Source organism: Ideonella oryzae (genome assembly GCF_024055665.1).
Classification (GTDB): domain Bacteria; phylum Pseudomonadota; class Gammaproteobacteria; order Burkholderiales; family Burkholderiaceae_C; genus Ideonella; species Ideonella oryzae.
In genome coordinates this window covers 1-51147 of the sequence record NZ_JAMXMC010000019.1, presented here as the reverse complement: position 1 = coordinate 51147, position 51147 = coordinate 1, and the positions used below count along the sequence as shown (strand labels likewise).

52 protein-coding genes are annotated in these 51147 nt (G+C 70.2%); 18 read left to right on the top strand and 34 right to left on the bottom strand.

Annotated features, from left to right (window positions below; translation table 11 throughout):
- Positions 1–638, top strand: a 638-nt coding sequence (locus tag M0L44_RS21510) for an EamA family transporter (protein ID WP_252772234.1), incomplete at its 5' end; no start/stop codon positions are given.
- Positions 639–741: 103 nt separating this feature from the next.
- Here the strand turns inward: M0L44_RS21510 and M0L44_RS21505 are convergent.
- The gene (locus tag M0L44_RS21505) at positions 742–1401 is read right to left on the bottom strand and encodes a glutathione S-transferase family protein (RefSeq protein WP_252772233.1); all 660 of its coding nucleotides are present in this window, start codon (positions 1399–1401) and stop codon (positions 742–744) included.
- 122 nt (positions 1402–1523) lie between these two features.
- On the opposite strand from M0L44_RS21505, the gene M0L44_RS21500 reads away from it, so the two are divergent.
- On the top strand, positions 1524–2756 hold the full coding sequence (locus M0L44_RS21500) for a polyhydroxyalkanoate depolymerase (protein ID WP_252772232.1): 1233 nt from the start codon (positions 1524–1526) through the stop codon (positions 2754–2756).
- Between the two features lie 58 nt (positions 2757–2814).
- Positions 2815–3681, top strand: a complete 867-nt coding sequence (locus tag M0L44_RS21495; RefSeq protein ID WP_252772231.1) for an ADP-polyphosphate phosphotransferase — start codon at positions 2815–2817, stop codon at positions 3679–3681.
- A gap of 20 nt (positions 3682–3701) precedes the next feature.
- Here M0L44_RS21495 and M0L44_RS21490 read toward each other — a convergent pair whose 3' ends face one another.
- Together M0L44_RS21490 and nfsB are read right to left on the bottom strand one after the other, a co-directional pair.
- A complete protein-coding gene (locus M0L44_RS21490) occupies positions 3702–4574 on the bottom strand; it encodes a transglutaminase-like domain-containing protein (protein ID WP_252772230.1) in 873 nt (290 codons plus the stop codon).
- Positions 4575–4702: 128 nt separating this feature from the next.
- Complete coding sequence (nfsB, locus tag M0L44_RS21485; RefSeq protein WP_252772229.1) at positions 4703–5365, bottom strand: oxygen-insensitive NAD(P)H nitroreductase; 663 nt, start codon at positions 5363–5365, stop codon at positions 4703–4705.
- Between the two features lie 89 nt (positions 5366–5454).
- Here nfsB and M0L44_RS21480 point away from each other — a divergent pair, with 89 nt between their 5' ends.
- Positions 5455–6405 carry a LysR family transcriptional regulator gene (locus tag M0L44_RS21480; protein WP_256490421.1) on the top strand — a complete coding sequence of 317 codons (951 nt, stop codon included), beginning with the start codon at positions 5455–5457 and terminating at the stop codon, positions 6403–6405.
- A 19-nt stretch (positions 6406–6424) separates the two neighbouring features.
- Here the strand turns inward: M0L44_RS21480 and M0L44_RS21475 are convergent, their stop codons facing one another.
- The 24 genes from M0L44_RS21475 to M0L44_RS21360 all read right to left on the bottom strand — a co-directional run bounded on the left by M0L44_RS21475 (position 6425) and on the right by M0L44_RS21360 (position 29698).
- Positions 6425–7795 carry a sensor histidine kinase gene (locus tag M0L44_RS21475; protein ID WP_252772228.1) on the bottom strand — a complete coding sequence of 457 codons (1371 nt, stop codon included), beginning with the start codon at positions 7793–7795 and terminating at the stop codon, positions 6425–6427.
- A gap of 10 nt (positions 7796–7805) precedes the next feature.
- Positions 7806–9257: a nickel-dependent hydrogenase large subunit gene (locus M0L44_RS21470; protein ID WP_252772227.1), complete on the bottom strand. Its 1452-nt coding sequence runs from the start codon at positions 9255–9257 to the stop codon at positions 7806–7808.
- 19 nt (positions 9258–9276) lie between these two features.
- Complete coding sequence (locus tag M0L44_RS21465) at positions 9277–10299, bottom strand: NADH-quinone oxidoreductase subunit B family protein (RefSeq protein ID WP_252772226.1); 1023 nt, start codon at positions 10297–10299, stop codon at positions 9277–9279.
- Positions 10296–11801 carry a sigma-54-dependent transcriptional regulator gene (locus tag M0L44_RS21460; RefSeq protein WP_252772225.1) on the bottom strand — a complete coding sequence of 502 codons (1506 nt, stop codon included), beginning with the start codon at positions 11799–11801 and terminating at the stop codon, positions 10296–10298. Before M0L44_RS21460 ends, M0L44_RS21465 begins: the two co-directional genes overlap by 4 nt.
- A gap of 349 nt (positions 11802–12150) precedes the next feature.
- Complete coding sequence (gene hypE / locus M0L44_RS21455; RefSeq protein ID WP_252772224.1) at positions 12151–13206, bottom strand: hydrogenase expression/formation protein HypE; 1056 nt, start codon at positions 13204–13206, stop codon at positions 12151–12153.
- 8 nt (positions 13207–13214) lie between these two features.
- A complete protein-coding gene (gene hypD, locus M0L44_RS21450; RefSeq protein ID WP_252772236.1) occupies positions 13215–14441 on the bottom strand; it encodes a hydrogenase formation protein HypD in 1227 nt (408 codons plus the stop codon).
- 8 nt (positions 14442–14449) lie between these two features.
- Positions 14450–14704: a HypC/HybG/HupF family hydrogenase formation chaperone gene (locus M0L44_RS21445; protein WP_252772223.1), complete on the bottom strand. Its 255-nt coding sequence runs from the start codon at positions 14702–14704 to the stop codon at positions 14450–14452.
- A gap of 15 nt (positions 14705–14719) precedes the next feature.
- Positions 14720–17128 carry a carbamoyltransferase HypF gene (hypF, locus tag M0L44_RS21440; protein ID WP_252772222.1) on the bottom strand — a complete coding sequence of 803 codons (2409 nt, stop codon included), beginning with the start codon at positions 17126–17128 and terminating at the stop codon, positions 14720–14722.
- Between the two features lie 31 nt (positions 17129–17159).
- Positions 17160–18203, bottom strand: coding sequence for a hydrogenase nickel incorporation protein HypB (gene hypB, locus M0L44_RS21435; protein ID WP_252772221.1), 1044 nt, complete (start codon positions 18201–18203; stop codon positions 17160–17162).
- Between the two features lie 18 nt (positions 18204–18221).
- Entirely contained in the window at positions 18222–18566 is a 345-nt protein-coding gene (gene hypA, locus M0L44_RS21430; protein ID WP_225863182.1) for a hydrogenase maturation nickel metallochaperone HypA, read from the bottom strand.
- Positions 18559–19662: a hypothetical protein gene (locus M0L44_RS21425; protein ID WP_252772220.1), complete on the bottom strand. Its 1104-nt coding sequence runs from the start codon at positions 19660–19662 to the stop codon at positions 18559–18561. Before M0L44_RS21425 ends, hypA begins: the two co-directional genes overlap by 8 nt.
- Positions 19659–20165 carry a [NiFe]-hydrogenase assembly chaperone HybE gene (hybE, locus tag M0L44_RS21420; RefSeq protein WP_252772219.1) on the bottom strand — a complete coding sequence of 169 codons (507 nt, stop codon included), beginning with the start codon at positions 20163–20165 and terminating at the stop codon, positions 19659–19661. Before hybE ends, M0L44_RS21425 begins: the two co-directional genes overlap by 4 nt.
- Positions 20162–20380 (bottom strand): rubredoxin, encoded by a 219-nt coding sequence (locus M0L44_RS21415; protein ID WP_252772218.1) that lies wholly within the window; start codon positions 20378–20380, stop codon positions 20162–20164. The genes hybE and M0L44_RS21415 overlap by 4 nt, the downstream gene beginning before the upstream one ends.
- A gap of 12 nt (positions 20381–20392) precedes the next feature.
- Positions 20393–21292 carry a hydrogenase expression/formation protein gene (locus M0L44_RS21410; protein WP_252772217.1) on the bottom strand — a complete coding sequence of 300 codons (900 nt, stop codon included), beginning with the start codon at positions 21290–21292 and terminating at the stop codon, positions 20393–20395.
- A 19-nt stretch (positions 21293–21311) separates the two neighbouring features.
- Positions 21312–21785 carry a thioredoxin domain-containing protein gene (locus M0L44_RS21405; RefSeq protein ID WP_252772216.1) on the bottom strand — a complete coding sequence of 158 codons (474 nt, stop codon included), beginning with the start codon at positions 21783–21785 and terminating at the stop codon, positions 21312–21314.
- Between the two features lie 66 nt (positions 21786–21851).
- Positions 21852–22175 carry a HypC/HybG/HupF family hydrogenase formation chaperone gene (locus tag M0L44_RS21400; protein WP_252772215.1) on the bottom strand — a complete coding sequence of 108 codons (324 nt, stop codon included), beginning with the start codon at positions 22173–22175 and terminating at the stop codon, positions 21852–21854.
- 11 nt (positions 22176–22186) lie between these two features.
- Complete coding sequence (locus M0L44_RS21395) at positions 22187–22879, bottom strand: HyaD/HybD family hydrogenase maturation endopeptidase (protein ID WP_252772214.1); 693 nt, start codon at positions 22877–22879, stop codon at positions 22187–22189.
- Between the two features lie 27 nt (positions 22880–22906).
- Positions 22907–23251 carry a HigA family addiction module antitoxin gene (locus M0L44_RS21390; protein ID WP_022981889.1) on the bottom strand — a complete coding sequence of 115 codons (345 nt, stop codon included), beginning with the start codon at positions 23249–23251 and terminating at the stop codon, positions 22907–22909.
- A gap of 74 nt (positions 23252–23325) precedes the next feature.
- The gene (gene cybH, locus M0L44_RS21385; RefSeq protein ID WP_252772213.1) at positions 23326–24060 is read right to left on the bottom strand and encodes a Ni/Fe-hydrogenase, b-type cytochrome subunit; all 735 of its coding nucleotides are present in this window, start codon (positions 24058–24060) and stop codon (positions 23326–23328) included.
- 28 nt (positions 24061–24088) lie between these two features.
- On the bottom strand, positions 24089–24658 hold the full coding sequence (locus tag M0L44_RS21380) for a HupE/UreJ family protein (RefSeq protein ID WP_290429072.1): 570 nt from the start codon (positions 24656–24658) through the stop codon (positions 24089–24091).
- A gap of 19 nt (positions 24659–24677) precedes the next feature.
- The gene (locus tag M0L44_RS21375) at positions 24678–26534 is read right to left on the bottom strand and encodes a nickel-dependent hydrogenase large subunit (RefSeq protein WP_252772212.1); all 1857 of its coding nucleotides are present in this window, start codon (positions 26532–26534) and stop codon (positions 24678–24680) included.
- Between the two features lie 40 nt (positions 26535–26574).
- Complete coding sequence (locus M0L44_RS21370; protein WP_252772211.1) at positions 26575–27651, bottom strand: hydrogenase small subunit; 1077 nt, start codon at positions 27649–27651, stop codon at positions 26575–26577.
- A 224-nt stretch (positions 27652–27875) separates the two neighbouring features.
- Complete coding sequence (locus M0L44_RS21365; RefSeq protein WP_252772210.1) at positions 27876–28676, bottom strand: alpha/beta fold hydrolase; 801 nt, start codon at positions 28674–28676, stop codon at positions 27876–27878.
- A complete protein-coding gene (locus tag M0L44_RS21360) occupies positions 28673–29698 on the bottom strand; it encodes a M14 family zinc carboxypeptidase (RefSeq protein WP_252772209.1) in 1026 nt (341 codons plus the stop codon). The genes M0L44_RS21365 and M0L44_RS21360 overlap by 4 nt, the downstream gene beginning before the upstream one ends.
- Before the next feature lie 136 nt (positions 29699–29834).
- On the opposite strand from M0L44_RS21360, the gene M0L44_RS22040 reads away from it, so the two are divergent.
- Entirely contained in the window at positions 29835–29969 is a 135-nt protein-coding gene (locus tag M0L44_RS22040; RefSeq protein WP_256490419.1) for a hypothetical protein, read from the top strand.
- A gap of 105 nt (positions 29970–30074) precedes the next feature.
- The gene (locus tag M0L44_RS21355; protein WP_252772208.1) at positions 30075–31382 is read left to right on the top strand and encodes an esterase-like activity of phytase family protein; all 1308 of its coding nucleotides are present in this window, start codon (positions 30075–30077) and stop codon (positions 31380–31382) included.
- Between the two features lie 32 nt (positions 31383–31414).
- Here M0L44_RS21355 and M0L44_RS21350 read toward each other — a convergent pair whose 3' ends face one another.
- Together M0L44_RS21350 and M0L44_RS21345 are read right to left on the bottom strand one after the other, a co-directional pair.
- The gene (locus M0L44_RS21350; RefSeq protein ID WP_252772207.1) at positions 31415–31879 is read right to left on the bottom strand and encodes an outer membrane lipoprotein; all 465 of its coding nucleotides are present in this window, start codon (positions 31877–31879) and stop codon (positions 31415–31417) included.
- A 178-nt stretch (positions 31880–32057) separates the two neighbouring features.
- On the bottom strand, positions 32058–32615 hold the full coding sequence (locus M0L44_RS21345) for an HNH endonuclease (protein WP_252772206.1): 558 nt from the start codon (positions 32613–32615) through the stop codon (positions 32058–32060).
- Positions 32616–32824: 209 nt separating this feature from the next.
- Between M0L44_RS21345 and M0L44_RS21340 the strand changes: the two genes are divergently transcribed.
- From M0L44_RS21340 to M0L44_RS21310, 7 genes are all read left to right on the top strand, one after another.
- Positions 32825–33541 carry a TetR/AcrR family transcriptional regulator gene (locus M0L44_RS21340; protein WP_435526453.1) on the top strand — a complete coding sequence of 239 codons (717 nt, stop codon included), beginning with the start codon at positions 32825–32827 and terminating at the stop codon, positions 33539–33541.
- A 49-nt stretch (positions 33542–33590) separates the two neighbouring features.
- Positions 33591–35381 carry an acyl-CoA dehydrogenase C-terminal domain-containing protein gene (locus M0L44_RS21335; RefSeq protein ID WP_252772204.1) on the top strand — a complete coding sequence of 597 codons (1791 nt, stop codon included), beginning with the start codon at positions 33591–33593 and terminating at the stop codon, positions 35379–35381.
- A gap of 40 nt (positions 35382–35421) precedes the next feature.
- On the top strand, positions 35422–35868 hold the full coding sequence (locus tag M0L44_RS21330) for a DUF2147 domain-containing protein (protein WP_252772203.1): 447 nt from the start codon (positions 35422–35424) through the stop codon (positions 35866–35868).
- A gap of 18 nt (positions 35869–35886) precedes the next feature.
- Complete coding sequence (locus tag M0L44_RS21325; protein ID WP_252772202.1) at positions 35887–38268, top strand: 3-hydroxyacyl-CoA dehydrogenase/enoyl-CoA hydratase family protein; 2382 nt, start codon at positions 35887–35889, stop codon at positions 38266–38268.
- Between the two features lie 29 nt (positions 38269–38297).
- Complete coding sequence (locus M0L44_RS21320; RefSeq protein WP_252772201.1) at positions 38298–39497, top strand: acetyl-CoA C-acyltransferase; 1200 nt, start codon at positions 38298–38300, stop codon at positions 39495–39497.
- Positions 39498–39567: 70 nt separating this feature from the next.
- On the top strand, positions 39568–40332 hold the full coding sequence (locus M0L44_RS21315) for an enoyl-CoA hydratase (protein ID WP_252772200.1): 765 nt from the start codon (positions 39568–39570) through the stop codon (positions 40330–40332).
- A gap of 16 nt (positions 40333–40348) precedes the next feature.
- The gene (locus M0L44_RS21310; protein WP_252772199.1) at positions 40349–41110 is read left to right on the top strand and encodes an SGNH/GDSL hydrolase family protein; all 762 of its coding nucleotides are present in this window, start codon (positions 40349–40351) and stop codon (positions 41108–41110) included.
- Here M0L44_RS21310 and M0L44_RS21305 read toward each other — a convergent pair.
- Both M0L44_RS21305 and M0L44_RS21300 read right to left on the bottom strand, forming a co-directional pair.
- Positions 41071–42159, bottom strand: a complete 1089-nt coding sequence (locus M0L44_RS21305) for a serine endopeptidase (RefSeq protein WP_252772198.1) — start codon at positions 42157–42159, stop codon at positions 41071–41073. The genes M0L44_RS21310 and M0L44_RS21305 overlap by 40 nt on opposite strands.
- A 30-nt stretch (positions 42160–42189) precedes the next feature.
- Positions 42190–42645 (bottom strand): acyl-CoA thioesterase, encoded by a 456-nt coding sequence (locus M0L44_RS21300; RefSeq protein WP_252772197.1) that lies wholly within the window; start codon positions 42643–42645, stop codon positions 42190–42192.
- 50 nt (positions 42646–42695) lie between these two features.
- Here M0L44_RS21300 and M0L44_RS21295 point away from each other — a divergent pair, with 50 nt between their 5' ends.
- From M0L44_RS21295 to M0L44_RS21280, 4 genes are read left to right on the top strand one after another with little or no spacing between them, the layout of a single operon-like run.
- Positions 42696–44540 (top strand): ABCB family ABC transporter ATP-binding protein/permease, encoded by a 1845-nt coding sequence (locus M0L44_RS21295; protein WP_252772196.1) that lies wholly within the window; start codon positions 42696–42698, stop codon positions 44538–44540.
- A complete protein-coding gene (locus M0L44_RS21290; protein ID WP_252772195.1) occupies positions 44521–45447 on the top strand; it encodes a LysR substrate-binding domain-containing protein in 927 nt (308 codons plus the stop codon). Before M0L44_RS21295 ends, M0L44_RS21290 begins: the two co-directional genes overlap by 20 nt.
- A complete protein-coding gene (locus M0L44_RS21285; RefSeq protein ID WP_252772194.1) occupies positions 45437–47332 on the top strand; it encodes a sensor histidine kinase in 1896 nt (631 codons plus the stop codon). The genes M0L44_RS21290 and M0L44_RS21285 overlap by 11 nt, the downstream gene beginning before the upstream one ends.
- Positions 47333–47336: 4 nt before the next feature.
- Positions 47337–48686, top strand: a complete 1350-nt coding sequence (locus M0L44_RS21280; protein ID WP_252772193.1) for a sigma-54-dependent transcriptional regulator — start codon at positions 47337–47339, stop codon at positions 48684–48686.
- On the opposite strand, the gene M0L44_RS21275 is transcribed toward M0L44_RS21280, so the two are convergent.
- The 3 genes from M0L44_RS21275 to M0L44_RS21265 all read right to left on the bottom strand — a co-directional run bounded on the left by M0L44_RS21275 (position 48667) and on the right by M0L44_RS21265 (position 50406).
- Positions 48667–49137 carry a DUF4124 domain-containing protein gene (locus M0L44_RS21275; protein ID WP_252772192.1) on the bottom strand — a complete coding sequence of 157 codons (471 nt, stop codon included), beginning with the start codon at positions 49135–49137 and terminating at the stop codon, positions 48667–48669. The two genes, M0L44_RS21280 and M0L44_RS21275, sit on opposite strands and share 20 nt — an antisense overlap.
- A gap of 14 nt (positions 49138–49151) precedes the next feature.
- Entirely contained in the window at positions 49152–49583 is a 432-nt protein-coding gene (locus M0L44_RS21270; RefSeq protein ID WP_252772191.1) for a hypothetical protein, read from the bottom strand.
- 415 nt (positions 49584–49998) lie between these two features.
- A complete protein-coding gene (locus M0L44_RS21265; protein ID WP_252772190.1) occupies positions 49999–50406 on the bottom strand; it encodes a hypothetical protein in 408 nt (135 codons plus the stop codon).
- A 156-nt stretch (positions 50407–50562) separates the two neighbouring features.
- On the opposite strand from M0L44_RS21265, the gene M0L44_RS21260 reads away from it, so the two are divergent.
- Positions 50563–51147, top strand: a 585-nt coding sequence (locus M0L44_RS21260) for an IS110 family RNA-guided transposase (protein WP_252772189.1), incomplete at its 3' end; no start/stop codon positions are given.

Sequence of the window (51147 nt, the reverse complement as noted above, 5' to 3'; positions counted from 1 at the left end):
GCCGAGCAACTGCGTCAGCAGGCAGGCGACGCCGCTCGTCACGAGATCCCTGCCCAGATCCATTAACCTTCAACCCCAGGACCCCAACCGAATCACTGGTACGGCTGAAGGGGGCAGGTCAGCTGCTGGCCATCGCAGGCCTGGGGCTGCTGCTGCCGCTGGGCCATGGGGTCAGCACGCTGGATCCGGTGGGGGTGGGCTGGGCTGCCGTGGCCGCCGTGTGCTGGGCGCTCTACATCCTGTTCGGCAAGCGGGTGGGGCATCTGCATGCCGGGCAGTCGGTGGCCATCGGCCTGACGGTGGCCGCGCTGACGGTGGTGCCGGTGGGCGTGGCCCAGGCCGGTGCGGTCCTGCTGTCGCCCGTGGTGCTGGGGGTGGGCTTGTGCGTGGCGGCCATTTCCAGCGCGGTGCCCATCTCGCTGGAGATGGTGGCCCTCAAGCGCCTGCCGCCGCAGGCCTTCGGCATCATGATCAGCATGGAGCCGGCGGTGGCCGCGCTGCTGGCGCTGGGCCTGTTGGGTGAACAGCTCAGCGGGGGACAGTGGCTGGCCATCGGGCTGATCATGTCGGCGTCCATGGGCAGCGCCTGGTCGGCGCGGCGCCAGCCGGCCACGGTGGAGACGGGCCTGCCGGGTTGAACCCGCCGGCGTCAGCAGGGGACCACCGTGCGGTGGGCACCTTGGCAGGGCATGGGCTGCACCGGCTTGAGGCAGCCCTGGCCCGCGCCGTCTTCGGCCCGTGTCAGAACTCCACTTCCAGCTCGTCGATGGCTTCCGGTTCGCGCCGGGCCTCGGCGTACCAGTGTTGCAGGTCGGGCAGGGCCAGGATGGTCCGGCAATAGTCCCGGCAGGGGCCGTCGGCGGGCAGCACGTCGTAGGTCTGCAGTCGGGTGACGACCGGGGCGTACATCGCGTCGGCCATGGTGGGGTGGGCGCCGAACAGGTAGGGCCCGCTGTAATGGGCCAGGCATTCGGTCCAGATCTGCAGCACGCGCTCGATGTCGGTCTGGGCACGGCTCCAGACCTTGTACTTCGGGAAGTGGGCCTTCAGGTTCATCGGCAGAGCCGAGCGCAGCGAGGTGAAGCCCGAGTGCATCTCGCCGGAGATGGCGCGGCAGTGCGCGCGGGCAGCGCGCTCACTGGGCAGCAGGCCGGCCTTGGGCTTGATCTCGTGCAGGTACTCGGCGATGGCCAGGGTGTCCCACACCGTCACGCCCTGGTGGCGCAGGCAGGGCACCAGGATGGACGGGGCCAGCAGCAGCATCTCGGCCTTGATGGCCGGGTCGTCCGGGCTGACCAGCACCTCGCTGAACTCCAGGCCCGCCAGCCGGCACAGCAGCCAGCCGCGCAGGGACCAGGACGAGTAGTTCTTGCTGCTGATCGTGAGGGTGGTGGCGGCCATGGTGTCTCCCTGTCTTTGTGGGCCAGCGCGCCGCCGCAAGCCCCATGCCAGGCCCCGGCTGCGGGCCGGCACGCATGGCCCGCAACTTGCGGGAAGTGTGCACCCCACCGGACGCCCACGCCATGCTCTACGCTGCCTACCAGGCCCTTTCCGACAGCTTCGGCCCTTGGCAAGAGGCGGCCCACTGGGGCGCGGCGGCCCTGCGGCCCTGGGGGCGCGGGCCCCTGGCCGTGCCCGGGCTGCGTGAGACTTCGGCCGCGCTGGAGCTGTTCTCCCGCGTGCGCCTGAGCCACCTGCGGCCACCGTTCGGCATCGACACGGTGACGACCGATACCGGCGAGGCAGTGGCGGTGACCGAGCGCGTGGTGCTGCGCACGCCCTTTGCCACCTTGCTGCGCTTCGAGCGGGCCGATGTGCAGGCCGGGCGGGTCAGCCTGCCCAAGGTGCTGATCGTGGCGCCGCTGTCGGGTCACTTCGCCACGCTGCTGACCGACACCGCCCGCACCATGCTGGCCGACCATGACGTCTACATCACCGACTGGCACAACGCCCGCCATGTGTCGGTGGCCGAAGGCCGTTTCGGCCTGGCCGAGTATGTGCAGCATGTGATCCAGTTCCTCGAGACCCTGGGGCCCGAGACCCATCTGCTGGCAGTCTGCCAGCCCTGCGTGCCCGCGCTGGCCGCGGTGGCGCTGATGGCGCAGCGCCAGCACATCGCCCAGCCGCGCAGCATGACGCTGATGGCCGGTCCCATCGACACCCGCATCAACCCCACGGCGGTCAACGAACTGGCCACCAGTCAACCCATCGACTGGTTCGAGCAGAACCTGATCTCCCAGGTGCCTTGGCGCTATCCGGGGGCCTTTCGCCGCGTCTACCCGGGCTTTCTGCAGCTCACCGCCTTCATGAGCATGAACCCCCAGCGGCACCAGGAGGCGCTCAGAGGCCTCTACGACAAGCGGGTGGTGGGCGAAGACGAGGCCGCCAACCGCACGGCCGAGTTCTATGCCGAGTACTTCGCCGTCAACGACCTGCCGGCCGAGTTCTACCTGGAGACCGTGGCCCAGGTGTTCCAGGAGTACACCCTGGCCAAGGGCGAGATGGTGCTGGACGGCGAGCGGGTGGACACCGCGGCCATCCGTCGCACCGCCCTGTTCACGGTGGAGGGCGAGCGCGACGACATCTGCGCCATTGGCCAGACGGTGGCGGCCCACGACCTGTGCCCGCGCATCCCGCCCTATCTGAAGACCCACCATGTGCAGACCGGCGTGGGCCACTACGGCGTCTTCAGCGGCCGGCGCTGGCAGACCCAGATCTACCCCCGCGTGCGGGAGATGATCCACAGCCTGCAGTGAGGCGGACCGGGCCGGTGGCGGGGGTAAGCTCAAGACCCCCTCTTGCCGGAGCCCGCCCATGCCGATCGACACCGCCGCCTTCCGCGTCCCCGCTGGCGAGAAGGTCAAGCTCGCCCGCCGGCCCACGCAGGTGCCGGCCTTCTACCGGGACAAGGCCGACTACCAGGACCTGCTGGCCCGGCATGTGCGCCGCATGGCCGAGCGGCAGAACCTGCTCTACGCGCACGACCGCTACGCCCTGCTGCTGATCTTCCAGGCCATGGACGCGGCGGGCAAGGACGGGGTCATCAAGCACGTGATGTCCGGCGTCAACCCGCAGGGCTGTCAGGTCACCAGCTTCAAGCACCCCAGCGCCCAGGAGCTGGACCACGACTTTCTCTGGCGCAGCACCCAGTGGCTGCCCGAGCGGGGCCGCATCGGCATCTTCAACCGCTCCTACTACGAGGAGGTGCTGATCGTGAAGGTGCACCCCGAGGTGCTGGCCGGCGAGAACCTGCCGGACAAGACCCGCGAGAACTCGCACCTGTGGACGCACCGCTACGAGTCGATCAACGACCTGGAGCAGCACCTGCACCGCAACGGCACCCGCATTCTGAAGTTCTTCCTGCACCTGTCGAAGGAGGAGCAGCGCCAGCGCTTCCTGGCCCGGCTGGACGACCCGGCCAAGAACTGGAAGTTCTGCATGGCTGACATCGAGGAGCGCGAGCGCTGGGACGATTACCAGCGGGCCTACGAAGACGCGCTGAGCGCCACCAGCACCGCCCATGCGCCCTGGCATGTGGTGCCAGCCGACGACAAGCAGAACGCGCGCCTCATCGTCTCCCAGGTCATCGTGGAGGCACTGGACGCGCTGGACATGCACTACCCGGCCTCGACGCTGAGCGCCGAGCAGCTACAGGACGTGCGCCGGCGGCTGGCGGTCTGAGCCCTGGCGGCGGGGCCGTCTCAGGCCTGGCCGGCGTCCGTGGACAGGGCCTCTGGCGTGTGCCAGGGCAGCTCGGCCGGGCGGCCGTCGCTGCCGGCCACGCTCTGGATGCTCACCACGGGAGCCTGCGAGCGCACCGGACCGAACAGGGTGGCAAAGGCCACATCGGCGGCATCGCGCCCGGTGCCGATGCGCACCAGGCCCATCGGGATGGCGGTGCCCGACGGATCGAACAGGTACCAGCGGTGCGAGAGGTAGACCTCCACATAGGCGTGGAAGTCCGGCGGGCCCAGGGCCGGGTCGGCGCCGTAGTCCAGCCCGGTGGCAAAGCGCGCCGGGATGTTCAGCGCGCGGCACAGCGCGATCATGACGTGCGCGAAGTCCCGGCAGACGCCCACGCCGCTGGCCAGGGTGTCGCAGGCCGTGGTGGTGCCCACCGAGGAGTTGGACGCGAAACGCACCCGTTGGCGCACCCAGTCCTGGATGGCCAGCACCCGAGCATGGCCTTGCCAGAGTCGACCGAACTGCGCCACCGCCATCGCGTGCAGGCGGTCGGATTCGCAGTAGCGGCTGGGGTAGAGGTAGGGCAGCACCGGGCCCGGCAGCTCGGCGATGGGCAACTCGTGCAAGGAGGCCGGCACCGCGCGGTGGTGTGCGATGTCCACCGTGGCCTCGTACTGCAGGCGCAACAGGCCGGGCAGGGCCTGCAGCCGCAGCAGGCGGTTGCGCAGCTGTGGGTCCACCCAGCCCAGGGCGCGCGGCTGGCTCAGGTTCAGGCGCTCGCTCACCACCAGCTGCTGGGGCGTGTGCGCGGCCTGGACGTTGAAGACACAGTCCGCGCCGGGCGCGTCGATCTGGTAGCTCAGATCCACCGCATAGTGCAGCCGGGTCATTGCGCGGCCACGCTGAACGCGGGCATAAGGCAGGGGGGCAGGGTCAAATGGATGCTCACCGCCGCAGGGGTTTGCGGCTTCTGGATCGACCCACTCTAACACCCGGCGCCCTCGGGGCGCTGCCGCGCTCAGATCTCGCTGATGACCGTCTCGGCCGGCAGGCGGGACTTGGGCAGCTTGGCGTTGAAGTCCTCGTCGCTGTGGTGGCCCAGGGCCACCAGCACCACGGCGCTCAGGCCGCGGGCCTCCAGGCCCAGGGCCGCGTTCACCGCGGCCGCGTCGAAGCCCTCCATCGGGCAGGCGTCCAGGCCCAGCGTGGCCGCGCCCAGCAGCAACTCGCCCAGGGCCAGGTAGACCTGCTTCTGGGCCCAGACGGCGGTGTCGCCCAGCTCGCGGTGCAGCTTCACATAGCCACCGCGGCTGTTGGCCTGGCCGGCCTTGGCCTCGGGCGTGGCAAAGCGGCCATCGGCGGCCTCCTGCTCCAGCACGGCGCTCAGGTGGGCGTCGTCCAGGTCGGTGCGGGCGCACAACACCACCACGTGCGAGGCCTTCATCACCTTGGGCGTGTTGTAGGCGAAGGGACCTTGCGTGCCCTGGGCCACCTTGGCCTTGCCCGCCTCGCTGCCGGCGATCACGAAATGCCAGGGCTGCGAGTTGACCGAGGAGGGCGCGTAGCGCAGCAGGGTGCGCAGCTGGTCCATCGTCTCGGCCGGGATGGTGCGGCTGGGGTCGAAGGCCTTGCTGGTATGGCGGCGGCGGGCGATCTCGGACAGGTTGACGGCAGTGCTCATGCAGAACTCCTCAGGACAATTCCTCCTATCTTGACTCTGCAGCGGACGAAGATAAACATGCTCCGTCGAGAATATTTTTCGGGAATTCGTTGAAGATCAACCGACTGGACGACCTGCAGGTCTTCGTGGCCGCCGCCGAGGCGGGCAGCTTCACCGATGTGGCGCGCCACCTGCACCTGACCCCCGCGGCCGTCAGCGCCGTCGTCAAGCGGCTGGAGCAGGCCCTGGGCACGCGGCTGTTCGAGCGCTCCACGCGCCATGTGCGCCTGTCCGAGGCCGGCGAGCGCCTGCTGGCCCCGGCCCGCCAGGCCCTGCAGGCGCTGGCCCAGTGCGAGGGCGCGCTGCAGGACGCCAACGACCCGGCCGGGCGCCTGGCCGGCCCCTTGCGCATGGCACTGCCCAGCGACCTGGGCCGCCACCAGCTGCTGGGCTGGCTGACCGAGTTCCTGGCCGACGACGAGGCCGTGTCGCTGGAGCTGCGGGTCAGCGACCGCCTGTCCCACCTGCTGGAGCAGCCGGTGGACCTGGCGGTGCGCTACGGCGAGCCGGACGACTCCGGCTTCATCGCCCTGCCGCTGGCGCCGCGCAACGCCCGGGTGCTGGTGGCCTCGCCGGCCTACCTGGCCCGGCACGGCGCGCCACAGACGCCGGCCGAACTGCGGCGCCACAACTGCCTGCGCTTCGTGCTGGGCGAGTCGCTCTACAGCCGCTGGCGGCTGGAGGGCGTGGCCGCGGCCCAGACGGTGGAGGTGCGCGGGCGCCACCAGGCCGACGACGGCGCGGTGGTGCGCCAGTGGGCGGTGCAGGGCCTGGGCATTGCCTACAAGAGCGCGCTGGACGTGGCCGATGACCTGGCCGCCGGCCGCCTGGTGCGCTTGCTGCCGGGCTGGAGCGAGCCGGTGCCGCTGAACCTGGTGGTGGTGAGCCGCCAGCAGCTCACACCCGGCCTGCGGCGCCTGGCCGCCTTCCTGGCCCAGCGCTGCCAGGCCTTGCTGGCGTCGCTGCCGGAGTGCCAGCAGGCGCCGACGGGCGAGGGCTGAGGCGTCGGCTCGGGCCGGATCAGGCCGCTTCGGCCACCGGCAGCTCCACCGTGAACTCCGCGCCGCCCCCGGCGGCCGGCGCCAGGCTGAGGTGACCACCGTGCTGGTCGATCAGGCCGTAGCTGATCGACAGGCCCAGCCCCGTGCCCTTGCCCACCGGCTTGGTGGTGAAGAAGGGGTCGAACACCCGGGCCACATGCTCGGGTGCGATGCCGGGTCCGTTGTCGGCAAAGCGCAGCCGCAGCCGGCCGCCGGCCTGGGCCGGCGGCTCCAGCGTGATCTGCAGCCGGCCCTCGGGCCGCCCCGCGCAGGCGTCGGCCGCGTTCTGGATCAGGTTGAGCATCACCTGCAGCAGCTGGCCGGCGCTGCCCATCACCTGCACCGGCTCGGCCGGCGGGGTCCAGTCGATGCGGAAGTCCGGCGCCGCGCCCTTGCGCACCCAGTGGATGGCCTGCTCCACCACCTGGCCCAGGTCCACCGGACTGCGCTCGGCCCGGTCGATCACCGAGAAGCGCTTGAGCGCGTTGACGATGTCGGCGGTGCGGTGCGCGCCTTCGGTCATGCCGTCGATCACCGAGGGCAGGTCCGCCAGCGCGGCGTCAATGCGCAGGCGCTGGCGCAGCGCGGCCAGCTCGGGCGGCAGCGGGCCGGCATGCACGGCCCCCAGGTACTGCTCCAGCCGGTCGGCGTACTTGCGCAGCGCGCTCACATTGCCCAGCAGGAAGCTGATCGGGTTGTTCAGCTCGTGGGCCACGCCGGCCACCAGCCGGCCCAGCGAGGCCATCTTCTCGCTGTGCAGCAGCTGGGCCTGGGTGCGCTTGAGGGCTTCGTGGGCCTCCTGCAGGGCGCGGTAGGCGCGCTTGAGTTCCCCCAGCGGCCGGCCCACGCAGACATGGCCGATCACCCGGCCCTGGTGGTCCAGGCGCGGCGTGCAGTTGAAGTCCACCGGCACGGGCTGGCCCTGGGCATCGGCCAGCGCCACCTCCACCACCGCGCCGTCGCGCCGGGTCTGGCTCTGGGCCAGGGCCTCGCGCATGCGGCGGGCGTCCTCGCCCTGCGGGCCGCCCATCATCAGCGCGGCCGCGGGGGTGCCGCGCAGCGCGGCGTCGGGCCGGCCCACCAGCGCGCACAGCGCGGCATTGGTCTCCTCGATCAGCCCCTGCTGGTCGCAGGCCAGCAGCACGTCGCTCATGGCCGTCAGCAGGCTCAGGATGAACTGCTGCGTGCGCTCCAGCTCGGCGTTCTTCTCCTCGCGCGCCGCCTCGTCGGCCAGCAGCTGCGCATAGACCTCGTCCATCTTGTGGATCACGTCCACCCAGGTGGATTCGTCCACGCCTTCCAGCGGCAGGGTGGGCAGGTCGGGGTGCGGGGGCGGCAGGCGGTCGCTCATGGCTGGGCCCTCAGTGCACCGTGCAGACCATGCAGGGGTCGAAGCTGCGCACGATGTGCTGCACCGCCACCGGCGTGGTCTCGCCCGGACGCACCGGGGCGTTCACCAGCGCGGCCTCCAGCGGGCCGGGCTGGCCGGCCGCGTCGCGCGGGGAGAAGTTCCAGCTGGTGGGCGCGATGATCTGGTACTGGGCGATGCGTCCGCGCTCCACCCGCAGCCAGTGGCCCAGCGCGCCGCGGGCGGCCTCCACCAGGCCCATGCCTTCGGCCTGCTCGGGCAGGGGGCAGGGGGCGCACCAGGGCTCGCGTGGCTGCAGGGCCTGCAGCCAGCCTTCCATCCACACCACCAGCCGGGTCAGCTCCAGCACGCGGGCCAGCACCCGGGTGTGCACCGTGCTGCCCCAGCGGGCCACCGCGTCGCGCACCAGGGGTTGGCCGGCGGCCAGCTGGCGGGCGATGGCGCCGCATTCGGCCACCTCGCCGGCCAGGCGGGGCGCCTTGTTCCAGCTGTAGGCGCCGGGTTTGTCGGCCGCGGGCTGGGTCAGGCCCTGGGCGGGCGGGCGCGGGGCGGTGTCGCCTTCGTTGAGCCAGGCGTGGGTGGCGTCCTCGGTGATGGCGGCCACGTCCAGCGGGCCCAGCGCATCCTGGCGGAACACACCCTGCGGCACAACGCGCGAGCCGTCGGGTTGGACAAAGCTGCCATGGCTGAGCCAGCGCCCCGGCCCTGGGCCCATCGTCTCCAGCCCCAGGTCGGCGCCGATCTGCAGGAAGAAGGGCAGGTCGGCCTGGCGGCGTGGTTCGGCCCAAGCCTGCAGCGCGGCCTCGTCGGGCAGGGCCTGGAAGGCCTCCAGCGTGTCGCCCAGCAGGGTTTGCTCCAGGAAGGCCCGCAGCTCGCGCACCCGCGACAGCAGTCGCAGTCGCTCGGCCGGCTCAATGGCCCGGCTGCTGCCGCCGGGCTGGATGCTGTGGGTGTGCGGCCACTTGCCGCCCAGCGTGCCCATCAGCGTGAACCAGCGCTGGCGGGCGGCCAGGGCCGCGCGGCCGCGCTCGCCCGCCTGGGCGGCAAAGCGGCGCAGGGCCTCGGCGTGCCAGGGCCGGTCGGCATAGACCGGCCGGGTGAAGTCCGGCAGGAAGAAGAGGTAGAAGTGGCTCAGGTGGTCGGCCGCGTTCTCGCAGGCCAGCATCAGGTTCAGGGCGTGGCGGCCATTGGCCGGCGGCGTGACGCCGGCTGCATCGGCCAGGGCCAGGGCGGCGGCCACCGATTGCGACACCGAGCAGATGCCGCAGATGCGCGGCACGATGACCAGCGCGTCCAGCGGGTCGCGCCCCAGCAGCAGGTTCTCGAAGCCGCGGTACATCGGCGAGACCACGCGGGCCTCGCGCACGCGGCCGGCCTCCAGTTCCAGCTGGACCTCCAGGTCCCCCTCCACCCGGTTGAACGGGCCCACGATCAGACGGCTCATCGGTGTTCCTGGCGGCGTGTCAGCGGTGGGTCTTGCGCGCCACCGGCGGCACGACGACATGGTCGGCGGTGGCGTTGCGCTTGACCCGCGTGGGCGTGGCGCTCTTGGACAGCGAGGCCAGCGCCACGAACCAGGCTTTGGGCATGTCGGTGGGCAGGCCCACCGGGATGCCGGCGATCTTGGGCGTGGCGTGGAAGGGGTGGCCGGGGCTCTGGAAGCCCGGCTCGGTGCAGCTGATGCAGGCGTAGCCGCCGCGGGTGCAGCTGCCCTCGCCATTCCACAGCCGGGTGTTGCAGTCGGCATGGGCCTGGGTGCCCTTGCAGCCCAGGTGTTCCATCATGCAGCCCAGGTCGCTGGGCTTCTCGGCGCTGGCCTTGTACTCGTAGTACTCGTTGCGCGTGCAGCCGTGGTGCACCAGCTGGTCGGCGTACAGGCGGGGCCGGTGCAGGCTGTCCAGGTCTTCCGGGCGCAGTTCCTGCGCGGCCAGGGCCGCCAGCGTGTCGATGACCCAGCCCGGGTGGGTGGGGCAGCCGGCGATGTTGACCACCGGCAGCCCGCCGGGCGCGCGAAAGCCCGGGCCCATCAGGCCGCCGGGGTGCTCGTCCTCGTACTGCAGGCCGCAGGCCTCGCTGGGGTTGCGCCCGCTGGCCACGCCGATGGCGGTGGGCCCGCCCCAGGCGGCGCAGGCGCCCACGGCCACCACGTGGCGGGCCACCTGGGCCAGGTCCTGCACCCAGTGCATCATCGGCCGGCCGGTGCCGGCCAGCAGGTGGAAGCGCCCGGTGCCCTGCGGGCCGCGCAGGATGGCGCCCTCCACGCACAGCACGTCCAGCCGGGTGCGGCCGGTCAGGCAGTCGTCCAGCAGGGCCAGCAACTCATGGCCGCTTTCCAGCGAGAGGCTGGGGTGCCACAGCAGGTTCAGGCCGGCGTCGCGCAGCAGGGCGGCAAAGTCCGGCGTGTCGGCGCACAGCAGCGACATGCTGCAGCCGCCGCAGCCGCCGGACTGCAGCCACAGCACGTTCAGGGGCTCGGGTGCATTCATTTTGTTTCCAGCCCGAAGCGCTGCAGCTTGGCGCGCAGGCCCACGCGCGACAGGCCCAGCTCCTTGGCGGCATGGGTCTTGTTCCAGCGCAGGCGCAGCATCACCTCGCGCAGCACCATGGCCTCGATGGCGTCCAGCCGCTCCTGCAGCGTGCCGCTGCCGGGCAGGGCCAGGCCGGTGCCGCCCGTGAGTTGCGAGGTGCGCTGGGCATGGGCCGCGCCGGTCTGGCCGCCCAGCAGCTTGCGCGAGAAATCGGTGGCGCGCAGCAGCGGGCCGTCGCCCAGGGCCAGGGCCCGCGAAATCTCGTTGCGCAGCTCGCGGATGTTGCCGGGCCAGGGGTAGCCCACCATCACGGCGCGGGCGTCGTCGTCGAACTCGGCGGGTTCGCGGCCCAGCTCGCGGGCCACCGCATCCAGCAGCGACTCGGCCACGGGCAGGATGTCGCCCGGCCGCTCGCGCAGCGGCGGCACCTGCAGGGTGGCGCCGGCCAGGCGGTAGTAGAGGTCTTCGCGGAAGCGGCCGGCGCGCACCTCGTCTTCCAGCTGGCGGTGGGTGGCGGCGATGACGCGCACATCCACCGGCACCGCGCGGGCCGAGCCCACCGGGCGGATCTCGCCCTCCTGCAGCACGCGCAGCAGCTTGACCTGGAAGGCCGGCGAGGTCTCGCCGATTTCGTCGAGGAAGACGGTGCCGCTGTCGGCCCGCTGGAACAGGCCGGTGTGGTCCTCCACCGCGCCGGTGAAGGCGCCGCGGCGGTGGCCGAAGAGCTCGCTCTCCAGCAGGGTGTCGGGGATGGCGCCGCAGTTCTCGACCACGAAGGGGCCGTTCTGCCGCGGCGAGGCGTAGTGCATGGCGCGGGCCAGCAGTTCCTTGCCGGTGCCGGATTCGCCCAGGATCAGCACCGAGAGGTCGTAGCGCGCCAGGCGCTGGGCGGTGGCGCAGACGCCGTCCAGCGGGCTGCCCTCGGCCCGCACGATGCGGTCGAAGTCGAACACGGCCTTGGCCTCGCGCAGCCGGGTCTGGCGACGCGCGCGCAGGGCTTGTGGGCCGGCGCGCAGGTCCAGTTCCAGGCGCTGCAGGCCGCGGTGCAGCTGGCTGGCCTCCACCGCGCCCTGCACGGTCTGCAGCAGGTGCTCGGGCACCCAGGGCTTGAGCACGTACTGGTAGATGCCGGCCTCGTTGACGCCGGCGATGATGTCCTCGCTGTCGGCGTAGCCGGAGATGACGATGCGCACCACCTCCGGCCAGCGTTCGCGCACTTCCTTGAGGAATTCGATGCCGGTCTGGCCGGGCATGCGCTGGTCGCACAGCACCACGGCCACCTCGTGGCGCGAGATCAGCTGGCGGGCGATGTCGGTGTCGCCGGCGGTGAGCACGCGGAAGTCCTCGTCCAGCGTGCGGCGCATGGCCTCCTGCGAACGCAACTCGTCGTCCACCACCAGCACCAGCGGCAGGTCATCACGCGGGTCCATCGCGGCGGCTTGGGGGTCGGGGGCGTTCATGGCTTCGTGATGGTAATGCGGGGTGATTCTTGGACAAACCCGGGTGAGGTGTGGCGCGTGACGAGGGGCGCAGGTGACTGGCGCCGCTCATGTCCCCCGCCCTGGGCCAGCCCAGGGCTCCTCCTTGACTTCGCTCTGCCAGTCGCCCGCGTCCCTCGTCTGCCAACGTGGCGGGCTGTTCCCGGGAGCTTGCGCGAACCGTGACAGGAGGGGGCTGCCGGTCTGTTCTGCGCAAGTCAAGGAGGAGCCCCGGCCTGGCCGGGGCGGGGGACATGGAGCAGAACAGACCGGCAGTCCCCTCCCGCCGCCACGCCACGCCATCGCCAACCACCACCAACAAACAACAAGCTCAACAAATCCGAGGCAACGGCTCCCCCGACAACCAGTCCACCACCCGCTGCCCGCCAAAGCGCGTGCGCATCTGCACGAAGTGGTGAGGGTCTTGCTGCACCGTGCCGATGCGGGCGGCCTTCGCCCCCAGCGGATGGGCGCGCAGTGTGGCCAGGGCCGCGTCGGCCACCTCGGGCGCGACGATGGCGATCAGCTTGCCCTCGTTGGCCAGGTAGAGCACGTCCAGGCCCAGCAGCTCGCAGGCCGCGTCCACCTGGGGCAGGATGGGCAGCAGGGCCTCGTCCAGCATCATGCCCACGCCGGACTGGCGGGCGATCTCGTTGAGCGTGGTGGCCAGGCCGCCGCGGGTCGGGTCGCGCAGCGTGCGCACCGCGCCCTCGGGCACGGCCGCCAGCAGCGCCGCCACCAGCGTGTGCAGGGCCGCGGTGTCGCTCACCACTTCGCTGTCGAAGGCCAGCGATTCGCGCTGCGACAGCACCGCCACGCCGTGGTCGCCCAGTGTGCCGCTGACCAGCACCACATCACCCGGCCGCGCATTCGCGCCGCCGATGTTCCGGCCCGCCGGCAGCAGCCCCAGGCCGGTGGTGCTGATGAACACGCCGTCGCCATGGCCCTGCTCCACCACCTTGGTGTCGCCGGTCACGATGGGCACGCCGGCCTCGCGCGCGGCGGCAGCCATCGATTCGACGATGCGTTTGAGGTCCGCCAGCGGAAAACCCTCTTCCAGGATGAAGCTGGCCGACAGGGCGGTGGGCGTGGCGCCCATCATGGCCATGTCGTTGACCGTGCCGTGCACCGACAGGCAGCCGATGTCGCCGCCGGGGAAGAACAGCGGCGAGATCACGTGGCCGTCGGTGGCCATCACCAGGCGGTGGCCGGGCGGCACGTCCAGCACCGCGCCGTCGTTGCCTTCGCGCAGGGCCGGGTTGTCAAAGACGCGGGCGAACAGCTCCTCGATCAGCTGCAGGCTGGCGCGGCCACCGGCCCCGTGGTTCATGTCCACGCGGCCCTGCTTGAAGTCCAGCGGGCGGATGTAGTCGGTTCTCTTGTTCATGGCAGGGGTCAGGCGGCGACGATGGCAATGTCGCGGAAGCGGCCGTAGGCGTAGTGGGCGGCGCAGGCGCCTTCGGAGGACACCATGCAGGAGCCCATCGGGTTGTCGGGCGTGCAGACGGTGCCGAAGAGCTTGCAATCGGTGGGCCGCTTGACCCCGCGCAGGATGGCGCCGCACTCGCACTGCTTGTGGTCGGCCACCGGGCGGTAGGTCAGGCCGAAGCGCTTCTCGGCATCGAAGGCGGCATAGGCGGGCTTCAGCCGCAGCGCGCTGTAGGCCACCTCGCCCAGGCCGCGCCACTCGAAGCTCTCGCGCAGCTCCAGCACCTCGGCCACCACCGCCTGCGCGGCGTGGTTGCCTTCGCGGCTGACGGCGCGGGTGAACTCGTTTTCCACCTCGGCCCGGCCTTCGTTGACCTGGCGCACCAGCATCAGGATGGCCTGCATCACGTCCAGCGGCTCGAAGCCGGCGATGACCACCGGCTTGCGGTAGTCGCGGGCAAAGGCCTCGTAGGGGGCCGAGCCGATCACGATGCTCACATGGGCCGGGCCGACAAAGCCGTCCAGCGCCACCGCGTCGCCCCATTGCTTGGCCTCGGGCGCGTCCAGGATGTGGGCGATGGCGCCGGGCGTCAGCACATGGCAGCACAGCACGCTGAAGTTCTTCAGCCCTTCCTGCGCGGCCTGCTTGACGACCAGGGCGGTGGGGGGCGTGGTGGTCTCGAAGCCGATGGCGAAGAACACCACCTCGCGCTCGGGGTGCTGGCGAGCGATCTTCAGCGCGTCGGCGGCCGAATAGACCATGCGGATGTCCGCCCCGCGCGCCTTGGCCTTCATCATCGACAGGCCGCTGTCCTGGGGCCCCCGAACCTGCCGCTGCGCGTCAGGCCCCCCGAGGGGGTCCCTGGCGCTTGGGAGCGGCCCGGCACGCCAGGGGCTGGCGGGCACGCGCATCGTGTCGCCGTAGGTGCAGACGATGGCGCCGTGGTCCAGTGCCAGGCCGATGGCCTGGTCGATGCGGCCGATGGGCAGCACGCAGACCGGGCAGCCGGGGCCGTGGATCATGCGCAGATTGGGCGGCAGCAGCTCGGCCACGCCGTAGCGGGCGATGGCGTGGGTGTGGCCGCCGCAGAACTCCATGAAACGGTACTCGCGGCCGGGCCGAGCCTCGGCGCGGATGCGCGCGCCGATCTGCTGGGCCAGGGCGCCGTCGCGGAATTCGTCCACGTACTTCATGCCGCCGCTCATACCGTGGCTCCTGGTTGTTGCGAGGCTTCCGCCTGGGAGGCTTCGAGTTCGGCGAACAGGGCCAGCGTGCGCTCGGCCTCTTCGGGGTCCAAGAGGCCGATGGCATGGCCGACGTGGACGATCACATAGTCCCCGACCTGGGCCTCGGGGGTCAGGGCGATGGAGACGGTCTTGCGCACGCCGCCCAGGTCCACCAGGGCCTGGTCATCGGGCAGGCGCTCCACCACGCGGGAGGGCAGGGCTAGGCACATGGGGTCGGGTCCTTTTCAGCGTGAACGGTTCAGGAAAGCCAGCGCCACGGCGGCCTGGCCCAGGCTCAGGCCCCCATCGCCGCAGGGGGCCTGGGTGGCCTCCAGCACGGTGAGGCCCCGGGCCTGCAGGGCCGGCACCGCGGCCTGGCGCAGCGGGCGGTTGATCCAGCAGCCGCCGCCCAGGGCGACGGTGTCGACATGCTGGGCGCGGGCATGGTGGGCCACCCAGGCCACCAGCGCGGCGGCCAGGCTGGCGTGGAAGCGGGCCGCGGCTTCGGCCTGGGCGGCGGGGGCGTCGATCCGGCTGTCGGCCAGCGCGGTCCACAGGCCGCGCAGGTCCAGCACGCCGTGGGCGTCCAGGGTGAAGGCATCGGCCCAGGGTGTGGCCGGGCCGGGGTGGCGCAGCGCCAGGGCTTCCAGCCGCATCGCGGCCTCGGCCTCGTGGCCGTTGTGGTGCACGCCGGCCAGCAGTGCGGCGGCGGCGTCGAACAGGCGGCCGGCGCTGGCGGTGGCCGGGCAGTTCAGCCGGCGGTCCAGCACCGTGCCCAGCGAGCCGGCCAGCGGCTCGGCCGCGAAGCGTTGGGCGATCTCGCCGCCACGGCCCAGGCTGTGCAGCAGGGCGGCGCCCAGGCGCCAGGGCTCGCGGGCGGCGCGGTCGCCACCGGGCAGGGGCAATGCGGGCAGGTGGGCCAGGCGGGCGAAGCCGGTGCCGGTCCCTTCACAGCGCAGCAGTTCGCCGCCCCAGGGTTGGCCGTCGCTGCCCAGGCCCACGCCGTCCAGCACCAGGGCCAGGGCCGGGCCGCCGTGGCCGTGTTCGGCCAGCACGGCGGCGGCATGGGCGTGGTGGTGCTGCACCGGCACGGTGGGCACCTGCCAGGCTTCGGCCAGGGCCTGGGCGTGGGCGGTGCTGAAGAAGTCGGGGTGCAGGTCGTGCGCCACGGCCTGCGGGCGCACGCCCAGGAAGTCCTGTAGCCGGGTGACGGCCTCCATCAGGCCCTGCCGGCTGGCGGCGCTGCCCAGGTCGCCGAGGTGGGGCGAGACGAAGGCCTCGTTGCCGCGGGTGAGGCAGACGGTGGCCTTGAGGTAGCCGCCGGTGGCCAGTACCGGGGGCGCATCGGCCGGCACACCGGGCAGGGCGATGGGCTCGGGCACCTGGCCCCGGGCGCGGCGGATGAAGGGGAAGAACGGCCGGCCCTGGGCGTCGCGGCCCAGCGGGCGGCGCACGCTGTCGTCTGCCCGGGCCAGGATGGCGCGGTCGTGCACCAGCAGCGCGTCGGCCAGGCCGCCGAGCTTGATCACGGCCTCGGCCTCGTCCACCACCAGCGGCTCGCCGCCGGGGTTGGCGCTGGTCATCAGCAGCAGCATGGGCTGTTCGGTGTGGCGCCAGGCGGGGTCGGCGGGGCGGCCGGCCAGTTCATGCAGCAGCAGCCAGTGCAGCGGGTTGGACGGCTGCATCAACCCCCACTCGTCCAGGCCGGGGGCGATGGCCGGGTGGGCCGCGGCCACGCCGGGCTGGCAGGGCAGCAGCACGATGGGGCGGGCGGGGCTGGCCAGCAACGTGGCACTGTCGTCGCCCAGTTGAACCCAGCGGCGGGCGCTGGCCGTGTTGGCCACCAGCAGGGCGAAAGGCTTGCTGGCGCGCTGCTTGGCCGCGCGCAGGCGCTGCAGCGGCGCGGCCTGGGTGGCGTCGGCCACCAGGTGGTAGCCGCCCACGCCCTTGACGGCCAGCACCTGGCCGGCGCGCAGGCGCTGCGCGGCCTCGGCCAGCACGGCGTCGGTGCCTGCTTCGGGGGCGATGAGGACGGCCCCATCGGGCGCCCACAGCGCGATGCGCGGGCCGCAGCGTGGGCAGGCCACCGGCTGGGCGTGGTGGCGGCGGTCCTGTGGGTCGGCGTACTCGGCGGCGCAGGCCGGGCACATCGGGAAGTTGGCCAGCGCGGTGTTCGGCCGGTCGTAGGGCAGGCGCGCGGTCAGCGTGAAGCGCGGGCCGCACTGGGTGCAGTTGATGAAGGGGTGGCGCCAGCGGCGGTCGCCAGGGCTGAACAGCTCGTCCAGGCAGGCGTTGCAGGGGGCGGTGTCGGGCGGCAGCGTGGTGGTCAGCGCCTGGGGGGCCGTGGCGCGGCTGGGCTGGATCACGAAGCCGGCTTCGTCCGGCTGCACCGCCAGCGGCGTGCGCTGCACGCGCTGCACCCGGGCCAGCGGCGGCGGGCTCAGCTGCAGCGCCTGGGCGAAGGCGGCCAGCGCCTCGGTCGGGCCCTGCAGCTCGGCCTCCAGGCCCTGACCGTCGTTGCGCACCCAGCCGCTCAGGGCCAGGAGGCGGGCCTGCTGCGCCACCCAGGGCCGAAAGCCCACGCCCTGCACGGCGCCTTCCACCCGCAGGCGCAGGCGCTGCAGGGCGGCGGCGGGGGTGAGCACGGCGTTCATGTGGGGTGCGAGCGCGGGCAGGTTGCGCGGGTCAGGCCTTGGCGGCGAGCTGCGCTTCCAGCTCGGCCACGCGGGCCTTGAGCCGGGCCAGCTCGTCCGCCGCGGGCGCGGCGGTCTCGGCCGGGGCCTCCAACGGCTGCAGCAGCCAGTCCAGCCAGGCGTCCAGGCCTTCGCCGGAGCGGGCCGAGACGAGCAGCACCTCGATGCCCGGGTTCACCCGGCGGGCGTACTCGATGCATTTCGGCACGTCGAAGTCCAGGTGCGGCAGCAGGTCGGTCTTGGTCAACACCATCAGCCGCGCGGCGGCGAACATGTCCGGGTACTTGATGGGCTTGTCCTCGCCCTCGGTGACCGAGAGGATGGCCACCTTGGCACGCTCGCCCAGGTCCCATAGGGCGGGGCAGACGAGGTTGCCGACGTTCTCGATGAAGAGCACCGAGCCGTGGGAAGGGTCATGGTCGCCGTGACCGTGGTCATGCCCATGCGCATGGTCGTGGGCGTGGGCATGGGAATGCGCATGCAGAGGCAGCCGCGCGAAGGCATCGGCCACCATCTGGGCGTCCAGGTGGCAGCCCTTGCCGGTGTTGACCTGGATTGCCGGGGCGCCGGTGGCGCGGATGCGGTCGGCGTCGTTGGAGGTCTGCTGGTCGCCTTCGATCACCGCCACCGGCAGGCCGGCGGCGCGGGTCTTCAGCGCCTCCAGCGTGGCGCACAGCAGGGTGGTCTTGCCCGAGCCGGGGCTGGAGACGAGGTTGTAGGCCACCACGCCATGGCCCTCGAAATGGGCCCGGTTCTGCGAGGCCAGGCGGTCGTTCTCGCCCAGCACGGTGGTCTCGATCTGGATGGCGCGGGCCTGGCTCATGCCGGGCACCGAGACCCGGGCGCTGCCGGCGCCGTAGTGCAGGTCGCCGGTGGATGGGGCCACGTGGACATGGTCCTGCGCTTGCTCATGACCCTGGGGATGGTCATGTCCATGCGCGTGTCCGTGTTCGTGCGCATGCCCGTGCTCATGCGGATGGGCATGCGAATGATCATGTTGGTGGGAGGTGTCGGCACAGCCGCAGACGACGCACATGGTGTGTTCTCCTTGCTCTCAGTCCTGCACCAGCAGGTCCACTACCCGCAGCTCGGTGCCGCCAGTGGGTTGTAGTTGAAATCCGCCGCAGTGCGGACAGGGATCGGCCCGGGTCTGGATGGCCACGGTGGTGCCGCAGCGCAGGCACCAGGCCTGGCCGGGCGGCTCCTGGATCACGATCTCGGCACCCTCCAGCGCGCTGCCGGGGGCCAGGGCCTCCAGCGCGAAGCGCAGGGCGCGCACCTCCACGCCGGCCAGCGCACCGGCCTCCAGCGTGAGCTGCTGCACGCGGGCAAAGCCCTCGCGCTCGGCGGCCTGTTCGACCACCCGCAGGATGCCCCCGGCGAGACTCATTTCATGCATGGGTTTCTCCTTGGGGCATCTCGACGCTGAACGCGACGCAGGGGTCGAAGGCCACCGCCAGGCGGCGGGCATCGTCTTCGTGGGTCACGCCGGCCAGGGCATGGGCCAGCACGCCGTGCGGGTGGAAGTTCCAGTCGGTGGGGGCCAGCACCCGGCAGGCCGCCACCCGGGGGCCGGCCGGGTCATCGCTCAGCTGCACCCAGTGGATCAGCAGGCCGCGGGCCATCTCCACCCAGGCGATGCCCTGACTGGGGGCGGGCTGCAGCCGGCCCAGGCTCAGCCAGTCCTCGCCGCCGGGGACGGCCAGTTGCAGCAGATCGGTCAGGCGGCTGAGCAGGCGCATCCAGGCATTGTGCGCAGGCAAGGGAGAGGCGTCCCGTCGGCGGGTCCAGGGGCCGGTGTCCGGCACGGCGCCCTGCCATTGGGGCAGCACATGAGCGGGCAGCTGCTCCAGCTGCTGAGCCAGCTCCTGGAAGCCGCCGGCCTCCAGCGAGGAGAGTGACAGCGGCCGGGACGGCGTGGCCAGACGGGCGGCTGGGCCGTGCTGCGCGCGGAGCAGGCGGGCCAGGGCGGTGGTGCTGCCACGGGCCCAGTGCGTGGCCCATTCGACCGGGGCCTGCTCCTGCCGGGCCAGCCACTCGGCCGCGGGCAGGCCCAGCCAGTGCTTCTCCAGCCAGGCGGGCAAGGCGGCCAGGGCCGATTGCTGGGCCACCGGGTCGCGCAGGGCGGGGCCCAGCGGGCAATGGACCAGGCTCTGCGCCAGGGCCTCGTCGGGCGCGCCCGGCAGCAGGCGCGGCCAGTCGTGGGCGATGCGCACCAGCTGGTCGCGCGCCGTGGCCACGCGCAGGGCCGCCGCGGCCGCCGGTGCCGGTGGTGCGGTGGCCCGGCCCAGGGCGGCGTCCACCGCCATCTGCGCGGCGAGCTGGTGGGCATGGCCGCACAGCGTGAACAGGCTGCCCAGCAGCAGCGGCAGCTCCTCGGGCCGCCGGCCCTGGGTCAGCCGGCCCACCAGCGCCGGGCGGGTGCTGGTGAGGGTGGGGTGGCCCGGACCGGGGCGCAGCTGCACCTGGCCCACCAGGTCGAAGGTCGGGCTCATGGCGTGCCGGGGGGCTGGCCCCGTCCGAACAGGAAACCGCGGCGCGAGGGCGGCGGGGCACCGACCGGCGCGGCCGCGGGGGCCGGCCGCAGCAGTCGCAGCACCTCATGGGCTGCGGCCAGGGCACTGGCCTGGTCGGCAAAGTGGTGCATGGGCGAATGCAGCGAACACAGGGCATAGCGGGCCAGCGGGCCGGGGCCCAGCAGGGTCTCTTCGGCGCCCAGGCAGCCCACGGCGTGGCCGCCCACGGTCCAGTCGGCTGCCACGCCGGGCTCGGGCAGGCGCTGTGCGTTCTCGGCCATCAGTGGCAGGCGCAGCAGGTTCATGAACCAGGGGGTGACGAGCACGCCCCAGGCCAGGCCGGCGTCGTCGGGCTCGGGCTCGAAGCCGACGGCCTGCACCGCCAGGCCCGGCTGCAGCAGCGGCAGCCCGGCCATGCGGGTGGCGGCAATGCGCCGGAAGGCCGCTTCCAGCGCCAGGACCCGCGCTGCAAGGAGGCTCATGCCGCGTCCCCGCTCACCACCATGAACTGCTCGGCGTCGCCGTCGCACTGCGGGCAGCGCCAGTGGGCGGGCAGGTCGGTGAAGGCGGTGCCGGGCGGGATCTGCCAGACCGGGTCGCCCTGGTCCGGGTCGTAGACCCACCAGCAGATCTTGCATTCCAGCTTGGCGTGGGCCGGCAGCCGGCCCCGGTCGCCCAGGTAGCTTCCTTCAAACATGACGTGTGCTCCTCAGCCCTGGGCCACCCAGGCCAGCACCTCGGTCAGCCGCTCCAGCGAGTCGGCCAGGTCCTCGGCGGCGGCGCAGGCCACCTCGGGCAGCTCGGTCACTTCGACGGAGTTGAGGATCACCGTGTCCTGCGAGTTGTAGTAGATGACCCGCCAGGTGTGCGGCACCTGGCAGTTGGTGATGCGGCAGTTGCCGTAGCCGCGCGAGAGGATGAGCACCCGGCCGGTGCCCAGCACATGGTCCAGGAAGCCGATGTCCTCGGGGCTGAGCGGCAGCAGGCTGAGGTTGACCACGTGGGCCGGCAGCCTGGCGCGCTCGGCTTCGGCATGCAGGCCGAAGCGCTGGCGCTGGTCTTCCAGCTCGGCCAGGATGGGCTGGGCGTTCATCACGCCGGCCGGGGCCGAGAGCAGGTCGGGCCGGCTGCCCAGGGCATCGGCGCGGGCGGCGGCGCGCAGCAGGGCGGGGGCGTCGCCCACCTCGATGGTGTCGTGCACCGTGCCGTCGGCCTCGGTCTGCACCACGCGCCAGACGCCGGCGAACACCGATTCCTGGATGCGGGCTTCGCCCAGGCCCGGCGCGGGCAGCACGCGGGCGGCCACCTCGCCCTCACCCAGCACCTGGTTGACCAGGGCCAGCTCGGCCTCGCTCAGATCGGCCAGCGAGACCGGGGCGGCAGTCTGGCCGGCCACGACGGCCTGCAGCGCGGCCTCGGTGGCGCGCAGCACGCGCAGTGCGCCGTCACGGCCGCGCATTTCCTCCGGCTCGGGGAGGATCGGGCTCTGGTAGGTGGCCATGCCCTGGGGCATGCTGATGTACTCGAGGTTCTCTTCCTCGATCTGGCTGCCGGGGCCGGCGGCCACGACGGGGATGGGGAAGGGCGCGCGGGTGGAGCTGGGGTTCATGGCGGTTCCAGGAAGGGAATCAGTGGCAGCCGGAAGCGCTGTTGGCGCTGACGAGCGGGATGCCGATGCCGGGCACGCGGCTGGCCGGGGTGTCCAGCAGCTTCTGCACCGCGGCCAGGTAGTCGGTCCAGTCGAGCATGCCGGGGACCACGCCGACGTACTGACCGTCGCGCAGGAACAGCAGCGAGGGCCAGCGCGCCACAGCGAAGCGGGCGGCCAGGGCGTCCTCGTCGGCGCGGGTGGCCACGCCGATGCCGAAGCGCTGGCCGAAGGCCTTGTTCAGTTCGGGCAGCACCACGGCCACGTCCAGCACCTCGGGGAAGCGCACCGGGTCGCCGTGGAAGAACAGCACCTGGTCGCCGGGGCGGGCCAGGAAGTCGGCCAGGGTGGCCAGGCCGACCCAGGTGGCGCCGTGGGCCTCCACCAGGCGGGCCACCAAGGGGGCGGAACGTTCGGCCGGATCGGCGGCGGCGTCGAGGATGTCGGTGGTCATGGGGGTCTCTCGCGGTGTGTCTGGGTGGGGGCGGGTTCAGCGGCGTTCAGTGGCATTCGGCGGCACTCAGCGCGCCTGGCCGGTCAGGGCGGCCAGCTGCTCGGCGCTCCAGGCCGAGGGCAGCTCGAAGCCGGGGTCGTCGGGGGGGGCGTTGGGCAGCAGGGCGGTGTCGCCCATGGCCTGGGCGATCAGGTCCAGCGTGGCGTCGACTTCGGCCGCGCGTTCGGCGCTGATGACTTCGCGCGCGCCGTCGATGAAGACCAGCACCCAGTCGCCGGGGCTGCGCTCGCCCACCAGGGCGGTGTTGACCTCGCGGGTGTCACCCCGGCCGGTGACGGTGGCAAAGCCCGGCCGGGTGGCCAGGACCTGCATGGGCAGTCCGATGCACATGGTGTCGTGCCTCAGGCGGCTGTGCCGCGGGGCGGCATGAAGCGCTCGTCGCCCATGCGGCAGGCGGCTTCGGCGGCGGGGCGGCCGGCCTCGTAGGCCTCGATGGACAGGGTGGGCACGGTGACGGCTTCCTCGGCCGAGGGGGCCTGCGCGCGCGGGCGGGGCTGGGCACCCCAGGTGCGCAGCCGGTCCACGGCCAGGGCTACGGCATCGTCCACCGCCTGGCGCACGCAGGGTCGCAGGCTGCCGCCGTAGTCTTCCAGCTCCTCGGGCTGGCAGCCGATCAGCAGCACCTGCTCGGGGTAGCGCTCGGTCAGCTGGGCCAGCATCAGCACCTCCTGGAAGCCGGTCTGGTGCAGGCTCATCTTCTTGGCGCCCAGAAAGCGCGGCACCTCCTCGTTCTCCACCTGGTGCAGCGTGCCCGGCGCCAGGCCGTAGTCCACCGCGTCCAGGATGAGCAGCTTGCGGGCCGATTGCACATGCTGGATCAGGTACAGGCCCTGGGTGCCGCCGTCCACCAGTTCGACATGGGGCGCGAAATCCCAGTGCTGCTGCAGGGCCTCGACGCAGCGCACGCCGAAGCCTTCGTCGGCCCACAGCACGTTGCCGATGCCCAGCACGACGATGGGGGCGTCGTCGGCGGGGCTGTCACCGGAGGGGTGACAGGCGGTTTCGGGCAGGTCGGGAGCGGAAGAGGTGTTCATCGCTGGACTCGGAAGGGGAAGAAGGGGTCAGGCCGCCAGCGCGGGGGCTGGGGCGCGGCTGGGCAGGGCGGCGTGGCGCAGCTGCTTCCAGGCGTGGTAGCTGTCCCAGTCGGCCTGCAGGGCCAGCCAGGTGGCTGCGGGCAGGCCGAAGGCCAGCGCGCAGCGGATCGCGGTGTCGGGCGTCATCGCCCGCTGGCCCTGGACCAGCTCATGGACCCGGCGGCGGCTGATGCCCAGCCGCCGCGCGGTCTCGCTCTGGCTCAGGCCCAGCGGCACCAGGTAGTGGCGCTCCAGAAAGCGCCCCGGGTGCTGCGGTGCGCGCAGCGGCACACCCGCCGGTGGAGCGGGGGGACGGGTGGACGACGCGGTCATGTTCGGCGCAGGGCCGCCCCAAGCCGAACGCTCCCCCTCGGGGGGGCGACGCGAAGCGTCTTGGGGGCCCATGGTCAGCGTTTGAAGGTGCGGTAGCCGGAGACCATCGTGCTGATGATGCTCTGGCGGCCCATGATGTCCTCGCGGATCGCGGCGTACACATGCAGCGTCACGAAGATCACCATGCCCCACATGCCCAGGTGGTGCCAGGTGTGCACGTCCTGGCTCTGGCCCATCAGCGGGATGACCCAGCCGAACAGGTGGCTCGCCCAGGAGTCCATGCCCAGGCCCTCGCCGTACATGGCGAAGCCGGTGGCGACCATGAACAGCGTGAACAGGAAGTAGCCGCAGAACATCGCCATCCGGGCCATGGGGTTGTGCCCCACGTACTGGCTGGGCTGGGGAATCAGGAAGGCGTACCACTTGAGCATGGTGATCACCTCCTTCCAGTAGGCCAGGCTGAACACCGGCAGCGTGAACAGCTCGCGGGCGTGGTGGTTGCCGACGATGGCCCAGTAGATGCGCCCGATCAGCCCCACGGCCAGGATGTAGCCGGCCGTGAAGTGGGCGAAGCGGATGTAGCCCATCAGGAAGTGGGCACTGGCCTCGCCGGGCATCGTCGGCAGCGGGCTGCCGATGAAGTAGCCCGTCACCGCCAGCACGGTGATGGCCGCGGCGTTGATCCAGTGCCACAGGCGCACCGGGGCCTCGTAGACGTAGACCGACTTGATCGAGGCGCCGCGGGCGACGGCGCTCGGGTCGGTGCCCGTCGCGTCGCCGGCCGCAGCCGAAGTGGAGCGTGCGTTCATGGTGTCTCCTTGACCCGACGCGGGGCGGTCAGATGCGGACCAGCATCAGCAGGCCGGCCAGGCCCAGGCCACCGCCCAGCAGCTGCCAGACCACGGCCTTGGCCTGGCGCAGGGCCTGACCCAGACCGAGGCCGGCCAGGTGCAGGGCGCTGGTGGTGGCCAGGAAACCGGCGGCGTAGGCCGCGAAGCTGGCACCGGCGGGCAGCTCGGCCCCGTGGGCCAGGCCGTGCAGCAGGGCGGCGCAGGCGATCAGGCCCAGGCCGGCACGGCTGCTCAGCCGGGTGCCCAGCACCAGCATGGCGCCGAACAGCACCACGCTCAGCGCGATGCCGGCTTCCACGCCGGGCAGCACCACGCCGGCCACGCCCAGCAGGGCGCCGACGCTCATCGCGGCCAGGAAGGTCAAGGGGCCCAGCCAGCGGCGGGCGCCGGACAGGGCCGCGGCGGACCACAGGCCCACGGCGACCATGGCCAGCAGGTGGTCCGGCCCGAAGGGATGGGCCAGGCCGTCGGCCAGGGTCTCGGCGCCATGGCCCGGGTGGGCCAGGGCCAGCGTGGTGGTGCCCAGCAGGGCGGTGGCGGTCAGGATGCGTTTCATGGGGAAATTCCTTGTCTGATCAGCGGACCTTGACGGTGCACATCTCGGAGCCGTCCTCGCTCATCACGTGGGTGGAGCAGGCCAGGCAGGGGTCGAAGCTGTGCAGGGTGCGCAGGATCTCGACCGGCTGCTCGGGGTTGACCATCGGCGTGTTCATCAGCGAGGCCTCGAAGGCGCCGATCTGGCCCTTGGCATCGCGCGGCGAGCCGTTCCAGGTGGTGGGCACCACGCACTGGTAGTTCTCGATCTTGCCGTCCTTGATCTTGATCCAGTGGCCCAGCATGCCGCGCGGCGCGGCCACGGTGCCCACGCCCTTGGCTTCCTTGGGCCAGGTGGACGGATCCCACTTCTCGACGTTGGCGGTGGCGGTGTCGCCGGCCTTGATGTTGGCCACCAGCTGCTTGAAGTCGTCGTGCATCATCTCGCCGGCGTACTGGCCTTCCAGGCAGCGGGCCAGGGTGCGGCCGATGGTGGTGGGCAGCAGCTGCTTGAGGGTGTACTGCGTCTCCGGCAGGCCCAGGGCCTTGGGGATGGCGCTGTTGATCATCTGGGCCGAGAACTCCAGCTGCTCCTTGGGGCGCTGGCAGTACTTGTTGCCCTTGCTGGCGTGGGCGTAGGCCAGGATGTAGCGCGACAGCGGGCCCACTTCCACGGCGTGGCCGCGCCAGCGCGGCGACTTGATCCAGGAGTACTTGGCCGACTCGTCGATGTTCTCGATCGCGGTCTTCGTGCCCTTGGTGTTGGCGCCCAGCTTGAAGCTGGGCTCGGTCACGCCATCCCAGGGGTGCAGGCCCTGGGTTTCGTCGGCGTACTGGTACCAGCTGTGGGTCACGAACTCCTGCACCTGCTCGGGGTCGCGCGGGTCGATCGGCAGGATCTCGTCCCAGTTGCCGTTCAGGATGACGCCGCCGGGCAGCTGCTGGGTGCTGTGGTCGTAGGGCACCTTCTCGTAGGTGCCGTAGTCGGCCACGTTGGTGGCCGACAGGCCGCCGCCGTACAGCCAGCCCGCCTGCTTGTAGAGCGTGCCGATGGCCAGCACGTCGGGCAGGTAGACGTTCTTGTTGAACTCGATCATCTCCTGGATGCGGGCCTCGACGAAGTTCAGCCGCTCCATGTTGATCGGGGCGCCGGCGGCGCCGGTGCCGTCCAGGTTGATGGCGCAGGGCACGCCGCCGACCAGGTAGTTCGGGTGCGGGTTCTTGCCACCGAAGATGGTGTGCACCTTCACCCATTCCTTCTGCAGGTCCAGCGCCTCCAGGTAGTGGGTGACGGCCATCAGGTTGGCCTCGGCCGGCAGCACATAGGCCTTGGAGCCCCAGTAGCCGTTCATGAAGGGGCCGAGCTGGCCGGCGTCCACGAACTTCTTCAGGCGGTTCTGCACGTCGCGGAAGTAGCCCGGCGAGGACAGCGGGTGCGAAGGCGAGACCAGCTGCTGCAGCTCGCTGGTCTTCTTCGGGTCGGCGTTCAGGGCCGAGACCACGTCCACCCAGTCCAGCGCATGCAGGTGGTAGAAGTGCACCGCGTGGTCATGCACCTGCAGCGTCTTGGCCATCATCTCGCGGATGAGGTGCGCGTTCAGCGGGATCTTGATGCCCAGCGCGTCCTCCACGGCACGCACGCTGGTCAGGGCGTGGCAGCCGGTGCAGACGCCGCAGATGCGTTCGACGAAGGCCCATGCATCGCGCGGGTCGCGGCCCTTGAGGATGACCTCCAGGCCACGCCACATCGTCCCGGTGGAGACGGCGTTGCGGATGATGTTGTCCTTGTCGACGTTCACCTCGCAGCGCATGTGGCCTTCGATGCGGGTGACCGGGTCCACCACGATGCGGCGGCCGGTGTTGTCGAGCTTGAAGCCCTGGGTTTCGATGACGCCCATGGAAATTCCTCGGTGATTCTTCGGTGTGGGGTGGCGGCGCTCAGGCGTCGGTGGTTTGGTCGTGCTTTGTGCTCAGGCGCTTGACGGCCGAGACGGCGGCATGCGCAGCCACCGCGGCACCCACCACGCCGGCGGCGGTGCCACCGATCTTGTCGGCGTTGCCTTCGATGCCGAACTGGTGGATGGTGGTCAGGCGGTCGTAGAACGAGCCCTTGTCCCAGAAGCCGTCTTCCGAGCAGCCGATGCAGCCGTGGCCGGCCTTGATCGGGAAGCTCGTGCCCTCGTTCCACATCACCGTGGAGCAGGCGTTGTAGGTGGTCGGGCCCTTGCAGCCGACCTTGTAGAGGCAGTAGCCCTTGCGCGCGCTCTCGTCGTCGAAGGCCTCGACGAACTGGCCGGCGTCGAAGTGCGGCCGGCGGTAGCACTTGTCGTGGATGCGCTGGCTGTAGAACATCTTCGGGCGGCCCTGGCGGTCCAGCTCGGGGATCTTGTCGAAGGTGAGCATGTAGGTGATCACGCCGGTCATCACCTCGGCGATCGGCGGGCAGCCGGGCACCTTGATGATGGGCTTGTCGGTGATGACCTTGTGGATGGGCGTGGCCTGCGTGGGGTTGGGCTTGGCGGCCTGCACGCAGCCCCAGCTGGCACAGGAACCCCAGGCGATCACGGCCTTGCAGTCCTTGGCCACGCGCTGCAGCTTCTCGATGAAGGGCTTGCCCGACTGGATGCAGAACATCCCGTCCTCGTTCAGGGGCGGGTTGCCCTCGACGGCCAGGATGTAGTTGCCCTTGTACTTGGTGATGATCTCGTCAAGGATGGCCTCGGCCTGGTGGCCGGCGGCAGCCATCAGCGTGTCGTCGTAGTCCAGCGAGATCATCGACAGCACCACGTCCTTGGCCAGCGGGTGGGCCGAGCGGATGAAGCTCTCGGAGCAGCAGGTGCATTCCAGGCCGTGCAGCCACAGCACCGGGGTGCGGGGCTTGGTCTCCATGGCATGGGCGATTTGCGGCACGAAGGCCGGGCCCAGCCCCAGGGAGGTGGCGGTCAGTGAGCAGTACTTGAGGAGGCTGCGGCGTGAAATGCCCTGCCGCCGCATGACCTCGTAAAACGTTTCCATCAGGTTGGCTCCTCGTTGTCGCCCCGCCACCAGGGGGGCTTTGGAACCGGATGGAACTCAAGTCGCGTGCCTGAAACCGGAACCCTGCGGGAAACTCCGGAGGGCTCGGCGGCCCTTACCACTTGAGACAGGTCATTTTCGGAGGGGTCTTCTGCCCCTGCGGACCGGGGCTGCCGTGCAGGGGATGGTCAGGCTCTGTCCGTTCCTGTCCTGGAACTGGAAAGTCACTGGTCGGTGGGTGCCTCGGCCTGCAGCCAGTGCCGGACCTGTTCGATCAGCCAGTCCGGCGCGTCCAGCGGCAGGTCGTGGCCGGCCTCCGGGTGGGTGCGCAGCGGGCAGCCCCAGGCGCGGGCCAGGGCCGCGCTGCAGGCGGGGTGGACCAGGCGGTCGCCCGCGCCCGACAGCAGCAGCAGCGGCACCGAGGGCGGTGTGACGGGGGGGCGGTAGCGCAGGGCTGCCGCCAACTGGCGCAGCGTGTTGGCCCGGCTCACCGGCTGGTTCTGGCGCAGCCGCACCCAGTCGGCCCGTGTGGCGGCGGCCCCGGGGCTGTGGGCGTGCAGCGGCGCGGTGATGGCCAGCAGATGCCGCTCCCAGTCCTCGGCCGGGGTGGGCAGCATGCTGCGCCGCAGCAGGCCGCCATAGCGCGCTGGCCGCAGGCGCTGCCAGAAGGGGCTGTGGCCCCGCAGACTGGTGTTGACCAGCACGGCGGCCGCCAGTTCCTGTGGGTGGCGCCGGGCCCAGTCGCAGCTGACCATGGCGCCCAGCGACAGGGCCAGCACGCCCACCGGCTCGGTGCCCAGCGCCACGCCCTGGGCCCGCAGATCCTGCCGCAGCGCCTCGGTCAGCCCCGCCACCGTGGCCGGGCTGCGTTCGGCCCAGCGCGCGCCGTTGCCGGGCCAGTCGGGCACCAGCACCCGGCGGCCCGGCCAGGCGGCCTGCCAGCGGGCGGGGAAGTCACCCCAGTGGCCCGCGCCGCGGGTCAGGCCGCGCAGCAGCACCCAGGTGGTGGGAAGAACCGAGGTCATGGGGTCGGCAGGCGGTACCAGCGGTCCAGGGCCTGGGCCAGGTGGGCGTCCCGCGCGGGGTCATCGGGCAGCCAGTGCGGCGCGCCCAGCGCGGCGCGGGCCAGGAAGTCCAGCAGCAGGTGGTGGCGGCGCAGCACCCGCTGCTGGCGGTGGGCAATCAGGGGGTTGAACATGCCCTGGCGGCTGAAGAACTGGCGCGGGTTCTTCTTGACCCAGAGCCAGGAGCCCATCTCCAGCGTCAGCGCGAGGAAGACCTGTTCGGGGTGTTCTCGGCGGACCTGCAGCGTCAGGTGGTCCCACAGGTCGCCGTGGGTGCGGTACTGGCGGCTCTGCGGCTCCACCACATAGGGGTGGTGGCGCAGGCTCTGGTCGAACAGTTGCACCAGTGCATGCAACTCGGGCAGGTGGTCGATGGGCAGGGCGGTGTGGGCATAGGGGAACCACAGCCGGTCGCGCAGGCCGAAGCCGGAGTGGCAGTCCACCGCGATGGCCAGGGGGCGGCCGAACAGCTCGCGGCGAATGACGTCGCACAGGGCCTGGCTTTCGGCCTCCATCGGCTCGCCCGCCCGGCCGCGGTACCAGGGCAGCGCGGGGCTCAGGTGGTGGCCGGCCAGCAGGAAGGGGGCGGGCGGGTGGGCTTCGACCGGCGCGTTGCGCATCAGGTCCACGCCGCGCGGGTTGGCGCGGGTGCCGCGCAGCAGGCCGCCCGGGTTGACCACCGGCACGAAGAGCAGGCGCAGGCCCTGCAGCAGGTGCTGCAGCGTGGCGTCCCAGGGCAGGCGGGCCACCAGGTTGCGCAGGTAGGACAGGACCACCTCGGTGCCGATGCGCTCCAGCCCGTGCACGCCACCCACATAGGCCACCGCCGGCACGGCGGGATCGGGGTTGCCCAGGCTCAGCGCCCACAGCGGCAGGCTGTGTCCGTGGGCCTGCACCTGCCCCAGCGTGTGCAGGGTGGCGGCCGGGCCGGCCTGGGCGGCCAGGGTCTGCAGTTCGCGCAGGGAGGACAGGGGCAGCGGCACGGGGGCGGGCCTTTCCTGCGGGCAGGAGAGAGGCTCGGGTTGTCTGTTCGGCACAGGCTAGCCGGGCCGTGTGTCACGGGCATGTCATGCAGACGGCCTACGGTCGCGCCTGTCGCTGTCATCCGAGGGTGCCGCCATGCCCCAGCCCCTGTCTCTTGTGCAACGTCTGTTTCACGGCCTGGTCGTGGCGCTGGCCCTGCTGGCCGGGCTGGGCGAGTGCCTGGCCCTGTGGCGGGCCCGCTGGACCGAGCGCCGCCTGCGCTGGTCCTGACCGTCCGGGCCGCCCTGGCCCGGATGGCCGCTGGGCCGGTCAACGGAGCGTCACCGCAGGCCGCGAGCATGGCGGAACACCCACCACAACCCAGGGAGTTCCTTCATGTCCTCACGTGCGTCTCTGGCGCTGCGCGCCGTCGCTTTGGCGACCCTGTGCGCCGCCGGCCTGACTCAGGCCACCGAACTGGTCGGCTTTGCCAGCCTGCCGGCCGACACCTTCTCGCCCGGCCCGACCTCGGGCCAGTTCGTCAGCTCAACCAATGGCCGCACGCTGCCATTGGTGAATCAGCAGGCGGTGCAGGGCTTCTCGGCCGTGCTGCCGGGACCGCGCCCGGGCACCTTCCGCGTCATGCCGGACAACGGCTTCGGCACCAAGGCCAATTCGCCGGATGCGGTGCTGCGGGTCTACACCGTGGCGCCGGATTTCCGGCGCTGGAACGGCCGCAGCGTGGCCGGCACCGGCGCCGTGCGCCCGGTGGATGTGGACAGCGGCCGGCGTCTGGCCAGCTTCAGCGCCCGCAGCCACATCACGCTGGCCGATCCGCTGGGTCGCCTGGGCTTCACCGAGATCAACCAGCTGCAGGCCTATCCCTATGTCGGCAGCGGCCCCGGCCAGGCCGGTATCCCGGTGGATGAACGCATCCGGGCCGGCCACTGGCTGACCGGCGCCGACCTGGACATCGAGTCCATGCGGGTGGACCACCACGGCCACTACTGGTTCGGCGAGGAGTTCGGCCCCTTCCTGGTCAAGACCGATGCCCGTGGCCGCGTGCTGCGCCGCGAGGTGCCGATGGCCGGCGTGATGTCGCCCGACAACCCCTACCTGGGCAGCGCCACGCCCACGCTGGGCAGTTCGCGGGGCTTCGAGGGCATGGCCATCAACCGGGCCGGCACGACGCTGTTCACGCTGCTGGAAGGCACCGTGACCGGCGACCCGGCGTGCACGCTGCGCATCAACGCCTTCGACGTGGACAGCGAGACCTACACCGGCCAGCAGTGGTGCTATGCGCTGGAGCCGCAAGGCACCAACATCGGCGACATGACGGCGGTGAACGACCACCAGTTCCTGGTGATCGAGCGCAACGGCACCGAGGAGCCGCGCTTCAAGAAGATCTTCCTGATCGACCTGAACCAGCGCGATGGCCAGGGTTGCGTGGCCAAGCAGGCGGTGGTGGACCTGATGTCCATCCAGGATCCGCACGACCTGAACCAGGACGGCCAGACCCTGTTCACCTTCCCCTTCGTCACCATCGAGGACGTGCTGGTGATGGACGCCAACACGCTGCTGGTGATGAACGACAACAACTACCCCGGCAGCAGCAAGACGGCCGGCGTGCCCGACCCGAACGAGTTCCTGCTGTTGCAGCTGGACGCGCCGCTGCCGGTGGACGACACGGCCCCGCTGCGCTGAGCAGCCGGGGCCGCGCCGGAGGGTTCAGCGCTTCAGGGCTGGACCGCCGGCGCCCGGGTGACGCGGGCCTTGCCACCGGTGGTCACGATGATCACCGGGTCGCCCGGGTTCAGGGTTTCAGAGCCCTTGGCCTGGACGATGGCCCGGCGGTCGCCGTTGCGCAGCTGCACCAGGATCTCGTAGGCATCTTCCTTGGTAGTGCCGCGCTCGATGGCGTTGCCCACCACGGCACCGGCCACGGCGCCGATCACACCGCCGATGGCCCCAGAGCGCGGGCCGCCGATGTTGGAGCCGGCCACGCCGCCCACCACCGCGCCGGAAACGCCGCCCACGCCGCTCTGGGTGCCGTCCACCGTCACCGGGCGGATGCTGAGGATGGTGCCGTCCTGCACGGTGGACAGGCGCTGCGCGTCACCGCGCTGGATGACGTCTGGGCTGGTGGTGGTGCAGGCCGCCAGGCTGGCAGCGACCATGAGGGCAAGAGCGAGGCGTTTCATCATCGGAACTCGGTTGGAATGATCGTAAGGGCCAACGGCGGGACAGTGCCTCCCGTTGACAGGGCTTCATGGTGCACGAGCCATCGGCTGTTCGCCGGGGGCCACCTGGTAAAGAGTTGTTGCCGGGCCGGAAGTTCACTGCCGGCGCAACGCTGACTGGGCCAGGGGCCCCACCGGCTCAGTCGTGCAGCCGGCTGCTGCGCGGCACGCTGGCCAGCAGGAACTCCATCTGATCGGCCAGGATGCGCCGCCCGCGCAGGATCATGTCCTCGTGCAGGCTGGGCACATAGGGCAGGTACAGCAGGCTCATGTGCACCTCCTCGGGCAGGCGGTTGCCCTTGTGTCCGTTGCAGCCGCGGCAGGCGGTGATGCAGTTCATCCAGCTGTCCGCGCCGCCGCGCGAGACGGGAATGATGTGTTCCCGGGTGAGGTCATCCGCAGCGAAATGCGCGCCGCAGTAGGCGCAGACGAAGCGGTCCCGGACGAACAGCTTGGGGTTGGTCAGGGCCGGGCTGCTGCGCCAGGCCCGCGAGGGCACGGCTCCGCGCACCGCGATGATGGAATGGACCTCGATGCGCGACTGCAGGCCCGTGGCGCGCTGCACACCGCCGCGCATCACATGGCAAGCCTCGCCCAGGGTCCAGGCAATGGCGTCACTGGCGTAGAGGATGGCGGCTTCCTTGACCGTCACCCACGCCTGGGGGCGCCCCGACACGTCCAGCTGCAACACATCCATGATGTGGCCGACTCCTTCAGCTGCTGAGCATAGCGCGTCGGCCGTGACATTCTCAAGCTCGGGTGTGGTGCCTCTGTCAAATAGGTGCAAACCCGCTGTGACAGGCTGGGAACGCCCGGGGTGTGTGGCGGATCTCTGGAGGAACCCCCGGGTAATCCCGATGCGCTTTCCCGAAAAATCTGCAAAATAGCACGACCGTTCGTTTCATAATCAGCGCCGTGACGACCGACACCACTCCCCGCCGCAGCACCGGCAACCGCACCCTCCACAAGGGGCAGCAGACCCGCGCCACCATCCTGGACGCGGCGCTGGGCCTGGCCTCGCACATGGGGCTGGAGGGCCTGTCCATCGGGGCGCTGGCCGAAGTGACCGGCATGAGCAAGTCGGGCGTGTTCGCCCACTTTGGCTCCCGCGAAGAACTGCAGATCTCCGTCATCCGCGAATATCACACGAAGTTCGAGGAAGAGGTGTTTTTTCCGGCGCTGCGCGAGCCGCGCGGCCTGCCGCGCCTGCGCGCCCTGTTCGAGAACTGGGTGCGCCGCGTGTCGAAGGAACTGGACTCCGGCTGCATCTACATCAGCGGCGCGGTGGAGTTCGATGACCGGCCCGGCCCGGTGCGCGACGCGCTGGCGGCCATGGTGCTGGCCTGGCACAACGCCATGGCGCGCGCCATCCGCCTGGCGGCCGATGCCGGCCAGTTGCGCCCGGACGTCGATGTCGCCCAGATCCTGTTCGAGATGCACGGCCTGATCCTGGCCTTGCACCACGACGCCCGTTTCCTGCGTCTGCCCAACGCGGTCGACCGTGCCCGCAAGGGCTTCGACCGCATCCTGGCCGATTACGCCCTGCCTGCGTCGCCCCGTGCGGCGGCCGGCGAGGCGGCCCTGGCCGTCCCCGCTGCCCCGGCCGCGCGCAAGCGTCGCTGAGTCCCGTTCCACCCCCGTTTTTCCCGCCCCGGCCCTTCAGGAGAGTTCCATGCCTCAGTACAACCCGCCCCTGCGTGACATGCAGTTCGTGCTGCACGAGCTGTTCGATGTCGTCAGCGAGTTCAAGGACATCCCCGAGTTCGCCGAGGTGGATGCCGACACCATCAACGCCGTGCTGGAAGAGGGCGGCAAGTTCGCTTCGCAGGTCGTGTTCCCGCTGAACATCACCGGTGACGCCGAAGGCTGTGTGCTGGACAAGAGCACCCACGAGGTGAGCCCGCCCAAGGGCTTCAAGGAAGCCTACGCCCAGTACGTCGAAGGGGGCTGGCCGGCGCTGTCCTGCGACCCCGAGTACGGCGGCCAGGGCCTGCCGCACACGCTGAACCAGGGCTTCTACGAGATGCTCAACAGCGCCAACCAGTCCTGGACGATGTACCCCGGCCTGAGCCACGGCGCCTACGAGGCCCTGCACGCGCACGGCACCGACGAGCAGAAGAAGACCTACCTGCCCAAGCTGGTCAGCGGCGAGTGGACCGGCACCATGTGCCTGACCGAACCGCACTGCGGCACCGACCTGGGCCTGCTGCGCACCAAGGCCGAACCGCAGGCCGACGGCAGCTACCAGATCACCGGCCAGAAGATCTTCATCTCGGCCGGCGAGCACAACATGGTCGAGAACATCGTCCACCTGGTGCTGGCCCGCCTGCCGGACGCCCCCGCCGGCTCCAAGGGTATCTCGCTGTTCGTGGTGCCCAAGTTCAAGGTCAACGCCGACGGTTCGCTGGGCGAGCGCAACCCGATCTACTGCGGCGGCCTGGAGCACAAGATGGGCATCCACGCCAACGCCACCTGCCAGATGATCCTGGACGGCGCCGTGGGCACGCTGGTCGGTCAGCCCAACAAGGGTCTGCAGGCCATGTTCGTGATGATGAACGCCGCCCGCCTGGGCGTGGGCATGCAGTCGCTGGGCCTGACCGAGGTGGCCTACCAGAACGCCGTGGTCTACGCCAAGGACCGCATCCAGATGCGTGCCCTGTCGGGCCCCAAGGCCCCGGACAAGCCGGCCGACCCGATCATCGTGCACCCCGACGTGCGCAAGATGCTGCTGACCGCCCGCGCCTACGCCGAAGCGGGCCGCGCCCTGGCCACCTACACCGTCATCCAGCTGGACAAGGAACTCAAGCACCCGGACGCCGAGGTGCGCGCCGAGGCGGCCGATGAGGTGGCCCTGCTGACCCCGATCATCAAGGCCTTCCTGACCGACAACGGCTGGATCGCCACCTCGCACTGCATGCAGGTCTACGGCGGCCACGGCTTCATCCACGAATGGGGCATGGAGCAGTACGTCCGTGACGCCCGCATCAACATGATCTACGAAGGCACGAACACCGTGCAGTCGCTGGACCTGCTGGGCCGCAAGGTGCTGGCCGACAACGGCAAGAAGCTCAAGAAGCTGGGCAAGAAGATCGCCGAGTTCGTCGAAGACCAGGGCGTCTACGAAGAGATGCAGGAATTCATCAACCCGCTGGCCGACCTGGGCGACAAGGTCACCAAGCTGACCATGGAAGTGGGCATGAAGGCCATGGGCAACGCCGACGAAGTGGGTGCCGCGGCCGTGGACTATCTGCGCGTGGTCGGCCACCTGACCTTCGCCTACATGTTCGCCCGCATGGCCAAGATCGCGCTGGCCAAGAAGGACAGCGGCGATCCCTTCTACACCGCCAAGCTGGCCACGGCCCGCTTCTACTTCGCCAAGCTGCTGCCCGAGACGGCCAGCCTGATCCGCACCTGCCGTGCGGGCCTCGCCCCGCTGACGGCGATGGACGAAGCGCTGTTCTGATCCCCCGCTCGATCCCCCCACACACCAGGAGACAAGCACGATGAACAAGACCCGACTGATCCTGGCCAGCTTGCTGCTGGCCGCCACTGGCAGCGTCTGGGCCCAGGCCACGCCCGCCGGCCTGTGGCGCACCATTGACGACGAAAGCGGCAAGGAGAAGTCCCTGGTCCGCATCGTGGAAAACGCAGGCGTCTTCACCGCCAAGGTGGAGAAGATCACCGACCCGGCCAAGGCCGCCGAGGTGTGCGACAAGTGCACCGACGAGCGCAAGGGCCAGCCCATCGTCGGCATGACCATCCTGCGCAGCGTCAAGCAGGACGGTGACGACAAGGGCCTGTGGGATGGCGGTGACATCCTGGACCCCAAGAACGGCAAGGTCTACAAGGTCCGGCTCAAGCCCATCGAAGAGGGCAAGAAGCTGGAAGTGCGTGGCTACATCGGTGCGCCGCTGTTCGGCCGCACCCAGACCTGGATTCGCGTCGAGTAAGACGCCCAAGGAGAAACAATGAGTCGATTCCAAGTCCGCAAGGTCGCCGTGCTCGGCGCCGGCGTGATGGGCGCGCAGATCGCCGCCCATCTGGTCAACGTCAAGGTGCCGGTCGTGCTGTTCGACCTGCCCGCCAAGGAAGGCCCCAAGAGCGCCATCGCGCTCAAGGCCATCGACAACCTCAAGAAGCTCAAGCCGGCGCCCCTGGGCGTGGCCGAGGACGCCGCGCGCATCACGCCGGCCAACTACGAAGAGCACCTGGACCTGCTCAAGGACTGCGACCTGGTGATCGAGGCGATCGCCGAGCGCATGGACTGGAAGCTGGACCTGTATCACAAGATCGCTCCCTTCGTGGCGCCGCACGCCATCCTGGCCTCCAACACCTCGGGTCTGTCGATCACCAAGCTGGCCGAGGCCCTGCCCGAGTCGATCAAGCCGCGCTTCTGCGGCATCCACTTCTTCAACCCGCCGCGGTACATGTACCTGGTGGAGCTGATCCCGACCCCGACCACCGAGGCCAAGTACCTGGACCAGCTGGAGACCTTCGTCACCACCACCGTCGGCAAGGGCGTGGTGCGGGCCAAGGACACCCCGAACTTCGTGGCCAACCGCGTGGGCATCGCCAACATGCTGGCGACCATCCACGAGGCCGAGGCTTTCGGCCTGAGCTATGACGTGGTGGACGACCTGACCGGCAAGAAGCTGGGCCGTGCCAGCTCCGGCACCTTCCGCACCGCTGATGTGGTGGGCCTGGACACCATGGCCCACGTCATCAAGACCCTGCAGGACAACCTGAAGGACGACCCCTTCTACGGCAGCTACGCCACGCCGAAGGTGCTGGCCGCGCTGATCGAGAAGGGCGCCCTGGGCCAGAAGACCAAGGCCGGCTTCTTCAAGAAGGACGGCAAGGCCATCCTGCGTCTGGATCCGGCCACCGGCAGCTACGTCGAGAGCGGCGCCAAGGCCGACCCCATCGTCGACCGCATCCTGAAGAAGCCCGCGGCCGAGCGCCTGAAGCTGCTGCGCGAATCCAGCAACCCGCAGGCCCAGTTCCTGTGGGCCATCCTGCGCGACTCCTTCCACTACGTGGCCGTGCACCTGGCCGAGATCGCCGAGAGCGCCCGCGAGGTGGACTTCGCGATGCGCTGGGGCTTCGGCATGAAGCAGGGCCCGTTCGAGCTGTGGCAGGAAGCCGGCTGGAAGCAGGTGGCCGAGTGGGTCAAGGCCGACATCGACGCCGGCAAGGCCCTGTGCAGCGCGCCGCTGCCGGCCTGGGTGTTCGACGGCCGCAACGGCGTGCACACGCCTGAAGGTTCGTGGTCCGCATCCCAGGGCAGCTACATCCCGCGTTCGAGCCTGCCGGTCTACCAGCGCCAGTACTTCCCCGAGGCCGTGCTGGGCAGCGGCGCGGTCGATCCGCTCAAGAGCGGCACCGAGCTGTTCAAGAACGACGAAGTCCGCGTCTGGACGCTGGACGGCGAGGTCGTCATCGCCAGCATCACCGCCAAGCTGCACCTGATCAGCCCCACGGTCACCGAGGGCCTGCTCAAGGCGCTGGAGATCGCTGAAGCCGGCTACCAGGGCCTGGTGGTCTGGTCGCCGGACGACGTGTTCTCCGCCGGTGCCAACCTGGAAGCCCTGATGCCGGTCTTCATGGCCAAGGGTGCCAAGGGCATCGCGCCGGAAGAGAAGAAGCTGCAGGACATGATGCTGCGCTTCCGCTACGCCCAGGTGCCCACCATCGCGGCCGTGCGCGGCATCGCGCTGGGCGGCGGCTGCGAGCTGGCGGTGCATTGCAGCCAGCGCGTGGCGGCCATGGAAAGCTACATGGGCCTGGTGGAAGTGGGCGTGGGCCTGCTGCCGGGCGGCGGCGGCCTGACCTACATCGCCCGCCGTGCCGCCGAAGGCGCAGCCAGCGCGCCGGACAGCTACGTGCTGAACTTCCTGAAGGAAGGCTTCCAGGCCGCGGCCATGGCCAAGGTGGGCACCAGCGCGCTGGAATCGCGCAAGCTGGGCTACCTGCTGGACAGCGACATCGTCGTGCCCAACAAGGACGAGCTGCTGTTCGTCGCCATCAGCCAGGCCAAGGCCCTGGCCGCCGCGGGCTACCGTCCGCCGGTGGCCAAGCCCTTCGCAGCGCCTGGTCGCACCGTGCTGGCCACCATCAAGGCCACCCTGGTGGGCATGCGCGACGGCGGCTTCATCAGCCAGCACGACTTCCACATCGCCAGCCTGATCGCCGAAGTGCTGTGCGGCGGTGACGTGGACCCCGGCACCCCGGTGACCGAGGAATACCTGATGGCGCTGGAGCGCAAGCACTTCTGCGGCCTGCTGGAGCACCCCAAGACCCAGGAACGGATCATGGGCATGCTGCAGACCGGCAAGCCCGTCCGGAACTGATGGCCGTCCCACGCTGACAAGGAATCGACATGAGCAAGCAAGTGCAAGACGCCTACATCGTGGCGGCCACCCGCACCCCGATCGGCAAGTCCGGCCGGGGCTACTTCAAGAACACCCGCTCGGACGACCTGCTGGTGCGCGCCATCCAGGCCGCGCTGGCCCAGGTGCCCACGCTGGACCCCAAGGCGATCGAGGATGCCGTGATCGGCTGCTCCTTCCCCGAAGGTGAGCAGGGCATGAACTTCGCCCGCATCGCGGTGGCCCTGGCGGGCCTGCCGCACAGCGTCGGCGGCGTCACCGTCAACCGCTTCTGCGCCTCGGGCGTCACCGCCATCCAGATGGCGGCCGACCGCATCCGTGTGGGCGAGGCCGATGTGATGATCGCCGGTGGCGCCGAGTCCATGAGCATGGTGCCCATGGGCGGCAACAAGCCGGCCTTCAACCCCGAGATCTTCACCCGGGACGAGAACGTGGGCATCGCCTACGGCATGGGCCTGACCGCCGAGAAGGTGGCCGATCGCTGGAAGGTCAGCCGCGAAGACCAGGACGCCTTCGCCCTGGCCTCGCACCAGCGCGCCATCAAGGCCCAGCAGGCCGGTGAGTTCACCGACGAGATCTGCCCGGTGGACATCATCCAGCGCGTGCCCGATCTGGCCACCGGCGAGATCAGCTACACCACCCGCACCGTCAGCCTGGACGAGGGCCCCCGCCCCGACACCAGCCTGGAAGGCCTGGGCAAGCTGCGCCCGGTGTTCGCCGCCAAGGGCAGCGTCACCGCCGGCAACAGCTCGCAGACCAGCGACGGCGCCGGTGCGTTGATCCTGGCCTCGGAAAAGGCCGTCAAGCAGTTCGACCTGAAGCCGCTGGCCCGCTTCGTGAGCTTCGCCTCGCGCGGCGTGCCGCCGGAAATCATGGGCATCGGCCCCATCGAGGCCATCCCGGCCGCGCTGAAGGCCGGTGGCCTGACGCTCGCCGACATGGGCTGGATCGAACTGAACGAAGCCTTCGCGGCCCAGTCCCTCGCGGTCATCCGCGACCTGGGCCTGAACCCGGATGTGGTGAACCCCATGGGCGGCGCGATCGCCCTGGGCCACCCGCTGGGCGCCACCGGCGCGATCCGCGCCGCGACCACCATCCATGCCCTGCGTCGCCACAAGCTGAAGTACGGCATGGTGACCATGTGCATCGGTACCGGCCAAGGCGCGGCCGGCATCTTCGAAGCCGTCTGATCGACGGTCACGCACGCGGGCGGCTACCATGCCGCCCGTTTTCATTTCAAGTCAGAAGCAGGAGACCCGCATGACCATCCGAACCGGCGTCGTGGATGGCGTGGCGACCATCGAGATCGCCCGCCCCGAGAAGAAGAACGCGCTGACCATGGCGATGTACGACGCCATGACCGACGCCATCGTGGCCGCCGGCAGTGACCCGGCCGTGCGGGCCTTGCTGATCACCGGCCAGCCCGGCGTGTTCACCTCCGGCAACGATCTGGAGGACTTCATGCAGCGCCCGCCCGCCGGGCCGGATTCCTCCGTCTTCCGCTTCATGCGCGCGCTGGAGTCCTGCGAGAAGCCGGTGGTGGCCGCCGTCACTGGCGCGGCCGTGGGCATCGGCACCACCATGCTGCTGCACTGCGACTTCGTCTTCGTCAGCGACGAGGCCCGCCTGGCCATGCCCTTCGTCGGCCTGGGCCTGGTGCCCGAGTACGGCTCCAGCCTGCTGATCCCGCGCCTGATGGGCCATGTGAAGGCGGCCGAGAAGCTGCTGCTGGGCGACCCCTTCACCGGCGCCGACGCGGCGGACTGCGGCATTGCCAACGCAGTGCTGCCGGCGGCCGAGGTGCTGCCCCACGCCCGCCGCGTGGCCGAGCGCTTCAACCACCTGGCGCCTTCGGCCGTGCGTGAATCCAAGCGCCTGATGAAGGCCCCGCAGCGCGAGCTGCTGCAGCAGGTCATCGCCACCGAGGCCGAGCTGTTCGGCCAGCGCCTGCGCAGCCCCGAGGCCCGCGAGGCCTTCCAGGCCTTCTTCGAGAAGCGCAAGCCCGACTTCACGAAGTTCCAGTGAACTTGGCTGCCGCCCGATGCCTGGTCCGCTGAAGCTGCTGCTGGGCCCGGTGCTGCTGCGCCAGGGCCGGCAGGTGCGCCGCCATGCGCTGCGCCTGCCGGAGGCCGCCGGCCCGCGCGAGGGCGTGGTGGGCGAGGGCGCGCTGCGCCTGCGCCTCCTGGTGGTGGGCGATTCCGCCGCGGCCGGGGTGGGGGTGGATCACCAGGCCCAGGCCCTGGCTGAACCGCTGGCCGAGCGTCTGGCCCTGGCCCTGGATGGCCGGGTGGCCTGGCAGCTGGTGGCCAGCACCGGCCACCGGGCGGCCGATGCGCTGAAAGCCCTGGAGGCTGCGCGACTGCACCCGGCCGATGTGATGGTCACGTCGCTGGGGGTCAACGACACGGTGGGGCAGACGCCGGTGCGCCACTGGCTGGCCACGCTGGACGCGCTGCATGGCGTGGCCCGTGCGCGGGCCGGCGTGCGCCACACCTGGCATTCGGCCGTGCCGCCGATGGAGCGCTTTCCGGTGCTGCCGCAGCCGCTGCGCTGGGTGCTGGGACGCGATGCGCGCCGGCTGGACCAGGCGCTGCAGCGCCACCTGGCGGGCCAGGCCGACCGCGGCCATGTGGCCCTGCCGCCCATGCCGGGCGAGGCTGCGGGCTGGATGGCCCGCGACGGCTTCCACCCCGGGCTGCTGGGCTACCAGGCCTGGGTGGAGGCCCTGACCCGGCAGATGCTGCTGGAAGGCGCGGCTGCGCTTCAGCCGGCTGAAGCGGGCCGAGCGGCCTCAGCGGCCTGAGCCGGCGCTTCGCTGTCGACCGACACACCGCAGCTGGGGCAGTAGCGGAAGAACACGTTCTTGCGGGTGCCGCAGCCGCCGCAGCGGTCGAAGAGCTTGAGGCCGCAGTGCACGCAGAAGTCCGGCTTCACCTCGCCGGTGGTCAGGATGGCGCGCTCGCAGCCCGGGCAGACGTTGGCCGCCATCTTCTTGAGGGCCTCGTCGTTGGTCAGGGACTGGCGGCGCTGGGCTTCGCTCTGCTGCTCCACCGCTGCACGGCGCGCCAGGTAGCCCCGCATCGCCCGGATGGCGTAGTGCCCGCCCAGCCCGGTCAGCACGATGCCCACGCCGTAGCGCACATAGCCGCCGTAGCTGGGCAGGTAGGGCACCAGCTCGAAGAAGAAGGCATAGGCCGCGAACAGCACGAAGCCGCGCAGCAGGGGCCAGTGGTCGCTCTTGCGCTTGCGGGCGATCATCCAGCCGGCCACCAGCAGCAGCGGCAGCGTCAGCGCCAGGCGCAGGCCGAAGACCCGCAGCTCCTGCAGGAACTGCGCGCGCTCATAGACACCCTGGGCCTGGCTCAGCAGCGTGTCCAGCCGGCGCTGGTGGCCGGCCTGGGCCTGGCTCACGTCCAGGCGGTCCTGGTCCAGCTTCTCCTGGGTCTGCTGGGCCTCGCGCTCGGCCTGCTTGAGCTGGTCGAGCTCGCGGGTGCGCCGCTGCAGCTCGGCGTTGGTGCTGGCGTCGCCCGTGGCCTGGCGGCTGGCCAACCGGTTGGCCTGGGCGCTGCGCGCGGCCTGGTAGGCCTGGCTGGCTGCGTTCAGCTTGAGTCGGGCCTGCTCGGTCTCGTCCTCCAGCGTGCGCGCCTGTTCACCCAGGTCGCGCAGCTGCGTGCGCTCCGACTGCAGGGCGTTCGCATCGGCGAACTGCTCCAGCGTCAGCGTGTCCTCCACCTTGGGCAGGTCCCCGATCAACTGCCCGCCCAGCCCCATCAGGAAACCGGCGAACAGCAGGGAGACGATCCACATCAGCAGGCCGAAGGCCTTCTCGGGGACACGCAGCGTCTTGAACATCAGCAGGGGCGGGCGGGACCAGCCGTCCGATCAACCAAAGTGCTTGTAGGCCGCGGGCAGCGGCCGGGGGATGGGGCGCGCCTTGCCTTCACGGTCGATGGCGACGTAGGTCAGATTGGCTTCGGTCACCTTCACCACCTGCAGGTCTTCCGGCGCACGCTCGGCGTACACCTCGACCTTCACCGTCATCGACGTGCGGCCCACGTGGGTGATGGTCGCATAAAAGCTCAGCAGGTCGCCGATGGACACCGGCTGCTTGAAGATGAATTCGTTGACCGCCACGGTGGCCACGCGGCCCTTGGCCAGGCGCGCCGGCAGCACGGAGCCGGCCAGGTCCACCTGGGCCATGATCCAACCACCGAAAATATCGCCATTGCTGTTCGAGTCCGCCGGCATCGGCATCACGCGCAGCACCAGTTCCCGGTCGGTGGGCAGTTGGGTGCGCAGGTCCTCGGGCACACTGGCCGGATTCACGGGAATGTTCATTTCAGGGTTCCTGTGTATTGTTCTGAATCAAAGAATGTGATTGTTCCACGATGCGTCGAAGTTCGCCTGTGACCGAATCGGCGGCCGCCCCCCGTCAGCATGGGGATTGGGCCATCCTGCGGCAGCTGGCGCCGTACTTCTGGCAGTACCGCACGCGGGTGGTGTTGGCGCTGCTCTGCCTGGTGGCGGCCAAGGTGGCCAACCTGGGCGTGCCGCTGCTGCTCAAGCACCTGGTGGACGCCATGAACCTGCCCGCCAGCGACCCGCGCGCCCTGCTGGTGGTGCCGGCCGGGCTGCTGCTGGGCTATGCGGCGCTGCGCCTGTCGGCCTCGCTGTTCACCGAGCTGCGTGAACTCGTCTTCGCCAAGGCCACACACGGTGCCTCGCGCGAGATCGCGCTGCAAGTCTTCCGCCACATGCATGCGCTGTCGCTGCGCTTCCATCTGGAACGCCAGACCGGCGGCATGACCCGCGACATCGAGCGCGGCACCCGGGCCCTGCAGTCGCTCATCTCGTACTCGCTCTACACCATCCTGCCCACGCTGGTGGAGCTGGGCTTGGCGCTGGCGCTGCTGGGCGGCAAGTTCGACATGGGCTTCGTCTGGATCACCCTGGGCGCGCTGGTGGGCTACGGCATCTTCACCATCAGCCTGACCGAGTGGCGCACCCAGTTCCGCCGCCGGATGAACGAGCTGGATTCCAAGGCCCACCAGCGGGCCGTGGACGCGCTGCTGAACTACGAGACGGTCAAGTACTTCAACAACGAGGACTTCGAGGCCCGCCGCTACGACGAGGGGCTGGACGCCTACCGCCGCGCCCAGATCACCTCGCAGACCTCGCTCTCTCTGCTCAACGTGGGCCAGCAGGCCATCATCGCGCTGTCGCTGCTGGCCATGCTGTGGCGGGCCACGGCCGGCGTGGTGGCTGGCCACCTCACGCTGGGCGACCTGGTGTTGATCAACACCCTGCTGATCCAGCTCTACATCCCGCTGAACTTCCTGGGCGTGCTCTACCGCGAGGTCAAGCAGAGCCTGACCGACCTGGACAAGATGTTCACGCTGATGGGCCGCGAGCGCGAAGTGGCCGATGCGCCCGAGGCCCGGCCGCTGGCGTTGCAGGGCGCCGCGGTGCGCTTCGAGGCGGTGGACTTCGCCTACGACCCGGCGCGGCCCATCCTCAAGGGCCTGTCCTTCGACATCCCGGCCGGCCAGACGGTGGCCGTGGTGGGCGCCAGCGGCGCGGGCAAGAGCACGCTGGCCCGGCTGCTCTACCGCTTCTATGACGTGCAGGGTGGGCGCATCACCATCGACGGGCAGGACATCCGCCAGGTCACGCAGGACAGCCTGCGCAAGGCCATCGGCATCGTCCCGCAGGACACGGTGCTGTTCAACGACACCATCGCCTACAACATCGCCTACGGCCGGCCCGACGCCACGCCGGCCGAGGTGGAGGCGGTGGCCCGTGCCGCCCGCATCCACGACTTCATCGTCGCCCAGCCCAAGGGCTACGACACCATGGTGGGCGAACGCGGCCTGAAGCTTTCCGGCGGCGAAAAGCAGCGCGTGGCCATTGCCCGCACCCTGCTGAAGAACCCGCCCATCCTGGTCTTCGACGAGGCCACCTCGGCGCTCGATTCGGCCAACGAGCGCGCCATCCAGGCCGAGCTGGCCAGCGCCGCGCGTGGCCGCACCACGCTGGTCATCGCCCACCGCCTGTCCACCGTGGTGGACGCGCATGAGATCCTGGTGATGGAGGCCGGCCAGGTCGTCGAGCGCGGCACCCACGCCGCGCTGCTGGCCCGCGCCGGCGCCTATGCCCGCATGTGGGCCCTGCAGCACAGCAGCACCCGCCCCACCGCCACCGAGAAGAACACCCATGGACACCAAGTGGCTTGAAGACTTCATCAGCCTGGCCGAGACGCGCAGCTTCTCGCGCTCGGCCCAGCTGCGCCACGTCACCCAGCCGGCTTTCTCGCGCCGCATCCAGGCGCTGGAGGCCTGGGCCGGCATCGACCTGGTGGACCGCTCCAGCTACCCCACGCGGCTCACCCCCGCGGGCGAGACCTTCCACGCCCAGGCCATGGAGATGCTGGGCGCGCTGCAGGCCACCCGCAACATGATGCGGGGCCACCAGGTGGCCGGGCAGGACATGATCGAGTTCGCGGTGCCGCACACCCTGGCCTTCACCTTCTTCCCGCACTGGCTGATGGAGCTGAAGCAGCAGTTCCACGGCCTGAAGAGCCGGCTCATCGCGCTGAACGTGCACGACGCCGCGCTGCGCCTGACCGAAGGCAGTTGCGACCTGCTCATCGCCTACCACCACGCCACCCAGCCGCTGCAGCTCAGCGCCGACCGCTACGACATGCTCTGCCTGGGCTACGAGACCCTGGCGCCCTTTGCCAAGGCCGGCGCCGAGGGCGAACCCCTGTTCCGCCTGCCCGGCACGCCACGCCAGCCGGTGCCCTTCCTCAGCTACGCCGCGGGCGCCTACCTGGCGCGGCTGGTGGAGCAGGTGCTCAAGCGCACCGCCCAGCCCGCCCACCTGGACCCCATCTACGAAACCGACATGGCCGAGGGCCTGAAAGCCATGGCCCTGGAAGGCCACGGCCTGGCCTTTCTGCCGGTGAGTTCGGTGCGCAAGGAGCTGCGCGCCCGCCGCCTGGTGCAGGCCGGCGCGCCGGAGGACGAGCTGACCATGGAAGTGCGCATCTACCGCGAGCGCCCAGGTGGCAGCCGTCACGCCAAGCCGGTGGCCCAGGAAGTCTGGGACTTCCTGGAAAGCCAGGCCCGCGATGGCCGCTGAGGCGCAGGGAAGGGCACCGGACCGCGGCGAGGGCCGACCGCTGCGCTGGCGCCGCCGCCGTTCGCTGGGGCTCACCCTGCTGGCGCTGGGCCTGATGCTGCTGGCCGGCTGGGGCGCCTTCACCGTCAGCGTGCAGCGCCGCACCGAGCAGCTGCGGGCCGAATCCAACCACCAGCTGGACCTGTTCGCCGCCGCCGTGCAGGGCATGGTGCGGCGGCTGGAGCCCATGCCCGCCACCGTGCAGCTCAGCACCGAGGTGCAGGCCCTGCTTCGCCAGCCGGGCGACGCCGCGCGGGTGCAGGCCGCCAGCAGCTACCTGCGCCGGCTGAACGCCCACCTGGGCGGGATGCAGCTCTTCGTGCAGGACCAGCGCGGCATCGTGCTGGCCGCCAGCGACCCGGCCCTGGTGGGCGACGATCTCTCCTTCCGCCCCTACTTCCTGGAGGCCCTGTCCGGCCGGGTGGGGCGCCACTTCGCCATCGGCGTGCGTGATGGCGTGCCCGGCTACTACGTCTCCCACCCCATCCACGATGGCGCCAAGGTGGTGGGCGTGGCGGTGCTCAAGATCGGCCTGGAGCCGGTGGACGAGGCCTGGGGCATGCTGGGCGCGCCGGCCCTGCTGGCCGATTCCAACCAGGTGGTCATCCTGTCCTCGCGCCCGGAGTGGACCTACACCGCGCTGGCCGAGCTGCCACTGGAGCGCAAGGTGGACCTGCAGGTCACCCGCCTGTATGGCGATCACCGCATCACCCGCTTTCCGCTGCAGGTGGACCTGCGGGTGGACGAGGACAGCCAGATCGTCGAAGGCGTGCTGCCCGCCGGCCTGGGGGCCAGCGGCGCCCAGGGCCGCAGCGCGGCCAGCCGCGGCATGCTGGTGCTGGGCCGCACGCTGGACGGCACCGACTGGCGCCTCTTGATGTTTGCCGACCTGCGCCCGGTGCGCCAGCAGGCCGCGCAGGACAGCCTGCTGGCCGGCGTCAGCGCCGGCTTCGTGCTGCTGCTGATGCTGCTGGTCAACCAGCGCCGGCGCATCGTGCAGCAGAAGCTGCAGCTCAACGCCGAGCTGGAAGAGAAGGTGACCGCCCGCACCCAGGCCTTGAGCGAAACCAACGCCCGCCTGCGCAAGGAAGTGCGCGAACGCGAGCAGGCCGAGCACACCCTGCGCGAGGCCCAGGACGAGCTGGTGCACGCCGGCAAGATGGCCGCGCTGGGTCAGCTGGCCACCGGCATCACCCACGAGCTGACGCAGCCGCTGGGCGCCATCCGCACCCTGTCGGGCAATGCGGTGGCCTTCATGCAGCGCGGCCAGCTGGACGCGGTCAGCGGCAACCTGGCCATCATGGCCCGCCTGGCCGAGCAGATGGGCGCCATCATCGAGCCGCTCAAGGGCTTTGCCCGCAAGTCCAAGGCCCAGCCGCAGGCCGCCCGCCTGGCCACCGCGGTGCACAACGCGCTGTTCCTGTACCACCAGCGCATCCGCAACGAACAGGTGACCGTGCACGACGCCACCGCCGACAGCCCCCTGGCCGCCTGGTGCGACCCCAACCGCCTGGAACAGGTGCTGATCAACCTCATCGGCAACGCGCTGGACGCCATGCGCGAGCAGCCCCAGCGCGCGCTGTGGATCGACGCCGCCGCGCAGGACGGCCGCGTGGCCCTGCGCGTGCGCGACCAGGGCCCCGGCCTGGACCCGGCCCTGCGCGACCGCGTCTTCGAACCCTTCTTCAGCACCAAGTCGGCCGGCGGCGGCCTGGGCCTGGGCCTGGCCATCTCGCGCGACATCGCCCGCGAGGCCGGCGGCGAACTGGAGGCGGACAATCACCCCGACGGCGGTGCCTGCTTCACCCTGTGGCTGCCGCCCGTGCCCCACGACGCCGTGCCCTGAGCCCATGAGCCAAGAACTTTCCGTGCTGCTGGTCGAGGACGACCTGCCCATGCAACTGGGCTGCCTGCAGGCCCTGCAGCTGGCCGGGCTGACCGTGGACGCCGTCGAATCGGCCGAGGCCGCGCGGCCCCGGCTGACGGCCGGCTTCCCCGGCGTGGTGGTGACCGACATGCGCCTGCCCGGCGCCGATGGCCTGAGCTTGGTGCGCCACTGCCACGAGCTGGAACCCGAGCTGCCCGTCATCATGATCACCGGCCATGGCGATGTGAGCCTGGCCGTGGAAGCCATGCGCAGCGGCGCCTACGACTTCATCCCCAAGCCCTTCTCGCCCGAGGTGCTGGTGGAGGTGGTGCGCCGCGCGCTGGACAAGCGCGCCCTCACGCTCGAAGTGGTGGCCCTGCGCGAAGCCCTGGCCCGCAAGGAAGGCGGCAGCGCGCGGCTCATCGGCCGCTCGCCGCAGATGGTGGCGGTGCGCCAGCTGGTGGCCCGCGTGGCCTCGGCCCGGGCGGACGTGCTCATCCGCGGTGAAACCGGCACCGGCAAGGAACTGGTGGCCCAGGCCCTGCACGATCTTTCTGGCCGCAAAGGCCCGCTGGTGGCCCTGAACTGCGGCGGCCTGCCCGACAACCTGCTGGACAGCGAACTCTTCGGCCACGAGGCCGGCGCCTTCACCGGCGCGGCCAAGCGCCGCATCGGCAAGATCGAACACGCCCACCACGGCACCCTGTTCCTGGACGAACTGGAAAGCATGCCCATGGGCGTGCAGATCAAGCTGCTGCGCGTGCTGCAAGACCGCGTGGTGGAACGCCTCGGCTCCAACGCCCAGGTGGCGGTGGACTGCCGCGTGGTGGCCGCCACCAAGGACGACCTGCTGCACAAGGCGCAGGACGGCAGCTTCCGCAGCGACCTGTACTACCGCCTCAACGTCGTCACCATCGACCTGCCGCCCCTGCGCGAACGGCGCGAGGACATTCCCCTGCTGCTGGAGCACTTTCTGCTGCTGGCCGCCAGCCGCTACGGCCTGCCCCAACCGGTGGTGAGCGCTGCACAGCTGCGCGCCCTGATGGCCCACCACTGGCCCGGCAACGTGCGCGAGTTGCGCAACGTGGCCGACTGCCTGGTGCTGGGCGTGCCCAGCGAAGTGCTGGGCGACGGCGAAGTGCCCGCCGCGGCCACCATGCTCTCACTGGCCGAAACGGTGGAAGACTTCGAACGCAGCCTCATCCGCGAAGCCCTGGGCCGCCACGGCGGCAGCATCACCCGCGCCGCGCAGGCCCTGCGCGTGCCCAAGACGACGCTGGCGGACAAAGTGAGGAAGTATGGGTTGCAGTCGGTCAGCACCCCAGCGCAATGAAGCGCTTGCGCTGAGCCAGGAGCGCCCTTTGGATGGGCAATCTGGTTTCGTCTGTGGCTGAGGCCTCTCGCTGCTCAGTGTCCGGAATGGTCTGATCGAGCCGTCGGCATTCGCGCTGCGCGTCGAGGGAGAGCTTGAAGCGCCTGGCGTCGGTGCTCAACTGCTTCGCATCCTTGCCGCCGGTGATGGGGCTGAGGGCCTCTGCCATGCCCTCATGGAACCGCTCGCGCTGCACATCCGCTCCCACGCGTTCCTTGCCCGTGGATTTGTTCAATCCACGCGTTGGTTCGACATCAATCTTCTTGGCGGCGAGGCAAGGTTGATCGGAGTAGGACACCTGGCCGTTGTGCTCACAACGGAAGACATCGCGGGACGGCGGCGGAAGTCCCTGTGCACAAGCTACCGCGCTGACGAAACCAGCGACGACGGCCAAGCTCAGGCATTTGTTCATGCGAGGCGCCAAGGTCATTGCCGATCGAGAAGTTCGGGCCAACGATCATCAAAGCGAAACGTGTTGATGACCCAGCCGTCTTTGCCGCGGTAGAGATAGAACTGCCACCGCATCGCATGCCTGTCAAAGCGGTGGATGTACACAAGCTCGGCCAGTGAATCGCCAACGGTGACCTGCTTGATGAACTCCTGTCCAAGCGTGGCCCCAAAGCGTGAGGTGATGAGCGGCATCTGGATCGCGGCTTGGCCGACCATCGCGTCGAATTCTGCGGGTGGGATGACCGTCAGTTCCTTGAAGGATTTAAGGCCGCCCTCAAGGTCTCCTTTGGCTACTTTGTTCATCACGCCGTCTGTCACCACCTTGACGTCAGCGATGGTTGGAAGGCCCTGAGCATTGGCAGCTGTGAAAACGGCGATGAGACCGAGAAATGCGAAGATGTTTTTCATGTCTGAGTTGGAAGATGAGCCAGTTCGGCGACACATAACGAATGAAAGAGACTTCCCAGACCCCTAGTCTCCAGTCCCGCGCAAGTGACCTACTCGAAAAAACCTCCGCACCTTGAGTTTCAAGGGTCTGGCGATTTCCCGCGACAGGGTTCAATGATCAACAACTGTCGATTTTTTATCTGTCGGAGGTGGTCCCGAAGAAGCCTTGGTCACGCATCGATTGCGCGTTTGAACCGGCGCCTTGTTTCGGACTTCGCGTTGGCATCCCAGCCGGTGAAGCCGATGGGGTCTTCTCTCCAACGAATGATGGAAAGTGTCGCCACTGCGGTTTAACGTAAAGGTGACCGGCGCTGTGCGGCTTTATCGCGCAGCGTCCAGCGACCGAAGGAAGCGAGGTCGACCGCCGGGTTGGGCCTCATTTCCTTGCCTGCTGCACGTGCTCGAAGAGTTGACCAAGCGTCAAGCCTTCGCGCCAAGCACTGTTGAAATTAACCCCGTACTTTGATTGAAGATCTTCACTCAGTGTCTCAAATTCCAGCGCGTCGGCCTGCCATCTGTGGGGATACAACGCGCGGTAGATATCAAGCAGTTGATCATTGGGGTTGAGCTTCAATTTTTCCCGGTCTTGGAATGCGAAAGAATCTGTGAAAGTTGAAAGAAACTGCCGAATTTCGTCTTTTGATGCGTTCGGGAATGACCGGCGCCAATTTCGTCCTTGGCAGGATCGCGCACCGAAAGGTACTGGCAATTTCCCTCCAAAGAAGACGGCCCAAGCAATGGTGCCGACAATTGCAGCGATCAACAAAATGGTTGAGGTGGCCATGACTATGACGCCCAACGTTCGCGGTAAGCGGACCAGTCAGCATAGCTGGCACAGGTCCGCCTGACCGAATACGAAGGGACTTCCCCAGTCCTGTGACGGTATCGAGGTACCAAGATTGACTCGCGGAAGTTCAATCTGATCGGAAAGGGGAAGTCCATGAGCGAGATTACACGAGGTGCGGCGTGCGGTGTCATCGTGCGTGTGGGGGTGGATCTGGCCAAGCAGGTCTACCAGGTGCATGCGGTGGACCGCAGCGAGCGCGTGGTGTTGGCCCGGGCGATGTCGCCGCAGAAGTTCCTGGCCTGGGCGGCCACGCTGCCTGCGGGCTGCATGGTGGCGATGGAGGCCTGCGGTGGTGCCCACCACCTGGGCCGAGAGCTTCGCCTGCTGGGACTGGATCCGCGCTTGATGGCCGGCCACTTCGTCACACCCTACCGGGTGCAGGGCCGCAGTGGGAAGAACGATGCCAACGACGCGGCCGCCATCTGCGAAGCCGCCGGCCGCCCTCGCACCCGCTTCGTGCCCATCAAGTCCGCTGCCCAACAGGGCATGCTGAGCCTGCACCGCCTGCGCGAGGGCTACAAGGCCGAACGCACCGGCTGCATCAACCGCCTGCGCGGCCTGCTGGGCGAGTTCGGTCTGGTCTTCCCCCAAAGCCCCGAGAAGCTGCGCGCCAAGCTGGGCGAGACGCTGGAAGACGCCAGCAACGAGTTGCCCGGTGACCTGCGCCTGGGCTTGCAG

Coding starts and splice junctions, on each gene's coding strand:
- M0L44_RS21335 (WP_252772204.1), top strand. CDS start 33,591: ATGCCTCAGTACAACCCGCCCCTGCGTGACATGCAGTTCGTGCTGCAC.
- M0L44_RS21400 (WP_252772215.1), bottom strand. CDS start 22,175: ATGTGCATCGGACTGCCCATGCAGGTCCTGGCCACCCGGCCGGGCTTT.
- M0L44_RS21470 (WP_252772227.1), bottom strand. CDS start 9,257: ATGAGCCGTCTGATCGTGGGCCCGTTCAACCGGGTGGAGGGGGACCTG.
- M0L44_RS21500 (WP_252772232.1), top strand. CDS start 1,524: ATGCTCTACGCTGCCTACCAGGCCCTTTCCGACAGCTTCGGCCCTTGG.
- M0L44_RS21270 (WP_252772191.1), bottom strand. CDS start 49,583: ATGAAAAACATCTTCGCATTTCTCGGTCTCATCGCCGTTTTCACAGCT.
- M0L44_RS21475 (WP_252772228.1), bottom strand. CDS start 7,795: ATGAGCGACCGCCTGCCGCCCCCGCACCCCGACCTGCCCACCCTGCCG.
- M0L44_RS21310 (WP_252772199.1), top strand. CDS start 40,349: ATGCCTGGTCCGCTGAAGCTGCTGCTGGGCCCGGTGCTGCTGCGCCAG.
- cybH (WP_252772213.1), bottom strand. CDS start 24,060: ATGAACGCACGCTCCACTTCGGCTGCGGCCGGCGACGCGACGGGCACC.
- M0L44_RS21465 (WP_252772226.1), bottom strand. CDS start 10,299: ATGAATGCACCCGAGCCCCTGAACGTGCTGTGGCTGCAGTCCGGCGGC.
- M0L44_RS21365 (WP_252772210.1), bottom strand. CDS start 28,676: ATGACCTCGGTTCTTCCCACCACCTGGGTGCTGCTGCGCGGCCTGACC.
- M0L44_RS21445 (WP_252772223.1), bottom strand. CDS start 14,704: ATGTGCCTAGCCCTGCCCTCCCGCGTGGTGGAGCGCCTGCCCGATGAC.
- M0L44_RS21300 (WP_252772197.1), bottom strand. CDS start 42,645: ATGAACATTCCCGTGAATCCGGCCAGTGTGCCCGAGGACCTGCGCACC.
- M0L44_RS21425 (WP_252772220.1), bottom strand. CDS start 19,662: ATGAGCCCGACCTTCGACCTGGTGGGCCAGGTGCAGCTGCGCCCCGGT.
- M0L44_RS21345 (WP_252772206.1), bottom strand. CDS start 32,615: ATGGATGTGTTGCAGCTGGACGTGTCGGGGCGCCCCCAGGCGTGGGTG.
- M0L44_RS21315 (WP_252772200.1), top strand. CDS start 39,568: ATGACCATCCGAACCGGCGTCGTGGATGGCGTGGCGACCATCGAGATC.
- M0L44_RS21355 (WP_252772208.1), top strand. CDS start 30,075: ATGTCCTCACGTGCGTCTCTGGCGCTGCGCGCCGTCGCTTTGGCGACC.
- hypE (WP_252772224.1), bottom strand. CDS start 13,206: ATGAACAAGAGAACCGACTACATCCGCCCGCTGGACTTCAAGCAGGGC.
- M0L44_RS21325 (WP_252772202.1), top strand. CDS start 35,887: ATGAGTCGATTCCAAGTCCGCAAGGTCGCCGTGCTCGGCGCCGGCGTG.
- nfsB (WP_252772229.1), bottom strand. CDS start 5,365: ATGAGCACTGCCGTCAACCTGTCCGAGATCGCCCGCCGCCGCCATACC.
- M0L44_RS21415 (WP_252772218.1), bottom strand. CDS start 20,380: ATGTTTGAAGGAAGCTACCTGGGCGACCGGGGCCGGCTGCCGGCCCAC.
- M0L44_RS21395 (WP_252772214.1), bottom strand. CDS start 22,879: ATGAACACCTCTTCCGCTCCCGACCTGCCCGAAACCGCCTGTCACCCC.
- M0L44_RS21405 (WP_252772216.1), bottom strand. CDS start 21,785: ATGACCACCGACATCCTCGACGCCGCCGCCGATCCGGCCGAACGTTCC.
- hypD (WP_252772236.1), bottom strand. CDS start 14,441: ATGAAGTACGTGGACGAATTCCGCGACGGCGCCCTGGCCCAGCAGATC.
- M0L44_RS21305 (WP_252772198.1), bottom strand. CDS start 42,159: ATGTTCAAGACGCTGCGTGTCCCCGAGAAGGCCTTCGGCCTGCTGATG.
- M0L44_RS21375 (WP_252772212.1), bottom strand. CDS start 26,534: ATGGGCGTCATCGAAACCCAGGGCTTCAAGCTCGACAACACCGGCCGC.
- M0L44_RS21350 (WP_252772207.1), bottom strand. CDS start 31,879: ATGAAACGCCTCGCTCTTGCCCTCATGGTCGCTGCCAGCCTGGCGGCC.
- M0L44_RS21390 (WP_022981889.1), bottom strand. CDS start 23,251: ATGACCGCGTCGTCCACCCGTCCCCCCGCTCCACCGGCGGGTGTGCCG.
- hypA (WP_225863182.1), bottom strand. CDS start 18,566: ATGCATGAAATGAGTCTCGCCGGGGGCATCCTGCGGGTGGTCGAACAG.
- M0L44_RS21275 (WP_252772192.1), bottom strand. CDS start 49,137: ATGAACAAATGCCTGAGCTTGGCCGTCGTCGCTGGTTTCGTCAGCGCG.
- M0L44_RS21320 (WP_252772201.1), top strand. CDS start 38,298: ATGAGCAAGCAAGTGCAAGACGCCTACATCGTGGCGGCCACCCGCACC.
- M0L44_RS21495 (WP_252772231.1), top strand. CDS start 2,815: ATGCCGATCGACACCGCCGCCTTCCGCGTCCCCGCTGGCGAGAAGGTC.
- M0L44_RS21410 (WP_252772217.1), bottom strand. CDS start 21,292: ATGAACCCCAGCTCCACCCGCGCGCCCTTCCCCATCCCCGTCGTGGCC.
- M0L44_RS21460 (WP_252772225.1), bottom strand. CDS start 11,801: ATGAACGCCCCCGACCCCCAAGCCGCCGCGATGGACCCGCGTGATGAC.
- M0L44_RS22040 (WP_256490419.1), top strand. CDS start 29,835: ATGCCCCAGCCCCTGTCTCTTGTGCAACGTCTGTTTCACGGCCTGGTC.
- M0L44_RS21285 (WP_252772194.1), top strand. CDS start 45,437: ATGGCCGCTGAGGCGCAGGGAAGGGCACCGGACCGCGGCGAGGGCCGA.
- M0L44_RS21380 (WP_290429072.1), bottom strand. CDS start 24,658: ATGAAACGCATCCTGACCGCCACCGCCCTGCTGGGCACCACCACGCTG.
- M0L44_RS21290 (WP_252772195.1), top strand. CDS start 44,521: ATGGACACCAAGTGGCTTGAAGACTTCATCAGCCTGGCCGAGACGCGC.
- M0L44_RS21295 (WP_252772196.1), top strand. CDS start 42,696: ATGCGTCGAAGTTCGCCTGTGACCGAATCGGCGGCCGCCCCCCGTCAG.
- hypB (WP_252772221.1), bottom strand. CDS start 18,203: ATGTGCGTCGTCTGCGGCTGTGCCGACACCTCCCACCAACATGATCAT.
- M0L44_RS21280 (WP_252772193.1), top strand. CDS start 47,337: ATGAGCCAAGAACTTTCCGTGCTGCTGGTCGAGGACGACCTGCCCATG.
- M0L44_RS21490 (WP_252772230.1), bottom strand. CDS start 4,574: ATGACCCGGCTGCACTATGCGGTGGATCTGAGCTACCAGATCGACGCG.
- M0L44_RS21330 (WP_252772203.1), top strand. CDS start 35,422: ATGAACAAGACCCGACTGATCCTGGCCAGCTTGCTGCTGGCCGCCACT.
- M0L44_RS21265 (WP_252772190.1), bottom strand. CDS start 50,406: ATGGCCACCTCAACCATTTTGTTGATCGCTGCAATTGTCGGCACCATT.
- hybE (WP_252772219.1), bottom strand. CDS start 20,165: ATGAGCCTCCTTGCAGCGCGGGTCCTGGCGCTGGAAGCGGCCTTCCGG.
- hypF (WP_252772222.1), bottom strand. CDS start 17,128: ATGAACGCCGTGCTCACCCCCGCCGCCGCCCTGCAGCGCCTGCGCCTG.
- M0L44_RS21505 (WP_252772233.1), bottom strand. CDS start 1,401: ATGGCCGCCACCACCCTCACGATCAGCAGCAAGAACTACTCGTCCTGG.
- M0L44_RS21370 (WP_252772211.1), bottom strand. CDS start 27,651: ATGGAAACGTTTTACGAGGTCATGCGGCGGCAGGGCATTTCACGCCGC.